Origin of the sequence: Pseudomonas sp. 24 E 13 (assembly GCF_900004715.1) — a bacterium.
Taxonomy (GTDB): Bacteria; Pseudomonadota; Gammaproteobacteria; order Pseudomonadales; family Pseudomonadaceae; genus Aquipseudomonas; species Aquipseudomonas orientalis_A.
The window spans coordinates 132,296-177,137 of record NZ_CVTO01000117.1 but is presented as its reverse complement, the minus strand read 5'-3'; the positions used below and the strand labels follow the sequence as shown (position 1 = coordinate 177,137).

Below are 44,842 nucleotides of genomic sequence, written 5' to 3'. Positions count from 1 at the left end.
GCCAGCAGGATCGCGCCCACCGGCAGGCCCATGCGATTGCACAGCCACAACACGCCGATCAGCAGGACGAACAAACCGATGGAAAAGCCGGGATTGTCCTTGGCGAAATTCGTATCCGCCACGTGGGCCGGCACGGCCAGCGGTTCACCGCCCACCACCTGGATCATCGCCGCGACACCGTCGCTGATACCCTGGCTGAAATTGCCGACCTTGAACTTGGGCGCAATCACCTGATTGATGATCACCCAGGACTGCGCATCCGTCAGCACACCTTCCAGGCCGTAGCCGACTTCGATGCGCAACTTTCGCTCGTCGCGGGCCACGAGCAACAGCGCGCCGTTGTCCTTGCCCTTCTGGCCGATGCCCCACGCGCGGCCCAATTGATAACCGTAGTCCTCAATCGGCACACCCTGCAGGTCGGGCACGGTGACCACCACGATCTGGTCACCGGAGGTCTGCTCCAGCGCCTGCAATTGCTGGGTCAGGTGCTCGCGCACCGCCGGGTCGATCATCTGGGCGTTGTCCACCACCCGCCCGGTCAATGCCGGGAAGGTCAGGGCCGCCTGGGCCAGGCCCACGCAGCCCAGCAGCCACAGCGCCAGGCCTATCCGTAATAAACGCATCGACACCTCAAGGCAGCGTTATTTGAACTTCACCTGCGGCGCCTTATCGGCATCGGCACTGGTGGCTTCAAACGTGGCGCGGATCGGCAAGTCGCTGTACATCACGCTGTGCCACAGGCGACCCGGGAACGTGCGGATCTCGGTGTTGTAGGTCTGCACGGCCTGAATAAAGTCGCGACGGGCCACGGCGATACGGTTTTCCGTGCCCTCGAGTTGCGATTGCAGGGCCAGGAAGTTCTGGTTGGCCTTCAGGTCCGGATAGCGCTCGGACACCACCATCAAACGGCTGAGTGCGCCGCTCAGGCCGTCCTGGGCCTGCTGGAACTGCTTGAGTTTTTCCGGGTTGTCGAGGGTGCTTGCATCCACCTGGATCGAGGTGGCCTTGGCCCGCGCTTCAATCACGGCGGTGAGCGTGTCCTGCTCATGGGCAGCGTAGCCCTTGACCACTTCCACCAGGTTGGGAATCAGGTCGGCACGGCGTTGGTACTGGTTCTGCACCTGGCCCCAGGCGGCCTTGGCCTGTTCGTCCAGGGTCGGGATGTTGTTGATGCCGCAACCGCTCAGCACGCTGCTGATCAATAACAGCGCCGCGGCTTTCAAGCCCCAGCGGTAACCTTGTGCTGCTTGCATGGTGTTTCTCCTGCCCAATCTGGATGGAATGTGATGACTAACCCTATAAACCACACGCTTGGGGCATAATCCGCCACCACTGGAATGCTTCGAGCCAATCAGCTACAAAGATGCCCAGCGCGAAAAAGAGTTCAGAGTGTGCTGCATTTATCTGAACAACACCCGAACAACAATAGACGCTCCCGTCATTTTGGCCGATCAGCCTGACCGCTGTGCAGTGAGCCGAAAAAGGATATTCATGAAGAAGCTGTGTTTGCTCGGCCTTGTCGCCACTCTGGCCAGCCACCCCGTATGGGCAGAAACAAAGCCTGCTGCGCTTAAAGACAAGGACGCCTTCGTCAGCGACCTGCTCAGGCAGATGACCCTCGATGAAAAGATCGGCCAACTGCGCCTGATCAGCATCGGCCCGGAAATGCCCCGCGAGCTGATCCGCAAGGAAATCGCCGCCGGCCGCATCGGCGGCACCTTCAACTCCATCACCCGCCCGGAAAACCGTCCGATGCAGGACGCGGCCATGCGCAGCCGCCTGAAGATCCCGATGTTCTTCGCCTACGACGTGATCCACGGCCATCGTACGATTTTCCCGATCAGCCTGGCCCTCGCCTCCAGCTGGGACATGGACGCCATCGGCCGCTCCGGGCGCATCGCCGCCCAGGAAGCCGCCGCCGACAGCCTCGACATCACCTTCGCGCCGATGGTCGACATCTCCCGTGACCCGCGCTGGGGCCGCACCTCCGAAGGCTTCGGCGAAGACACCTACCTGGTGTCGCGCATTGCCGAAGTGATGGTCAAGGCGTTCCAGGGCGCCAGCGCCGCGAATGCCGACAGCATCATGGCCAGCGTCAAGCACTTCGCCCTGTACGGCGCGGTGGAAGGCGGCCGCGACTACAACGTGGTCGACATGAGCCCGGTCAAGATGTACCAGGACTACCTGCCGCCCTACCACGCGGCGATCAAGGCCGGCTCAGGTGGCGTGATGGTGGCGCTCAACTCGATCAACGGCGTACCCGCCACCGCCAACACCTGGCTGATGAACGACCTGTTGCGCAAGGACTGGGGCTTCAAGGGCCTGGCCGTGAGCGACCACGGCGCGATCTTCGAACTGATCAAGCACGGCGTGGCCAGGGACGGGCGTGAAGCCGCCAGGCTGGCGATCAAGGCCGGCATCGACATGAGCATGAACGACACGTTGTACGGCAAGGAACTGCCGGGGCTGCTCAAGTCCGGCGAGATCGAACAGAGCGACATCGACAATGCCGTGCGCGAAGTGCTCGGGGCCAAGTACGACATGGGCCTGTTCAAAGACCCGTACCTGCGCATCGGCAAGGCCGAGGACGACCCGGCCGACACCTATGCCGACAGCCGCCTGCACCGTGCCGATGCCCGCGACATTGCGCGCCGCAGCCTGGTGTTGCTGAAGAACCACAACCAGACCCTGCCCCTGAAAAAATCCGCGACCATCGCCCTCGTTGGCCCGCTGGCCAAGGCCCCGATCGACATGATGGGCAGCTGGGCGGCGGCCGGCAAGCCGGAACAGTCGGTGACCCTGCTTGACGGCATGAACGCCGTGATCGGAGAAAAGGGCAAGATCCTCTATGCCCGCGGCGCCAACATCACCGGCGACAAGGCGGTGCTCGACTACCTCAACTTCCTCAACTTCGATGCCCCGGAAGTGGTGGATGACCCGCGCCCGGCCCAGGTGCTGATCGATGAGGCGGTGAAGGCTGCGCAGAATGCTGACGTGATCGTCGCGGCCGTGGGCGAGTCCCGTGGCATGTCCCACGAGTCGTCGAGCCGCACCGACCTGAACATCCCGCAAAGCCAGCGCGACCTGATCAAGGCCCTCAAGGCCACCGGCAAGCCGTTGGTGCTGGTGCTGATGAACGGCCGGCCGCTGTCGATTCTCGAAGAGAACCAACAGGCTGACGCGATCCTGGAAACCTGGTTCTCCGGGACCGAAGGCGGCAACGCCATCGCCGACGTGCTGTTCGGTGACTACAACCCGTCGGGCAAGCTGCCGATCACTTTCCCACGCTCCGTGGGGCAGATTCCCACCTACTACAACCACCTGAGCATCGGCCGGCCGTTCACGCCGGGCAAGCCGGGCAACTACACCTCGCAGTACTTCGATGACACCACCGGGCCCCTGTTCCCGTTTGGCTATGGCCTGAGCTACAGCACATTCGGCCTGTCGGACATGGCACTGTCGTCCACCACCCTGAACAAGACCGGCAAGCTCGACGCCAGCGTCACGGTGAAGAATACCGGCAAGGTCGATGGCGAAACCGTGGTGCAGCTGTATATCCAGGACGTGGCCGGCTCAATGATCCGGCCGGTGAAAGAGCTGAAGAACTTCCAGAAGGTCATGCTCAAGGCGGGTGAAGAACGCACCTTGCACTTCACCATTACCGAGGAAGACTTGAAGTTCTACAACGCCCAGCTCAAATTCGCCGCAGAGCCGGGAGAGTTCAATGTACAGATCGGGCTGGATTCCCAGGATGTGCAGCAGCAGAGCTTTGAACTGCTGTAACTGATCGTTCCCACGCTCTGCGTGGGAACGCCGCCCTGGACGCTCTGCGTCACGGTATGCATTCCCACGCAGAGCGTGGGAACGATCCTTAAAGCTGTATGTAGGAGCGAGCTTGCTCGCGAAAAACGTCAACGATAACGCGGGCTTTCTGAATGAACGCGGCGTTTGTGAGTTTTTCGCGAGCAAGCTCGCTCCTACATTTGATTGAGGTGATACAACTAGCCGCGCCGGTCCAGCAGATTCACCACCAACCGATCAATCCAGCCCCACACCCGCTGCTTCACCCGCCGCCACAATGGCCGCGCTTTCCACGCCTCCAGGCTCACCGCCTGGCTTTGCGCAAAATCACGCTCGAAACTGCCCGCCACCGCCTGCGTCAATTCAGGGTCCAGCGCTTCCAGGTTGGCTTCCAGATTGAAGCGCAGATTCCAGTGGTCGAAATTGCACGAGCCAATACTGACCCAGTCATCCACCAGCACCATCTTCAGGTGCAAAAAGCACGGCTGGTATTCAAATATCTGCACGCCTGAACGCAGCAGACGCGGGTAATAGCGATGCCCGGCGTAGCGCACCGACGGGTGATCGGTACGCGGGCCGGTGAGCAGCAAACGCACATCCACACCGCGCCCGGCCGCCCGGCGCAAGGCGCGGCGCACGCTCCAGGTGGGCAGAAAGTAGGGCGTCGCCAGCCAGATACGGGCCTTGCTGCTGTTCAGGGCGCGAATCAGCGATTGCAAAATATCACGATGCTGACGGGCGTCGGCATACGCCACGCGACCAAGCCCCGGCCCGGTGGCAGGCACCTTGGGCAAGCGCGGCAAACCGAAATGGGTCGCCGGTTTCCACTCTCGACGTGCCGCGTTGGCGTGCCACTGGCGGTCGAACAAGGCCTGCCAGTCCAGCACCAGCGGGCCGTTGATCTGCACCATCACTTCATGCCAGTCGGCCGTATCTTGCCCCGGCGTCCAGAACTCATCGGTAACGCCGGTCCCGCCGATCACCGCGACGTCCTGGTCAATCAGCAACAGCTTGCGGTGGTCGCGGTACAGGTTGCGCATCCAGCGTCGCCAGCTCAGGCGATTGTAGAACCGCAGCTGCACACCCGCGTCGGTCAAGCGCTTGCGCAGCCCGAGGGTAAACGCCAGGCTGCCGTAATCATCGAACAGGCAGCGCACCTGCACCCCGCGCTCGGCCGCGAGCACCAGGGCCTGCACCATCGCTTCTGCACAGGCCCCGGCTTCCACCAAATACAACTCCAGATCCACCTGCCGCTCGGCGCGGGCGATGCCCACCAGCATCTGCGGGAAAAAATTCGGTCCGTCGATCAACAGCTCGAAACGGTTGGCGCTGCGCCACGGGAACACCGCGCCGCCCATGTCAGCGCGCCGTGAAGATCAGTACCGCACCCACCGGCACCGACAAACTGATCGACTTCAACCCCGCCGCCTTGCGCAACGCGGCCACACCCGGTTGCAGCTCGAAATCTTCGGCGCGCACCACCACCGGCTCCAGGGTCACGACCTGAAAGCGCCGGTCATCCAGACGCGTGGCCAACAGCTCGGCGTTGTAGGTATGGGTCTTACCATGCAAGGTAATGCTCAGCGGCAGGCGCAATTCCAATTGCGCGCCGGACGCCAAGTCATTGATCGGTTGCAGGTTGATCTGCGTGCTGATCAACGCTTCGGGAAACTGCTTGATCTGAAACAGCTCCTTACGCATGCGCTCGTCACGCAGCGGGATACCACTGTTGATCGACTCCAGCTCCACCTGCACCTGGGCCGCGCCCTGGCCGTCGACCTTGCCGTGCAGCACCAGGAAGCGGTGCACTTCTGCAATCTCGGTATTTTTGGTGGTGACAAAGGACAGGCGTGAGGATTCGTTATCCAGGTACCAGTCGGCGTGGGCAGGCACGGCTGCGGCGGCCAAGAGGGCGAAGGCCAAGGGTTTGATTGACATTGAAGACTCGCGGGGAAAAACCTGAGCGAACCTTAAGCGCAATCTCCCAAGCGGCGCAAATCCAATGTGGGAGGGGGCTTGCCCCCGATGACTGGATCAGCAACACATCCAGTGACTGACACTCTGCCATCGGGGGCAAGCCCCCTCCCACAGAGAATTTTTGGTGTGTCAGGGGTTGAGGCGGCAGCCTTGGCGATCACCTAACCATCGCGCCGTGTGCGTACGCCCCAACCCACTCGCCGTCACTTCACTGCGTTCCGGCGTGTCGGTAAACGCACTGGTCGGCACGTACTGCTTCACATACCCCAGGCAATACTGCGCCGGGTTGTTCTGCACGTACCGGCACGAGCAATACTCCTTGGCCGTGTACGCCGCGATGATGTCGGGGAAGGCTTGCAGGTTGACGCGCTCGTGCCAGATCCAGCCCAACACTGCGAGCAGGAGCACCAGCAAAACGCTGACAAACGGATGACGGCGGATCATGACCGCACCGCCGCCAGCACGCGCTTGAGCAGTTCGTTATGCCGGTAGCTGCCGTCGCGGTCATCGCCGTAGCGCACGATCACCAGGTGTTCGTCGGGCAGCACAAACAGTGCCTGGCCCCAATGCCCCAGTGCAGCGAAGGTGTCGGCCGGCGCGTCGGGCCAGGGCTGGGGCGCGCCCTTGTTGAGCCACCATTGGCCGCCGGGCACAGCGTCATCCTGGCCCGCTTTGTATTTGTCGAATGGCTGCCGATTGAAGGCCACCCACGCTTTGGGCAGCAACTGTTGCTCACCCCAGCGTCCGTCCCGGGCCATCAGCAAGCCGACCCGCGCCAGGTCGCGAGCGGTGAGGTAGGCGTAGGACGAGGCGACGAAGGTTTCGTCGGCATCGGTTTCCCACGTCGCGTTGCGAATGCCCAATGGCTTGAACAGCGCATCCCACGGATAGCTCATGTACGCCTTGTGGCCGAGCATCCCTTTAAGCGCAGCGGACAGAATGTTGCTGTCGCCGCTGGAATAGCGAAACGCCTGGCCGGGTTCGGCGGCTGCCTCGGTATCGGCGGCAAATTGCGCCATATCCCCACGCCCACGGGTGTAAAGCATCGCCACGACAGAAGACTTCAACGGGGCGTATTCATAGTCCTCCTGCCAATCCAACCCCGAAGCCCAATGCAGCAAGTCGGCCATGCTGACCTTGGGGTGCTGTTTCATCGGCGAATAGAAGCGCGCGACGGGGTCGGTGAGCTTGAAGCGCCCTTCACCGTAGGCCACGCCGAGCACCGTGGCCATCAGGCTTTTGCTCACCGACCAGGTCAGGTGCGGGGTGCTGACGGTGGTGGGTGCGGCGTAGCGTTCATAGATGATCACGCCGTCACGAATAACCAGCAGCGCGTCGGTGCGAATGCCTTGGCGGGTGGTGTCGTCACGGGGCGGGAAAGCGTAGGCGTTCAGCGCATCGAAGGCGGGACCTGCCAGGGGTGTGCCCAGGGCCCACTCCTTTTCGGGCCAGACTTCGGCGCGGGCAGTAACGGTGACGAACAGCACAACAACGCACAACAGGCCTCGGACCATGGGCACAAACTCAAGGGGGGCATTCAAGCCCGCGAGCCTAGCGCAGGCCCATGACAGATTTGCGACATGAGGCTTGTCACCCAACCGTCACCGTAACTTCATGGAGATGACACCGAGGCTACATAGCCTGACTTTGGACAACAAAGTCGACTGGCCGTACAACCTGGCCGGCACTCGGAGACTCGCTATGACTCAGATCGCCCGCATCAGCGACAAAGGCAATGAACGCCGCCTGCAAGCCGAACGCCTGGTAGGCGCACAGGCCTTGCAGGAAGCCCAGGCCCTGCGGTTCAACGTGTTCAGCGGCGAGTTCAACGCCAAGCTGAAAGGCGCGGAACTGGGTCTGGACATGGATGACTATGATGTTCACTGCAGCCACATTGGCGTGCGGGATTTGAACAGCGGTCGGCTCGTCGCTACCACGCGTTTGCTCGACCACCAGGCCGCCAGCACCCTGGGCCGGTTCTACAGCGAGGAAGAGTTCAGCCTGCATGGCTTGCTGCACTTGCAGGGCCCGATCCTGGAAATCGGCCGCACCTGCGTCGACCCGGCCTATCGCAACGGCGGCACCATCGCGGTGTTGTGGGGGGAGTTGGCCGAGGTACTCAACCAGGGTGGCTACAGCTACCTGATGGGCTGCGCGAGTATCCCCATGCACGATGGCGGCATCCAGGCCCACGCGATCATGCAGCGTCTGCGCGAGCGCTACCTGTGCAACGAGCACCTGCGCGCCGAACCGAAGAAACCCCTGCCGGCCCTGGACCTGCCCTCCAACGTCATCGCCGAAATGCCGCCGCTGCTCAAGGCCTATATGCGCCTGGGCGCGAAGATCTGCGGCGAACCGTGCTGGGACGAAGATTTCCAGGTGGCCGATGTGTTCATCCTGCTCAAGCGCGATCAGCTGTGCCCGCGCTACGCACGCCACTTCAAGGCGGCGATGTGATGGATCGCCTGCGCGTGTACGGGCGCATTGCCCGCGTCCTGCTGGTGGTGGCGCTGGGCCTGAGCATGGCCAGTGTGTTTGGCCTGTTCGAGCGCCTGGGGGTGGCCAACTCAATGGTGCGGCGCCAGCGGTGGTCGCGGTTCTTCATGGCCCGGCTGACCAATGCCCTGCCCTTTCGCGTGACGGTGCACGGCGAGCTGCCGCAAACGCCGATGCTGTGGGTGAGCAATCATGTGTCCTGGACGGATATTCCGCTGCTGGGCATGGTCACGCCACTGTCGTTTCTGTCCAAAGCCGAAGTGCGCACCTGGCCGGTGGCCGGGTGGTTGGCGGCCAAGGCCGGCAGCCTGTTCATTCGTCGCGGTTCGGGCGACAGCCAGTTGATCCGCAAGCAGATGACCCGTCATCTGGAACAACATCACCCGCTGCTGATGTTTCCGGAAGGCACCACCACCGACGGACGCAGCCTGCGCACGTTTCACGGGCGCTTGCTGGCCAGTGCGATCGATGCGGATGTGTCGCTGCAACCGGTGGCGATACGGTATCTGCGCGACGGTCAGGTGGACTCACTGGCGCCGTTCATCGGCGATGATGACTTGCTGTCGCACCTGATGCGGCTGTTCGCCAATGACCAGGGCGATGTGGAGATTCATCTGCTCAAGCCGATTGCCTGCGCCGGGCAGGAGCGCGCGGCACTGGCGTATCAGGCGCAGCAGGCGGTGCAGAAGGCCTTGTTCGGGCCGTTGCCGGAGAGTGAGCAGGCGCATGTGCGACCAGCGTTTGCCGCCTGAATGCTGTGAATACACTCCAAATGTGGGAGGGGGCTTGCCCCCGATAGCAGTGATTCAGTCACTACATACAGTGACTGACACACCGCCATCGGGGGCAAGCCCCCTTCCACATTTAGACCTCAGTGGTCAGCTGGATACGTGCAAAGCTCTGTAATTCGGGGTAGAAAACCCGGAAATCCTCACTCAAAGGCTCATAGAGCTCGCGCAACTCCTGCATCGCAAATCCCAGCGCCTCTGGGTCCGTCAGCCGCCGCGAAATCCCGCGCAGCACCGGCTCCATCACCGCAAACTCACGATAAGACCCCAGCCAGTCATCCGCCGCCATATACGGCGCAATCAGCGCCAGCCGCCCCGGCAACGCAGATTCTGCGGCGAGCACGCGGTACACCTGTGCGGTGAAGCGTTCCAGCGGCTGATCGGCATACAGCGCCCAATCCCGCGCCAGGCAATGGTCGAAAAACACATCGAGCACGATCCCGGCATAGCGCCTGCGGGTCAGGCTGAAGCGCGACAACGCAGCCCCTACCAACGGGTGGCTGTCCGTGAACCGGTCAATGGAGCGATGCAACTGGATCGCCGCTTCGATTTGCGGGTTGAACTGGCCCTGCAGGCGGCCCTTGACGAAGTCGCCATACAGGCTGCCCAGCAATTGCGCAGGCAGTTGGCCGCCCAGGTGCAGATGTGCGAGATAATTCATGGCGCGCAGTCTACCACTGCGACCAACATATCGTTATAACCCGATATACCGATTCGTGCAGATATCAGATCAAAATCATATTTGTATATCGGGATATTACGATTTAAAGTTCGCCTCATCGCGATATAACGTTTTACGACACCGAGCCCCTGCCATGTCCATCGACCTCGACGAAATAATAAAAGCCCTGGCCCACCCAGTACGACGAGACATCCTTACCTGGCTGAAAGACCCGAAAGTGCAGTTTCCCGAACAACTGCACAACCACGAATACGGCATCTGCGCCGGGCAGATCGACCAGCGCTGCGGCTTGTCCCAGTCGACCGTGTCGGCCCACTTGGCGACCTTGCAACGGGCGGGCCTGATCACCAGCCAGAAAGCCGGACAGTGGCACTTTTTCAGACGCAACGAAGAAACGATCCAAGCCTTCCTCGCAGCGCTCATCAGCGAACTCAGCGCCCCTGCGCCGCAATAAGGAGCCGCAAATGCCGCTCTCATTGCTCATGATTTTCGCGCTGCTGGTGACCCTGATTACTTTCCGCCAGAACGGCAATGCCGACCTGGCCCCCGCGACCAACTGATCAACTTGAAGAGAAGGTACTTTCCCATGACGACTATTTTTGATCCGATAAAACTGGGCGACCTGGAACTGTCGAACCGCATCATCATGGCGCCGCTGACCCGCTGCCGTGCCGACGCCGGCCGCGTGCCCAATGCGCTGATGGCCGAGTATTATGTGCAGCGCGCATCCGCCGGGCTGATCCTCAGCGAAGCCACCTCCGTGACGCCAATGGGCGTGGGTTACCCGGACACGCCGGGCATCTGGTCCAACGACCAGGTGCGCGGCTGGGCCAACATCACCAAGGCCGTGCACGGCGCAGGCGGCAAGATCTTCCTGCAACTGTGGCACGTCGGCCGCATCTCCCATGAGTCATACCTCAATGGCGAGGCCCCGGTGGCACCGAGCGCGGTCCAGGCCAAAGGCCACGTCAGCCTGGTGCGCCCGCTGGCCGACTACCCCACCCCGCGCGCCCTGGAAACCGCTGAAATCGCCGACATCATCGACGCTTACCGCACCGGCGCCGAAAACGCCAAGGCGGCCGGTTTCGACGGCGTGGAAATCCACGGTGCCAACGGCTACCTGCTCGACCAGTTCCTGCAAAGCAGCACCAACCAGCGCACCGACCAATACGGCGGCTCCCTGGAAAACCGTGCGCGCCTGTTGCTGGAAGTGACCGACGCCGCCATCGAAGTCTGGGGCGCCGGCCGCGTGGGCGTGCACCTGGCACCGCGTGCCGACGCCCACGACATGGGCGATGACAACCTGGCGGAAACCTTCACCTACGTCGCCAGCGAACTGGGCAAACGTGGCATCGCCTTCATCTGTTCCCGTGAAAAAGAAGGCGCCGACAGCCTCGGCCCGCAACTGAAAAAAGCCTTCGGCGGCATGTACATCGCCAACGAACGCTTCACCAAAGACAGCGCCAACGCCTGGCTGGCCGCCGGCAAGGCCGATGCGGTGGCCTTCGGCATCCCGTTCATTGCCAACCCGGACCTGCCGGCACGCCTGAAGGCCGATGCGCCGCTGAACGAGCCGCACCCGGAAACCTTCTATGGCAAAGGCCCGGTGGGTTATATCGATTATCCGACGCTGCCGATCTAACTGACCGAAACACAAAGCAATGTGGGAGGGGGCTTGCTCCCGATAGAGGAGCTTCAGTCAACACATCAGTGACTGACACACTGCTATCGGGAGCAAGCCCCCTCCTACATTTTTGACCGCATGTTTCGTCTTGGAAACATCACTTCACAGAACCGCAACAATATCGCTACAAAATACTTAGGCGGCTACCTATCAACCGCCCGCCAGCCCGTATATAAAGTCACCCCACAAATCAGGCAAAAGGACGATTGACCGTCCTTGGGCTTTACTGTTGACACAACTGGTCGCAATTACGCATTTTGTCTCAATTGCGCAGGCTCGGACTCAGGCGCAGCATGTCCAGCCCCGCGTCCACCCAGCGCTCGGCGTCCTGATGCAGTTGAAAGCTTTCAGGCACCAGCAGCCACTGGCCGATAAGGCCGTGGATGTAGGCATGAATGCACACCGCAGCACGGTTGGTATCAAGGCTTTCCGGTAATTGCCCGCGATGCACCGCGTTACGCAACGTCAGGCCGATACGCAGGTTGCACTCCAGGCTATGGGCCTGGCGCTGGCGGCGCATGTCACACATTTCATCGGTGAACTCGCACTTATGAAACAGGATCTCGTTGATGCGCCGGGTTTTCGGGTCCAGGGCCACTTGATGATAGAGATGAATCAGCAGTTTGCGCATGCACCCCAACGGATCGACTTCATCCTCGCTTTCACTCGCCCGGGCCAATTCATCCAGGGGTTCGTGCAGCGTGTCGAGCAGGGCTTGCAGCAAATCGGACTTGTTACTGAAATGCCAGTAGATGGCACCGCGCGTCACGCCGGCCAGGGCGGCGATGTCCGCCAGCGTGGTCCGTGCAACGCCACGTTCATAAAAGGCTTGCTCGGCGGCTTGGAGGATCTGGCTGCGCGTTTCCTGAGCTTCCTCTTTGGTGCGACGAACCATGGCAGTAAAACCTCAATCAGAACACTGGGGACTATCGTTAACGCAACGTTAATAGGCGTGAACGATCATCTGAATAATTGTGGGACGACACCGTCATGGGCGCCGAACGTACTAAAATCGAGGCTTTGGGCGCTGCTTTGTCAACATTCCGCCCTGCCTGTCAAGAGTTTACAAACAACCATGAACGTAAGTATATTGCGTAGCAAGCTACTTATCTACTCACGGCTTGTTTTTTACCCTTCCACACTTCTTGTGCGCACTCTGCGCGCCTGACCCGAGGATCTTCATGCAACTTAAGCCAGCTGTTACCGCTCTGGTCACTGCCGTCGCCCTGGCATCGCTGCTCAGCGGATGTAAAAAGGAAGAAGCGGCTCCGCCCGCTCAAACCCCTCAGGTCGGCGTGGTCACCATTCAACCGCAAGCCTTTACCCTGACCACCGAGCTGCCGGGCCGCACCACGGCCTTCCGCATTGCCGAAGTGCGCCCGCAGGTGAACGGCATCATTCTCAAGCGCCTGTTCAAGGAAGGCGCCGACGTGAAGGAAGGGCAGCAGCTCTACCAGATCGATCCATCGGTGTATGAAGCCACGCTCAAGAGCGCCCAGGCCAAGCTGACGCAGACCAAATCGATCACCGATCGCTACAAGCAACTGGTCGATGAGCAAGCCGTCAGCCGCCAGGAATACGACACCGCCGTCGCCAACCGCATGACGGCCGAGGCCGACCTGCAGAATGCGCAGATCAATGTGCGCTACACCAAAGTGTTCGCGCCGATCTCCGGGCGCATCGGCCGTTCCGCGGTCACCGAAGGCGCACTGGTCAGCAACGGCCAGGCCGATGCCATGGCTGTGATCCAGCAGTTGGACCCGATCTACGTTGACGTCACCCAGTCCTCGGCCGAAATGCTGAAACTGCGTCGTGACCTGGAAAGCGGCCAACTGCAAAAATCCGGCGACAACGCCGCCATGGTCAAGCTGACCCTGGAAGACGGCAGCGACTACGGCCAGCAAGGCAAACTGGAGTTCTCTGAAGTGTCGGTCGACCAGACCACCGGTTCCGTGACCCTGCGCGCCGTGTTCCCCAACCCCAACCATGTGCTGCTGCCGGGTATGTTCGTGCACGCCCAACTGCAAGCCGGTGTGAACAGCAAGGCCATTCTCGCGCCGCAACAGGGCGTGACCCGTGACCTCAAGGGCACTCCGACGGCCCTGATCGTCAACGCCGACAACAAGGTCGAGCAGCGTGAACTGGTGGCCAACCGTACCGCCGGCGCCTATTGGCTGGTGGAGAAAGGCCTCAACGCGGGCGATCGCGTCATCACCGAAGGCTTGCAGTACGTCAAGCCGGGCGCCGAGGTGAAAGTCACCGAAGCCGGCAACGCCAAGCCCGCCGGTTCTGCCGCTCCTGCTGCCGCTGCCGGCAAAGGGGAGTAATCCATGTCGAAATTTTTTATCGACCGTCCCATTTTCGCCTGGGTAATTGCCCTGGTGATCATGCTGGTCGGGGCACTGTCGATCCTGAAGCTGCCCATCAACCAATACCCGGCCATCGCGCCAACCGCCATTGATATCCAGGTGACCTACCCAGGCGCGTCCGCACAAACCGTGCAGGACACCGTGGTGCAGGTGATCGAGCAACAACTCAATGGTATCGACAACCTGCGCTATGTGGCCTCGGACAGTAACTCCGACGGCAGCATGACTATTACCGCGACGTTCAACCAGGGTACCAACCCGGACATCGCCCAGGTTCAGGTGCAGAACAAGCTGAACCTGGCGACCCCACTGCTGCCGCAGGAAGTGCAGCAGCAGGGTATCCGCGTGACCAAGTCGGTGAAGAACTTCCTGATGGTGATCGGTCTGGTGTCGGAAGACGGCAGCATGACCAAGGACGACCTCTCCAACTACATCGTGTCCAACATCCAGGACCCGATTTCCCGTACCTCGGGTGTGGGTGACTTCCAGGTCTTCGGTTCGCAGTACGCCATGCGTATCTGGCTCGACCCGGCCAAGCTGAACAACTTCCAGCTCACCCCGGTGGATGTCAGCAATGCCATCAAGGCCCAGAACGTGCAGGTGGCCACCGGCCAACTGGGCGGTCTGCCTGCCCTGCCCGGCACTCAATTGAACGCCACCATCATCGGCAAGACGCGTCTGCAAAGCGCCGAAGAATTCGCCAAGATCCTGATGAAAGTGAATCCCGACGGCTCGCAAGTGCGACTGGGCGACGTTTCGCGTATTGAACTGGGCGGCCAGAACTACAGCATCAGCGCGCAATTCAACGGTAAGCCGGCGTCCGGTATGGCGATCAAGCTGGCCGCCGGGGCGAACGCCCTGGACACCGGTAAAGCGATCCGCGCCACCGTGGCGTCCCTGGAACCGTTCTTCCCGCCCGGCATGAAAGCCGTGGTGCCGTACGACACGACCCCGGTAGTGACCGAGTCGATCTCCGGTGTGGTTCACACCCTGGTCGAAGCGATCGTGCTGGTGTTCCTGGTGATGTTCCTGTTCCTGCAGAACTTCCGCGCCACCATCATCACCACCATGACCGTACCGGTGGTATTGCTGGGTACGTTCGGGATCCTGGCGGCGTTCGGTTTCACCATCAACACCCTGACCATGTTCGGCATGATCCTGGCCATCGGCTTGCTGGTGGACGATGCCATCGTCGTGGTGGAAAACGTCGAACGGGTCATGGCCGAGGAGCACCTGTCGCCCAAGGAAGCGACCATCAAGTCCATGGGCCAGATCCAGGGCGCCCTGGTGGGTATTGCCCTGGTACTCTCGGCGGTATTGCTGCCGATGGCCTTCTTCGGCGGCTCCACCGGCGTGATCTACCGTCAGTTCTCCATCACCATTGTGTCGGCGATGGCGTTGTCGGTACTGGTTGCCCTGATCTTCACCCCGGCCCTGTGCGCCACCATGCTCAAGGCGATCGATCCGGAAAAGCACGGCCAACCCAAGCGCGGCTTCTTCGGCTGGTTCAACCGCACCTTCGACAGCGGCGTACTCAAGTACGAGCGCGGCGTGGGCGGGATGATCAAGCACAAGATCCCGGCTTTCATCGTGTATGCGCTGATCCTGGCCGGCATGATCTGGATGTTCACCCGTATCCCGAGCGCGTTCCTGCCTGAAGAAGACCAGGGCGTGATCTTTGCCCAGGTACAGACCCCCGTGGGCGCCTCGGCCGAGCGTACGCAAAAAGTCATCGACGACATGCGCGCCTTCCTGCTGCATGACAAGGAAGGCGAGCCAGGCGAAGGCAAGGCCGTGAAGTCGGTATTTACCGTGAACGGTTTCAACTTCGCCGGTCGCGGCCAGAGCTCGGGCCTTGCATTCGTGATGCTCAAGCCGTGGGACGAGCGTGATTCGTCGCAGTCGGTATTCGAAGTGGCCAAGCGGGCCCAGGGTTACTTCTTCGGGGCCTTCAAGGACGCCATGGTATTTGCCATCGTGCCGCCTTCGGTTCTGGAACTGGGTAACGCCACCGGCTTCGACGTGTTCCTGCAAGACCAGGGTGGCGTCGGCCACGACAAGCTGATGGCAGCGCGTAACCAGTTCCTCGGTGCGGCGGCCCAAAGCAAGATACTGGCAGGCGTGCGCCCCAACGGCGTGAACGATGAGCCGCAGTACGAACTGACCGTCGATGACGAGAAAGCCAGCGCCCAGGGCATCAGCCTGTCGGACATCCAGCAGACCCTGGCCATCGCGCTGGGCGGCAGCTACATCAACGACTTCATCGACCGTGGTCGGGTGAAGAAGGTGTATGTGCAGGGTGATGCGGCCAGCCGTATGTCGCCGGAAGACCTGGACAAATGGTTCGTGCGCGCCGACTCCGGGAAGATGGTGCCACTGTCGGCCATCTCGTCGGGCAAGTGGATCTACGGCTCGCCCAAGCTCTCGCGTTATAACGGTGTAGCGGCCATGGAAATCCTCGGCACCCCGGCGCCTGGCTACAGTACCGGTGACGCAATGGCGGAAGTCGAGCGCATTGCCAAGGAACTGCCGGCCGGCGTCGGCTATGCCTGGACGGGCCTGTCGTACGAAGAACGTCTGTCCGGCTCCCAGGCACCTGCGTTGTATGCCTTGTCGCTGCTGGTGGTGTTCCTGTGTCTCGCGGCACTGTATGAAAGCTGGTCGATCCCGATTGCGGTGATCCTGGTGGTACCGCTGGGTGTGATCGGTGCACTGATCGCCACCAGCATGCGCGGCTTGTCCAACGACGTGTTCTTCCAGGTGGGCTTGCTGGTCACGGTGGGCCTGGCGGCGAAAAACGCGATCCTGATCGTGGAGTTCGCCAAGGAGTTGCACGAGCAAGGCAAGGGCATTGTCGAGGCGGCCATCGAGGCGTCCCGCATGCGTCTGCGCCCGATCATCATGACGTCCATGGCGTTCGTGCTCGGCGTACTGCCGCTGGCGATTTCCAGCGGCGCAGGCTCAGGCAGCCAGCATGCAATCGGTACCGGTGTGATCGGCGGTATGATCACCGCAACGGTTCTGGCGATCTTCTGGGTGCCGCTGTTCTACGCAACCGTGTCTTCGGCCGGCGAACGCAAAAAGAAACACACCACTGAAACTCCTAAAGAGGCTGGCCAATGAGCAAGTCGCTACTTTCCTTAGCCGTCACCGCCTTCGTGCTCAGTGGCTGCTCGCTTATCCCTGACTACCAGCGCCCCGAAGCGCCGGTAGCGGCGCAGTTCCCGCAGGGGCCGGCGTACTCGTCGGCCCAGGCGCCGGGCCAGGCTGCCGCCGAGCAGGGCTGGAAGCAGTTTTTCCATGACCCTGCCCTGCAGCAACTGATCCAGACCGCGCTGGTGAACAACCGTGACCTGCGCGTCGCGGCCCTGAACATCGACGCTTATGCGGCGCAGTACCAGATCCAGCGTGCCGACCTGTTCCCGGCCGTCTCGGCCACCGGCAGCGGCAGCCGCTCGCGTACTCCGGCGCGGTTGTCGCAGACCGGCGAATCGAGCATCTCCAGCCAATACTCGGCGGGCCTGGGGATCAGCGCTTATGAGCTGGACCTGTTTGGTCGCGTGCGCAGCCTGAGCGAAGAAGCATTGCAGAAGTACTTCGCCACCGAAGAAGCGCGGCGCAGCACCCAGATCAGCCTGGTGGCCAGTGTGGCCAATGCCTACCTGACCTGGCAGGCCGACAAGGAACTGCTCAAGCTGACCCAGGACACGCTCGGCGCGTTCGAGCAAAGCTTCAAGCTGACCTCGCGCAGCAACGAAGTCGGCGTGGCTTCGGCCCTCGACCTCAGCCAGGCGCGCACCTCGGTGGAAAACGCCCGGGTGCAGCTTGCCCGCTATACGCGCCAGGTGGCCCAGGATGAAAACAGCCTGACCCTGCTGCTGGGCACCGGCCTGCCGGCGAATATCGCCAGCAAGCCACTGTCCGATGACCTGCTCAGCGAAGTCCCCGCCGGCCTGCCGTCGGACCTGCTGCAACGGCGTCCCGACATCGTTCAGGCCGAGTACAACCTCAAGGCCGCCAACGCCAATATCGGTGCGGCCCGCGCGGCGTTCTTCCCGAGCATCAGCCTGACCGCCAGCGCCGGTACCGCCAGCCCGAACCTGGGTGGCCTGTTCAAGGGCGGCTCGGGCACCTGGTCGTTCGCACCGCAGATCAACATCCCGATCTTCAACGCCGGTAGCCTGCGCGCCAGCCTGGACTACTCGAAGATCCAGAAAGAGATCAACGTGGCCAACTACGAGAAGGCGATCCAGACCGGCTTCCAGGAAGTCTCCGACGGCCTCGCTGCGCGTCAGACCTACAAGCAGCAACTGGACGCCCAACGTGGCTTCGTCGCCGCCAACCAGGATTACTACCGCCTGGCCGAGCGTCGCTACCGCATTGGTGTCGACAGTAACCTGACCTTCCTGGACGCCCAGCGCCAACTGTTCAGTGCCCAGCAATCGCTGATCACCGACCGCCTGGCGCAGCTGACCAGCGAGGTCAACCTGTACAAGGCCCTCGGCGGTGGCTGGAACGAGCAGACGGCCAAGAACGAGCCGGTGAAAGAAGAAGCACCGGCGCTGAAGTTGTTCTGATCGCGCTGATGCAGATGAAACCGCTTCCCTTACCGGAAGCGGTTTTTTTTTGCCATGTCACTAACCCTTGCGAACCAAAGGTGGGCGCTGGCTTGCCTTCCCTTCAACCTTTCAGGGTAAGATTGGTAACAGATTCTTACAGACCACAGAGGGAGCTTGTCGTAATGATCGTAGGCATTGACCTGGGCACGACCAATAGCCTGGCCGCCGTGTGGCGCGGCGATGCCGCCGAAATGGTGCCCAATGCACTTGGCCAGTTGCTGACCCCAAGCGTGGTAGGCCTGGATGATCAAGGCCGTATCCTGGTGGGCCAAGCCGCCAAGGAACGCCTGCATACTCACCCGCACCTGACCACATCGCTGTTCAAGCGCTACATGGGCAGTGCCACCGAAGTGCGCCTGGGCGACCGCTCGTTCCGCCCCGAAGAGCTGTCGGCGCTGGTCCTCAAAAGCCTCAAGGAAGACATCGAGCGCACCTATGGCCAAACCGTCACCGAAGCGGTGATCAGCGTGCCCGCCTACTTTAGCGACGGCCAGCGCAAAGCCACGCGCATTGCCGGTGAACTGGCCGGGCTCAATGTTGAAAAACTGATCAACGAACCCACCGCCGCCGCCTTGGCTTATGGCTTGCACCAGCGTGACAAGGAAACCTCGTTCCTGGTTTTCGATCTCGGCGGCGGCACCTTTGACGTGTCGATCATCGAGCTGTTCGACGGTGTGATGGAAGTACGCGCCAGCGCCGGCGACAACTTCCTGGGCGGCGAAGACTTCGACACGTTGTTGCTGGAACACTTCGTCGACAGCCAGCGCAATGCCCAGGGTTTCCCGCCCACCCGCAGTGTGTTGCAAGCCCTGCGTCGCGAAGCCGAGCGCGTGCGCAAAGCCTTGGGCCAGGACGACAGCGCCGAGTTCGCCCTGCGTATCGATGGCCAGCAGTGGGTCACAACCATCACCCAGGCCGAACTCGCCAAGCTCTACACGCCCTTGTTGGAACGCCTGCGCGCACCGATTGAACGCGCCCTGCGAGACGCACGCATTCGGGTCGGTGACCTGGATGAAATCCTGCTGGTCGGCGGCACCACGCGCATGCCGCTGGTGCGCAAACTGGCCGCTGGTTTGTTCGGGCGTTTCCCGTCCATCAGCCTCGACCCGGACCAGGTGGTCGCCCACGGCGCGGCTATCCAGGCCGCGCTCAAGGCCCGCTCGGCGGCACTGGAAGAAATCGTGCTGACCGACGTCTGCCCCTACACCCTCGGTATCGAAACCTCGAACCAGTACGGCGGCCATATCGAAAGCGGGCATTACCTGCCGCTGATCGAACGCAACAGCAGCGTGCCGGTGAGCCGGGTCAAAAGCGTGGTCACGCTCTACGACGACCAGCCCCGCGTGCTGCTGAAAATCTACCAAGGCGAAAGCCGTCTGGTGAAAGACAACATCGAACTGGGCCAGTTGGAAATCCCCGTGCCCAAGCGCAAGGCTGGCGAAGTCTCACTGGACGTGCGCTTCACCTACGACAACAACGGTTTGCTCGAAGCCCAGGTGAACATTCCGCTGACCGGCGAGCAGCACTCGCTGGTGATCGAAAACAATCCTGGCGTGCTCAGCCCGCAAGAGATCCAGCAACGCCTGCAAGCGTTGGCATTGTTGAAAATTCACCCGCGCGACCAGCAGGTCAACACCGTGCTGACCGCCCGCCTCGAACGGCTCTACCAGGAAAGCCTGGGCGAGCTGCGCGAGCAACTCGGACACTGGGCCGCGCAGTTTCAGCAAGTGCTCGACACCCAGGACGAGCGCCGCATCCGTGAGGCCCGCAGCGAACTGACCCGACAACTTGAGCAACTCGATAACGGGTTCTGGCGCTGAAGGAAATCCACATGGACTGTTGGACAGTGTTGCAATTGGCGGACGATGCCGACGAACGGACCATCAAGCGAACCTACGCGCGACTGCTGAAAAGCTGCCGCCCGGACGATGATCCCGAAGGGTTCCAGCGTCTGCGCGAAGCCTATGAGGCTGCATTGGGGTACGCACGCTGGCGTGCAGACAACGAAGAGGAAGAGCGCGCAACTGCCGTTGTCGAACAGACCGACAGCCACCTCAAGGATTTGGCCGAGCTGATGGACGTCAGCACGCTCAGCCCCGCGCCTTTTGAAGCGCCAAAACCTGACCCGGTCCACGGGTTGCTCACCGGCCTCAACGCCGACAACCTCGATGAACGCTGGGCCCAGGCCCGGCAACAGGACTGCAGCGACGCCTTCCAGGCCGGCCTGCTGCGCCACTGCTTTGAAGCCCCCGGCGAGCGCAGTGCAATTACCCGTTGGGCGATGCAACATCTGGAATGGCTGACACCCTGGCAACGGGTGGCCATGACGCCATGGCAGCACGATGCACTGACCAGTGAGCTGTTGCAGGACTATCGCCTCAACTTGCAGGAACTGCTGGAGCAAAAGGCCGAGCGCGAGTTCATCACCCAACTGACGCACTACAACGAGCAAGCCTGGCTGCGGGTGTTCGATCAGCAGCAACAGTGGCAACACATTATTCTGCAACTGCTGCACGACACCCAATGGAGCGTGCCGCTGTTTGAACGCGTATGCCAGGCCTTTGGCTGGGACGACCAGAAAGGCGTGTTTGCGGAACCCGCGTGGATGTGGCGCAGCCTGGTGTCGCGTTGCGAGCAGGAAAGCTTTTATATCAGCCTCCAAGACAAAGCCCAGGACACGCGGCGCACCTCCGCCGATGCCCTCGCCGCGCGCTTGTTGCTCACGCCCATGACCGCAACCCAACAGATGCGCATCATCGGCAGGTTTGGCCAAAACGAATGGAACGCTTGCCAGCATCTGGGCGAAACCCTGACCTGGCGTTATCCGCAGTTGATCGAACGCCTGCCCCAAAGCGACCTGTTCTTCTGGCGCAAATTCGTCCCACGACCGATTTACGTCCATGTGCTTATCCGGCTCTGGGCGATCTTTGCCTTGGCCGCTGTCCTGAACCTCGTTCACGTTGAAACCGAAAAGCTGGACTTCGGGGTTGTACTCATCTTAGTGGTATTGGCGATCTTGCCGGCCGCGGTCTTCTTTCGGATCACGCAGATGTGGGCCGGGATGAGTGCGTCCTTTGTAGTTGCGGACGTGTGGCTGAGCCAGTATTTGATCCCTAAACGCGTCAACCCCAACCAGTATTGGCTGGTGTTACGCCACGGCATTCCGCAATTGGCCATGCTCGCGGTGTGCGGGCTGGCACTGGGCATTCTGGGAGCGATTACGTATGCCGGGATGCTGCTGATCAACCTGCTGCACAGCAAACGCATCGGCCACATGGGTGAGAAAAGTCTGAAATTTCCGTGGCTCAATGGCCTGCATTGGGCCTTCTGGAGCCCGCTGCAAGTGGTATTCCTGGTGGTGATGGTGGCGGTGATCATCGCCGCGCAGCATTACCTGCCAGCGGTGCCATGGTCCCATATCGACCTGCCCAAACGGTAACGAGACGCTCGGGCCTGAGCGTATTGCGCAGGCCCGCAACTTGCGTTCGATCATCGCACACAACCCGCTCTCCCCCACTTTCATCGCCCCCGTACCGCCCCGCACCATGCCCGCACCTGCATAACCCCAATAACAACAGGTCCAACACCATGAGCACGTTCCGCCCGCGCCAGCTATTGCTGGCAACCGCTGTCGCCAGCCTTGCCCTGCCCGTCGTCGCCGAAGAACACGGCTTTCTCGAGGACGCCAGCGCCAACCTCAACCTGCGCAATTTCTTCTTCAACCGCAATTACACCAACCCGACCAAAACCCAGGGCGGCGCGCAGGAGTGGACGCAAAGTTTCATCCTCGACGCCAAGTCCGGGTTCACTCAAGGCACGGTCGGTTTCGGTGTCGACGTGCTGGGTTTGTACTCGCTCAAGCTCGATGGCGGGCGTGGCACCGGTGGCACGCAGTTATTGCCGCTGGACCACGACGGCCGCCCAGCCGATGCGTTCGGTCGCCTGGGCGTGGCCTTCAAGGCGCGGGTTTCCAGGACTGAAGTGAAAGTCGGCGAATGGATGCCGGTGCTGCCGATTTTGCGCTCGGACGATGGTCGCTCGTTGCCGCAGACCCTGCGCGGCGGGCAGATCACGTCAAAGGAAATCGATGGCCTGACCCTGTATGGCGGTCAGTTCCGTGCCAACAGCCCGCGGGACGACAGCAGCATGCGCGACATGTCGATGACCGGCAAAACCGCGTTCACGTCCGATCGCTTCAACTTCCAGGGTGCCGAATACGCCTTCAACGACAAACGCACGCAAGTCGGAGTGTGGAATGCCCAGCTCAAGGACATCTACCGCCAGCAGTTCGTCAATCTGATTCACAGCCAGCCCGTGGGCGACTGGACCCTGGGCGCCAACCTGGGGTTCTTCTACGGCAAGGACGACGGCAGCGCCCGGGCAGGTGAGCTGGACAACAAGACCTGGTCCGGCTTGCTGTCCGCCCGCCACGGCGGCAACACCTTCTATGTCGGCCTGCAAAAACTCACCGGCAACAGCGCCTGGATGCGTGTCAACGGCACCAGCGGCGGCACTCTGGCCAACGACAGTTATAACTCGAGCTACGACAACGCCGAGGAAAAATCCTGGCAGGTTCGCCACGACTACAACTTCGCCGCCCTTGGCGTACCGGGCCTTACCCTGATGAACCGCTATATCAGCGGCAGCAACGTGCACACCGGCACGGTGACCGACGGCAAGGAATGGGGGCGCGAAAGCGAATTGGGCTACACCGTACAAAGCGGCAGCCTGAAAAACCTGACCCTGCGCTGGCGCAACTCCAGCATGCGGCGTGACTACAGCAACAATGAGTTCGATGAAAACCGGTTGATCGTCAGCTACCCGATAAGTCTGCTGTAAACCGGCGCCGCAGTTACTGTATGGTGCGCGCCTGCCGCTGCTGATCGCCCCAGCAGCGGCCTCTCATTCGAGCCCGCGCACAGCATGAAAACCTTCGCCTCCGCTATCGCAGTGTTCGCCCTGGCCCTGAGCCTGGGCGGCTGTATCGGCTCGCCCATCGCCCTGACGCCGCAGACCGAGCAACGCCTGCAGGCCCGGGCGCCAATCCGTTTCCTGCTGACCTTCGATGACGGCCCCAGCGCCTCGGGCTACAACAACCCGAGCCGTTCAGTGGTGGCCGATCTGGCCGATAACCCGGTATCGCCAGGGATCAAGGCGGTGTTCTTTCTACAGACCCAAGCCGCCCGTTCAGGTGGCAGCGCGCGGGGCCGCAAGACCATGGTGCGTGAGTATGCCGCCGGCCATGTGCTGGCCTTCCACACGGCGACGACGTTTCATACCAATCATCGCTGGCTCAGTGACGCCGAGCTGGAGCGCACCCTGACCCAGGGCGCGGCGGACATCGCCGCCATCACCGGCACGCCGCCCCTGCTGGTGCGGCCACCGTTCTGGAACTACGATCACCGCACATTCGCCGCCTACCGACGCCACGGCATGCAGGTGCTGTTGACCGACCTGAGTGCCAACGACGGCAAGATCTGGGGCTTCAACGGCAGCCCACGCCGTCGCGCCAACCTGTACCGCCAGCTGTCAGTGGTGCGTGAGCGCATCGCATTGGGTGAGTTGCCGACGGTGGACGGCGTGATACCGGTGGTGGTGACCTTCCATGACATCAACCGCTACACCGCACGGCATCTGCAGGAGTACCTGCAGATCCTGATGGACAGCGCCCGCATCAACGGCCTGAAGACCGCCGCCGAGCCCTTCTACACCGACACCGCCACCCTGCAACGCGCGGCGCTGGCCCGCACGGTCAAGGAGGTGAACGAGCCGGTGCATCTGCCGGGGGTGTGGAATTGGCTGTGGGATGCCGATACCAACTGACTTCTACAGTCAATGAAGCCCCCCTGTAGGAGCAAGCTTGCTCGCGAAAAACGTCAACGATAACGCGTACTTTCTGAATGAACGCGGTGCCTGTGAGTTTTTCGCGATCAAGCTCGCTCCTACAGACGGCATCAGGGCAAGCCCCCTCCCATATTTTGAGCGCATTTCAACTCAGGGTTGGCGCGACTCGATACCCAACTCATCCCACACCGACGCGGCCAAATGGAACGTCGCATTCGCCGCCGGTATCCCGCAATAAATCGCGCTTTGCATCAGCACTTCCTTGATCTCGGCGCGGGTCACGCCGTTGCTGGCGGCGGCACGTAAATGCAGCTTCAACTCTTCGGTGCGGTTCATGCCGATCAGCATCGCGATGGTGATCAGGCTGCGGGTGTGCCGTGGCAAACCCGGGCGGGTCCAGATATCGCCCCACGCATGGCGAGTGATCATTTCCTGAAACTCGCTGTTGAACTCGGTCAGGGCATTGAGGCTGCGCTCCACATGGGCGTCGCCCAGCACTTCACGGCGCACTTGCAGCCCCTCGGCATAACGTTGTTTCTCGTCCACGAAAAGCTCCTCAGCGACCCAGCAGAAATTCAATCACGCGGTCGCTGAACGCAGCGCCGGCTTGTACATTGGACAGATGCGCCGCATAGAACTCGGCGTATTCGGCGCCCTTCACATGGTTCTGGATAAAGTGACCGCCGGCGGGTGGTGTCACCGCGTCTTCCGTGCCGGCAATCACCAGGGTGGGCACTTTGATCGACGCCAACTGATGACGGAAATCCGCATCGCGCACCGCCGCGCAGTTGGCGGCATAGCCTTGGGGCGAGGTGGCCGCGAGCATGTCGGTGATCTGCTCGGCCTGGTGGGGGTTGGCGGCGGCAAAATCGGCGGTGAACCAGCGTGCAATCGAGGCATCACGCAGTGCAACCATCGCCGCCGCGCCATCGCGCAACACCGTTTCGATACGCGGGTTCCACACCTCAGGTGTGCCGATCCTGGCAGCGGTGTTGCAGACCACCAGGCGATCGAGCCGCGTGCCGGCGTTGATGCCCAACCATTGGCCGATCAACCCGCCCATGGACAACCCACAGAAATGGGCACGCTGGATGCCCAGCGTATCCAACAGCGCCAGCACATCCTGGCCCAACTGTTCGATGCTGTAGGGCCCCTCGGTGACCAGGGATTTGCCATGGCCGCGGGTATCGAAACGCAGCACGCGAAAATGCTGGGTGAATGCCGGCACCTGGATGTCCCACATATGTAGGTCAGTACCCAGGGAGTTGGACAGCACCAGTACCGGTGCATCGGCGGGCCCATCGAGTTGGTAATGCAGGTCGCCCTCGGCGAGTTGTACGAAAGCCACAGCGTTCTCCTTACGCAGTCAATGCAAAGTGTTCGGTCACGGCGCGGCTGACCCAGGTAGAGGCCTGGCCCAGGTAGTTGGCCGGGTCGAGCAGACGGTCCAGTTCGGCCGACGACAACTGGGCGGTGACCTGCGGCTGGTCCGCCAGCACGGCACGCAAATGCCGCTGCTCGGCGACCGCGCGTTTGCAGCACTGCTCCAGCAAGTGGTGCGCGGTTTCACGGCCCAGGCGCTGAGCCAGCACGCTGCTGACGGCTTCGGCCAGCACCAGGCCCTGGGTCAGCTCGAGATTGCGGGCCATGCGCTCGGCATCCACCTCCAGCCCTTCGCTGACCAGCAGCGCCTGTTCCAGTGCCCCCGAGACCAATCGGCAGATCTGCGGCAAGGTTTCCCATTCGGCGTGCCACAGTCCCAGGCTACGCTCGTGCTCCTGGGGCATGGCACTGAACATCGTCGCCACCAGGCCGGGCACGCGGGTCGCGGCGCTGATCAGCACGGCGGCGCCGACCGGGTTGCGCTTGTGCGGCATGGTCGAAGAGCCGCCCTTGCCCGGCGCCGAGGGCTCGAACACTTCCGCCTCTTCGGTTTGCATCAACAGGCTGATGTCGCGACCCAGCTTGCCAAGGCTGCCGGCGATCAGGCCAAGCACGCTGGCAAACTCCACCAGACGATCACGTTGGGTGTGCCACGGCTGCTCGGGCAAGTTCAGTTGCAACTCGGCAGCCAAGGCTTGCGCCACCGGCATGGCCTGCTCGCCCAGCGCAGCCAGGGTGCCCGACGCACCGCCAAACTGCAGCACCAGCAAACGCGGTTTCAATTCCACCAGGCGCTGGCGACTGCGCGTCACCGCGCCCAGCCAGCCGGCGATCTTCATGCCCAGGGTGACGGGCGTAGCGTGTTGCAGCCAGGTGCGCCCGACCAGAGGGGTCGATGCATGCCGCTGCGCCTGGGCCGCCAATACATCGCCCAGGCGCGCCAGGTCCGCTTCGATCAGCTCCAGCGCGCGGCGCAATTGCACCACCAGGCCGGTGTCCATCACATCCTGGCTGGTTGCCCCCAGGTGCACATAGCGCTCGGCCCCGGCGTCTTCAGCGGCAATCAACTTGCCCAGCGCCTTGACCACTGGAATCGCCGAATTGCCCGCCGTGGCAATCGCCACACTGAGCGCATCCACGTCATACAGCGAAGCCAGGCAGGCCTGGGCAATCGGCGCCACGGCGGCCTGCGGGATCAACCCGACCTGGGCCTCGGCCCGGGCCAGCGCGGCCTCGAAATCCAGCATGCCCTGCAAGCGGCCCTGGTCACAGAACACCTCGGCCATGCTGTCAGCGGTGAAGTAGGCGTCGAACAGTTGGTTGCTCGTGCGCAGTGTCATAACTCATCCCTTACAAATCGTGATGCAGGTACGCCGCCTGTTTCGGCAGGCGCAAGCTGAACAGGAACGCCACGGCCATCATCGCGGTGACGTACCAGTAGAAAGTGTTTTCCATACCGATGGACTTCAGGCTCAACGCAACCACTTCCGCCGAACCGCCGAACACCGCGTTGGCCACGGCATACGCCAGGCCCACGCCCAATGCACGCACCTGAGGTGGGAACATCTCGGCTTTGACCAGGCCACTGATGGAGGTATAGAAGCTGACGATCGCCAGTGCCAGCGTGATCAGCACAAAAGCCAGGAACGGACTGGTGACGGTTTTCAGGGTGAGCAGGATCGGCACCGTGAACAGCGTGCCGAGGCCGGCGAACCAGAGCATGGAATTGCGCCGGCCGATCTTGTCGGCGAGCATGCCGAACAGCGGCTGCATGCACATGTACAGAAACAGCGCGCCGGTCATGATGTAGCTGGAGGTCTTGGCGTGCATGCCGACGGTGTTCACCAGGTATTTCTGCATGTAAGTGGTGAAGGTATAGAAAATCAGCGAGCCGCCGGCGGTGTAGCCCAACACGGTGATGAAGGCTTTGCCGTGGTCACGGAACAGCGCGACGATACTGCCGGCGTCCTTGTCCTCGCGCATTTCCTTGCTGGTGGTTTCCTTGAGGGTGCGGCGCAGCAACAGGGAGATCACCGCCGCGATGGCGCCGATCACGAACGGAATACGCCAGCCCCAGGCACGCAATTCTTCTTCGGTGAGAATCTGCTGCAGGATCACCACCACCAGCACCGCCAGCAGTTGCCCGCCGATCAGGGTCACGTACTGGAACGAGGCGAAGAAACCGCGCTGGCCCTTGAGCGCCACTTCGCTCATGTAGGTCGCCGTGGTGCCGTATTCGCCCCCCACCGACAACCCCTGGAACAGCCGCGCCACCAGCAGCAGCGCCGGGGCCCAGGCGCCGATATCCTTGTAGGTCGGCAGGAAAGCGATGACCAGGGAACCGGCGCACATCATCAGCACCGAGATCATCATGGAATTCTTGCGGCCATGTTTGTCGGCAACCCGGCCAAACAGCCAGCCGCCGATCGGACGCATCAGGAACCCGGCGGCGAACACGCCGGCGGTGTTGAGCAGTTGGACGGTGGGGTCGTCCGAGGGGAAAAAGGCCGGCGCAAAGTAAATCGCGCAGAAGGCATAGACGTAGAAGTCGAACCATTCGACCAGGTTGCCGGAGGAAGCACCGACAATCGCAAAAATCCGTTTGCTGCGTTCTTCTCCGGTGTAGTGACTGGTTTTTGTTGTCATGGTTTTTACTCAGTGGGAACGGTTATAGCCTAGACATACTTTGCAACAACCGTGTCATGCAAGCAGACTTTTGGCTATGGAGTGCTTGTAAGGGCCCCATCGGGGGCAAGCCCCCTCCCACACTTGGACTTGTGAATACATTCAAATGTGGGAGGGGGCTTACCCCCGATAGGGCCCTACAGCCAACTCAATAATCGAAAAACACCGTTTCCCTGTCTGTCCCCTGCAAAACCACATCCCACTGATAAACCCCCGCCGCATCCTGCCTGGCAATCAACGTACCGCGACGCTGCGCCGGCACACACGCCAGCAAGGGGTCATCCCCATTCAACGCCTCACCGTCAAAATAAATCCGCGTCAGCAAGTGCTTCACCAACCCGCGCGCAAACACCAGCACCACCAGATGCGGCGCCTGGGTCGTGCCTTGAAGCCCGGGCACACTGCCCGGCTTGATCGTAGTAAAGCGGAAGCGCCCCTCGGCATCCACCGGCACGCGGCCAAAGCCTTCGAAGTTGGGATCCAGCGCTTTGTCCTGTTCGTCTTCCGGGTGGTCGTACTTGCCGGCGGCGTTGGCCTGCCAGACCTCAAGCATGGCGTCGTTGACCACATCGCCGTTGCCGTCCACCACCTGCCCGCTGATCGCCACGCGTTCGCCCAGGGTGGCGGCGACCGTCAGGTCTTCGCGGTTCAGCCAGGTCAGGCCGATGTGGTAATACGGCCCGACGGTGTGGGACGTGGTTGCGTAAAGGCTCATCTCATTTCTCCATCGGCGTGGCGTCGCGGCCGCGCAGGACGATGTCCCAGCGGTAGCCGAGGGCATAGGAAGGAATGGTTTTTTCCAGATCGAAGCTTGCGATCAGGCGTTGCTTGGCGCTGGTGTCCGGCACGCAGTTGTAGATCGGGTCGTATTCGAGCAGCGGGTCGCCGGGGAAATACATTTGCGTGACCAGCCGCGTCAGCACGCTGGGTCCGAACAGCGAAAAGTGGATATGCGCCGGGCGCCAGGCGTTGTGGTGATTGCCCCACGGGTAGGCGCCGGGCTTGATGGTCTGGAACTGGTACCAGCCCTCGGCGTCGGTGACGGTGCGCCCGGTGCCGGTGAAGTTCGGGTCCAGCGGCGCATCGTGCAGGTCGCGCTCGTGGTTGTAGCGACCGGCGGCATTGGCCTGCCAGATCTCCACGAGGATGCCCGGCACCGGCAGGCCGTTCTCGTCCAGCACCCGCCCGTGAATGATGATGCGTTCGCCCTGGGGCTCGCCCTCGTGCTGGGCGGTCAGGTCGTTGTCTGTCTCGCTGACGCGCTCGGCGCCGATGGTCGGGCCGGTGATTTCCGACAACGAATGGGGCAGGAACACCAACGGCTGCGAGGGCGAACGCAAGTTCGTCGACTGGTAGGCCGGGTGCAGGTAGTCAGGTTGAGTGCCCGCGTGCGGGCGCCGGTAACCGGGCTTGTCATTCATGCAGCAATCCTCTCTTATCAGACGCGTTCAATCGCCAGGGCCAGGCCTTGGCCCACGCCCACGCACATGGTCGCCAGGCCTTTGCGCCCGCCGGTTTTTTCCAACTGGTGCAGGGCTGTCAGTACCAGCCGCGCACCGCTCATGCCCAGGGGGTGCCCCAGAGCGATGGCGCCGCCGTTGGGGTTGACCTGCGGCGCGTCGTCGGCGATCCCCAACTCGCGCAGCACGGCCAGGCCTTGGCTGGCGAAGGCTTCGTTGAGTTCGATCACGTCAAAATCGGTGACCGCCAGACCGAGGCGCTCCACCAGCTTGCGCACCGCCGGCACCGGGCCGATCCCCATCACGCGCGGGGCGACGCCGGCACTGGCCATGCCCAACACCCTGGCGCGGGCGGTGAGCCCGTGTTTTTTCACCGCGTCGGCCGAGGCCAGAATCAACGCGGCGGCGCCATCGTTGACGCCCGACGCGTTGCCGGCGGTGACGCTCTTGTCCGGGCCGTTGACCGGCTTGAGTTTGGCCAGGGCCTCAAGGGTGGTGTCCCGTGGATGCTCATCATGCTCCACCACGGTTTCGCCTTTTTTGTGGGCCACCCGCACCGGCACAATCTCTTCGGCAAAGAAGCCGGCGGCCTGCGCGGCAGCGGTACGTTGCTGGCTGCGCAGGGCAAAGGCATCCTGGTCGGCGCGCGAAACATTGTAGTCGTCGGCGACGTTATCGGCGGTCTGCGGCATCGCGTCGACGCCGTATTGGGCTTTCATCAAGGGGTTGATAAAGCGCCAGCCGATGGTGGTGTCTTCAAGCTTCATGGTGCGTGAAAACGCCGCATCAGCCTTGCCCATCACGAACGGCGCGCGGGACATCGACTCGACGCCGCCGGCAATCGCCAGCTCCATTTCGCCGCTGGCAATCGCGCGAAAGGCCGTGCCGATGGCGTCCATCCCCGAAGCGCACAGGCGATTGAGGGTCACGCCGGGAATACTCTCCGGCAGGCCCGCCAGCAGCAGCGCCATGCGTGCCACGTTGCGGTTGTCTTCGCCGGCCTGGTTGGCGCAGCCGAGGAACACTTCATCCACGGCGCTCCACTCCACCGTTGGGTTACGTTCGATCAGCGCCTTGATCGGCAGGGCTGCCAGGTCATCGGCGCGCACCGTGGACAAGCCACCGCCGAAGCGGCCGATGGGGGTGCGAATGGCGTCACAGATAAAGACATCGCGCATCAGGCTTCTCCCGGTGCTTGGCCATGGGCGGCTGCGGTGCGTGCTTCGAGGTCACGCAGGGCGCTCAGCTCAACCTCAGTCGGTTCGGCGGTCACCTCGACCTGGTCGGCAAAACGAATGGCCCAGCCGGTCGCCGCGACCACTTGCTCGCGGGTCACCCCAGGGTGCAACGCAGTGACCACGAACTCATGGCTGCCCTCCTCCGGCTCCATGATGCACAGGTCGGTAATGATGCCGACCGGACCGGCGCCCGGCAGGCCCAGGCGCTTACGCGAATCCCCGCCTTCGCCGTGGCCGACCGAGGTGATGAAGTCCAGCTTGTCGACAAACGAACGGGACGACTGTTTAAGGATGATCAACACGCTTTTGGCGGAACCGGCAATTTCCGGCGCGCCGCCGGCACCCGGCAGACGTACCTTGGGCTGGTGATAATCGCCGACCACGGTGGTGTTGATGTTGCCGAAACGGTCGACCTGAGCCGCGCCGAGAAAGCCGACGTCGATGCGCCCGCCTTGCAGCCAGTAACGGAAGATTTCGCCGGTGGGCACCACGGTATCGGCGGTTTCCGCCAACTCACCGTCACCGATGGACAGCGGCAACACCGAGGGCTTGGCGCCAATCGGGCCGGACTCGTAGATCAGCACCACGTCAGGCGAGGAGGTCAGGCGCGCCAGGTTGGCCGCCTTGGACGGCAGGCCGATGCCGACGAAGCACACCGAGCCATTCTTGAGGCGGCGCGCGGCGGCGACGGTCATCATTTCATTGGTGGAATAGGTCATTACTTGGCCTCCTGCGCGCTGGCCAGCCTGGCCTGGAACTCGCTGAAATCAGCAGTGCCGTGGATGTATTCGTCGATCCAGGCGGTAAAGGTCCCACGGTCGCGGGCAATCGGGTCCCACGCCTGGTAGAAACGGTTATCCCGCTCGTTGTAGCCATGGGCGTAGGACGGATGCGCGCCACCGGGCACATGGCACACGGCGGTCAGGGCCCAGGTCGGCAATACGCAGCTGTTCATCGGCGCGTTCAGGTCGTCGACGATTTCCTCGACGGTGACGATGCAGCGCTTGGCCGCCAGGGCCGCTTCCTTCTGCACGCCAAGAATGCCCCATAGCAGCACGTTGCCCTTGCGGTCGGCCTTCTGCGCATGAATTACCGTCACATCCGGGCGTACCGACGGGACCGCCGCCAGCACTTCGCCAGTAAACGGGCACGTGACGGTCTTGATCAGCGGGTTGACCTTGGGCAAGTCGGAACCGGCGTAGGCCCGCAGCACCGCAAACGGCAGGCCGGAGGCGCCGGCGACGTAGGCGTTGGCCAGGTCGGCATGGCTGTGTTCTTCGATCTCCAGCGGCTGCGGCCACTGTTTTTCCACCGCGTCGCGCAGACGATGCAGGGAACCCACGCCCGGGTTGCCGCCCCAGGAGAAAATCAACTTGCGCGCACAGCCGGCGCCGATCAACTGGTCGTAGATCAGGTCAGGCGTCATACGCACCAGCGTCAGGTCTTTCTTGCCCTGACGAATGATTTCATGACCTGCGGCGGTGGGGATCAGGTGAGTGAAGCCTTCGAGGGCGACGGTATCGCCGTCGTTCACGAAGCGCTTGACCGCATCGCGCAGGGTGAGAATTTCAGCCATGGGGTTGGGCTCCCGGTGTTGATCGAAAAAGGCGCTGAGGGGGGCGCCGAAGTGTTTGAAGATTAAGCCGGGGGAATGGGTGGAACAATCCGATAATCGACTCAGCGTTCGATTATCGAACGCATTGTTGCCTGGCTAACTTCTTGACCGCAGATGATCCAATGTGGGAGGGGGCTTGCCCCCGATAGCGGTGTATCAGCCAGCAATTATCAGGCTGACCCACCGCAATCGGGGGCAAGCCCCCTCCCACACTTTTAACCTCGCCAGAGATCAGGTCGCATCGGCGTGGCTGACCATGCCCTTGATCACCACCGCTGCCGTGGCCAACCCCGCCGGAATCACCAGCGCCGTCAGCACCTGCTCGAAGTTCCAGCCCAGGCCCAGCAAGGTAGCGCCCATCCACGCACCGAGAATCGCGCCGAAACGGCCAATGCCGAGCATCCACGACACGCCGGTGGCGCGGCCCTGGGTCGGGTAGAAGCGCGCAGCCAGGGAGGGCATCGCCGATTGCGCACCGTTGACGCACATCCCGGCAATCAGCACCAGGGTCGCCAACAGGGTGATATTGCCCAGGCTCTGCCCGACCGCGTAGGCAAATACCCCCGCCAACAGGTAGAAGGTGCCAATCACCTTGTGCGGGTTGAACCGGTCCATCGCCCAGCCCACGCCGACGGCGCTCAATACGCCGCCAAACTGGAACAAGGCTCCGATAAAGGCGGCCTGCTCCATGCTGGCGCCACTGTCGCGCATCAGGGTTGGCAGCCAACTGGTGAGCAGGTACACAATCACCAGGCCCATGAAATAGGTGAGCCACAGCAGCAGCGTGCCGGCGCTGTAGGTACCGGAAAAAATCACCGCGAACACGTTGCGCGCCTTGACGGTCTTTTGCTCCGGCACGCTGAAGTGAGTGGCCTGGGCGACAATGGCCGGTTCAATCGGGGACAGGGCCTTGCGTACCTTGTCGGTGCCACGGTTGCGCACCACCAGGTAACGCGCCGACTCCGGCAACCACACCAACAGCACCGCGCCCAGGATCAACGGCAGGATGCCACCGATCAACAACAGGCTGTGCCAGCCGAAGGCCGGGATCAACTTGGCCGAGATAAACCCGCCACCGGCCATGCCCAGGTTGAAGCCGCAAAACATGCTGGTCACCAACAGCGACTTGTGCCGCTCGGGGGTGTATTCGGAGAGCAGCGTGGTGGCGTTGGGCATGCCTGCGCCCAGCCCCAGGCCCGTCAGAAAACGCAACACCAGCAGTTGATCGACATTGCTGCTGTAGGCCGAAGCCAGGCTGAAGGCACCGAACACCAGCACCGCGCCCACCAGCACCCCTTTGCGCCCGAAGCGGTCGGCCAGCGGGCCGGAACCCAGCGCGCCGAAGACCATGCCGATCAACGCGGCGCTCATCACCGGGCCGAGGCTCGCGCGGTCGATGCCCCAGTCCTGGGACAGCGCGGGTGCGATAAAGCCCATGGCGGCGGTGTCGAGGCCGTCGAGGAAGACAATCAGGAAGCACAGGATCACCACGCGCCACTGGTAACGTGACAAGGGCTGGGCATTGATGAAGGACTGCACGTCCAGGGTAGAACCGACAGATGGCTGATTCATTATTTTTATTCCACACCGATGGCGGGCCAGCGACCTGGGGTCGCCATTATTATTGGAGCGCGCCCTTAAGCGCTGCCGCACATTAATAAGCCAGGGGAAACAGCGTCAATTGATCACGCCGGGTTCTGTGCGGTCACCGAACACTCAGGCAAACAGTTGCATGCTCAGCTCGCGACTGGCGCTGAGCATGCTCGGCAGGAACCGCTGCTCCAACTCGCTGCGGCTGACTCGTCCGGCATGGGTGCTGACATTGAGCGCGGCCAACACCTGGCCGGATGCGTCGTAAACCGGTACGGCGATCGAACGCAGGCCCTGCTCCAGTTCCTGATCGACGATGCACCAGCCCTGCTGACGCACTTGTTGCAGGCATTCGAACAACGCTTCGGGCGTGGTCAAGGTGCGACTGGTCTTGGTTTGCAGGTCGGCGTGGTCAAGGTAATCCTGCAACGAGGCGTCATCCAGGGCGGCCAGCAGGATGCGGCCCATGGAGGTGCAGTAGGCCGGCAAGCGCCCGCCCACGGAAAGGTCAACGGAAATCAGGCGCTGAGTGGTGGCCGAGCGGGCGATGTAAAGAATGTCGTCGCCTTCAAGGGTCGCCATGTTGCAGGCCTCGTGAAGCTGTTCGCTCATGCGATCCAGGTAGGGCTGGGCCGACACGGCCAGGGGGGTCGACGATAAATAGGCGTGGCCCAGGGTCAGCACCTTGGGCAGCAACGAGTAGGTACGGCCATCGGTGGTGGCATACCCCAGCTTGATCAAGGTATGCAGGCAGCGGCGCACGGCGGCACGCGGAATTTCGGTGCGATGGCTGATCTGGGCGATGGTCAGGTGACGCTTGCGCTCCTGAAACGCCTGCACCACGGCCAGGCCACGGGCCAGGGAGGTCATGAAGTCCGGATCACCGGTGAACGCCTGGATGCGCTTGGCCGGTGATGCCACGATCGGCGGCGCCACCGACGCGAAGGAGTTGCGCAATTGATCGTTCATTTCAGGGATCCTTTTTCTTGTTTTCAACCACAGAAGGGCTGGCTGCTATTACAAGCCGCACGGTGAGCGATGCACAAGGCAAGGGCGGCAACATTGGGCGATTATCGGACGATGATGCGATTATCGCAATTCTCGGCTGCCGAACCTGCCACAGTGCGTTGCCGGTAAAAAACGGCTGCCTTGAGGGTATATGTTCAGCCAACACTTACGTGGTGATGTAACAAAACTCGCACATGAAGTTGAGGCTTTTTAAATTTATGCCGATAGCGTTCTTCAAATGCGTCGCTATAATGCAGCCTGTACAGAGGTCAGCCCAATTCGGTTATTGGGATCGGAGCTCGCCCGGCGCCGCATCCCGTGCGCAGGGTCGATTAAAGCAGTGGATTGAAAAAGCGATCTCAGGTCCCTGCTTAAACTTGAACAGGGCGTCTGTTGAAGTATGTACACCCGAGGCGCCTTTTGGCATGAAGTTGTACCCTTATTAAACCCAACTCAATTAGGTAACACTGTGACGAAAGATGAACTGCGCGCGGAACTTGAGCGCCAGGAGCAACGTTACAAGGACGTTTACGGCGGGGAAGTCACCACCTACGCCGCCCAGCCTGAGCCGGAACGTAAGCCCTGGCGCAAGCGCGCCAGCCTGCTGGACCAGGCATTCGCCCAGGAAATCCAGAAGATCGAGCAAGAACTCAAGGCCGAAGAGCCCTAGGGCGAGTTGAGCCTCCAGGCTTTACGGTCGGTGCCGATCTTCACCTGCGAAGGGCAGCGACCTTCAAAACCACTGGTCGGCGCCCTACTGCCGCTAACGAAATTTCATACAAATGTTTCACACATGACATTTTTGTGTCGAAACCGTGTTTTTTCGCGCCCTGGCTTTACAAATCAAGCACTTGCCAAAGCCCCGAAAACCCTGGGATGCGCCTGTGCAGGCCGGTTTTTTTCACGCTAGATTGTTACCGATGAGCAGCTAATGCATCGATTACCGAGGTTTTCTGGCATAATCGCGCCCCCTTACGACCGGGTCAGAAAACCTTCATGATCGATTTATTCAGCGGACTGGATGCTTGGGTTCTAGTGAGCCTGTTGCTCGCCCTGGCCTTTGTCCTCGCCTTCGAGTTCATCAATGGCTTTCATGACACCGCTAACGCGGTGGCCACAGTCATCTATACCAAGGCCATGCCGCCGCACCTGGCGGTGTTCTTCTCCGGGGTGTTCAACTTCCTCGGCGTGTTGCTCGGCGGTGTGGGTGTCGCCTACGCCATCGTGCATCTGCTGCCGGTGGAGTTGCTGATCAATGTGAACACCGGCCATGGTTTGGCGATGGTCTTCTCATTGTTGGCGGCGGCAATCACCTGGAACCTGGGCACCTGGTACTTCGGTATCCCGGCCTCCAGCTCCCACACGCTGATCGGCTCGATCCTCGGTGTGGGCCTGGCCAACGCCCTGATCAACGATATTCCCCTGGCTGACGGTGTGAACTGGCAGAAAGCGATCGATATCGGTGCGTCCCTGGTGTTCTCGCCGATGGCCGGCTTTCTCGTCGCAGCCCTGGTGCTGATTGGCCTGAAGTGGTGGCGCCCGCTGTCGAAGATGCACAAGACCCCGGATCAGCGCCGCAAGCTTGACGACAAGAAGCACCCGCCGTTCTGGAACCGCCTGGTGCTGGTGATTTCGGCCATGGCGGTGAGCTTCGTGCACGGCTCCAACGATGGGCAAAAAGGTATCGGCCTGATCATGCTCGTGCTGATCGGTATCGTGCCGGCGCAGTTCGTGCTCGACCTGGGCAGCACTACCTACCAGATCGAACGTACCCGCGATGCCACCGTGCATTTGAGCCAGTTCTACCAGCGCAACAATGCCACGCTCGGCGAGTTCCTGGCCCTGGGCAAAAGTGTGAAGGACGATCTGCCGGGCAAGTTCCAATGCAACCCGCAGCAGACCGAGCCGACCATCAACGCGCTGGTTGATACGCTCAAAGGTGTTTCCGACTACCACGCGTTGAGTGCCGACCAGCGCATCGAAGTACGTCGTTACCTGCTCTGCCTGGACGATACCGCCAAGAAAGTCGGCAAGCTGCCTGGCCTGGATGCGCGTGAAAAGTCCGACCTCGACAAGCTGCGCAAGGACCTGACCGCCACGACCGAGTACGCGCCGTTCTGGGTGATTCTCGCGGTCGCACTGGCCCTGGGCCTGGGCACCATGGTCGGCTGGAAACGCGTGGTGCTGACCATCGGCGAGAAGATCGGCAAGCAAGGCATGACCTATGCCCAAGGCATGTCGGCGCAGATCACCACCGCCACCATGATCGGCTTCGCCAATATCTTCGCCCTGCCGGTGTCCACCACCCACGTGTTGTCTTCCGGCGTGGCCGGTACCATGGTCGCGAACAAAAGCGGCCTGCAAGGCGGCACGGTCAAGACCATCCTGATGGCCTGGGTGTTGACCTTGCCGGCAACCGTAGGCCTCTCCGCCGGGTTGTTCTGGCTGGCGTCCTGGGCGCTGGGCAGTTGATGATCGTTCCCACGCTCTGCGTGGGAATGCATTCCGTGACGCTCCGCGTCACCCATGCGCGGGCCTCAACAGCGGGACGCGGAGCGTCCGAGGCGGCATTCCCACGCAGAGCGTGGGAACGATAGGCAAAAAAAAGGGCGACCGAAGTCGCCCAAAATGCCTTGCGTGCCCTGTCATCCGGAAAAACCTAAGGTTTTTTACGCTTGTTTGCGTCTTTCCAGATAAAAAATCCGAATCCAACAAAAAACAGCACCATGAGGCTTACGGTCAGCACTCCGGCAAATACCACATTATCGATAAACATGACCGGCCTTCTGCACTTGCCCTGTTGCGATAGGGCTAAGTTAATGGAGAAGGCGGAATGGAAAATTGACGGGGATCAATGTCGCCCGCGACGGGGCGTAAAGAAGGGCAATAACTGACCTGGATCAATCAAGGCCAGTTGATTCAACGTTTTTTCGGCTTGTTCTTCGACTTCTTCTTGGCTTTACCCAAGGGCATCGCCTGTTCAAATGCCTGGCGCACTTCGTTCAGGCGTTTGTCATTAAGGTCATGCACGCGCTTGGCGCGTTCGGCATTCAGGTCGATCAGCTTGTCGTCGTCACTCATGGCTTGGCTTACGTTATGGCGGGAATGCCCAATAATGCGGTCTCCCGCGCCCGACGGCAAATCAGCGGGCGACAAAATGCAGGGCATCGACCAGAATCGGCACCTTCCTTTCTCCCCAGGAGACGCAACCCGGTGGCACTGCACAAGGACCTTCCTCCGTTGCTGGCCCTGCGCGCCTTTGAGGCTGTGGCGCGGCACTTGAGCTTTATCAAGGCGGCAAATGAGTTGTCGGTAACCCAGAGCGCCCTGAGCCACCACGTGCAGAAACTTGAGCAACACTTGGGCAAACCGCTGTTTATCCGGCGCACACGTGCGATAGATCTGACGGTGGACGGCCAGCATTACTACAACGAAATCCGCCCGGCCCTGGATGCCATTGCAACCGCCACCCGCCACCAAAAAGCAGTACCCGGCCCCAGCCTGCTGCGCGTCGGCTTGCTGGCGTCCTTCGCCACGCTGTGGCTGGCGCCGCGCCTGGCGGAGTTTCTCAATCGCTACCCGCATATCCAGGTTGAATTGCTGCCCGCCATTCAATTGGCCAACGTCGCCGGTGCCGAGGTTGACCTGGCCATCCGTTACGGCAAGGGCGACTGGCCCGACGTGCACGCCACGCGACTGATGACCGAAACCCTGTCACCGGTATGCAGCCCGGCCTTCAAGGCCGGCCAATCCCACGATAGCCCGCTGTTGATGGCCACCTCACACCGCCCGTTCGAGTGGACGGATTGGTCGCAGCATTATCAGGTCGACCTCGAGCGCCACCCTCGCGTGATGCTGCATGACTACAACATCGTGGTCGAAGCCAGCGTGGCCGGCCAGGGAATCGCCATGGGCCGCCATCGCCTGATCCAGCGCAAGCTTCGCGACGGCAGCCTGGTGGAGGCGTTCGACTGGCCGCATTATCACAGTGAGATCGGCTACTGGCTGATCACGCCCCACAGTCCGCCGAGCGAAGCAGCGGCATGTTTTATTCAGTGGCTGCAGGAAACCTGCGCCGACGCATGATTTTTTTCGATGCGTCGGTTGAGATCTATCCGTTTGTCGACCACCCGTGCAGCCAACATGCTGGAACCTCACCCCTCAAGAGGTTGCATCATGAGCGACTCCATCCGTCAACGCGTTCACGCCCTTGGCCTGACACTGCCGACTGCCAGCCAACCGGCGGCCAACTACATCAACCATGTCGTCAGCGGCAACCAACTCTTCATTTCCGGGCAAATTCCCCTGCTCGATGGCACGCCCGCCTACGTCGGCCGCGTGGGCGACACGCTGGATGATCAACAAGGCGCGCAGGCGGCAGAACTCGCGGCACTGGGCCTGCTCGGGCAACTGAGCGATGCCCTCGGCGATGACCTGTCGCGCGTGGTGCGCATCGTGAAGCTGGGGGTATTCATCGCCTGCACCGCCGATTTCCAGCGCCAGAGCGCGGTCGCCAATGGCGCGTCGAACCTGTTGGTCAACGCCCTCGGTGACAAAGGCCAGCATGTGCGCACCGCCGTCGGCGTGAGCAGTTTGCCGGCGGGCGTGGCCGTGGAAGTCGACGCCATTGTCGAGTTGCAACCGTGACCCCGCTGGCCATCCAACAACTGCGAGCAGCCACGCCCGGCTGCCAGGCCGGCACCGTGCACTTCAATCATGCCGGTGCTTCTCTGCCCAGCCAGGCCACCCTCGACGCCATCGTCGCGCAACTGCAACGCGAAGCCCAGGACGGTCCGATGGAAGCTGGCGAGCATGGCGCCGTGCTGGTGGAGCAGGCCCGTCACGCCGCCGCGCAATTGCTCAATGCGCCCGCGTCCTCGATTGCCTTCGCCAGCAGTGGCTCGACGGCCTGGAACCTGGCGTTCCAGGCCCTGGGCCCATGGCAGCCAGGTGACCGCATCCTGGTCGGCCGGCATGAATGGGGCGGTAACCTGGCGAGCATGGCAATGGCCGTGCAAGCAGGTGCCCGAATCGACGTCATCCCCTGCGACGCGGCCGGCGCAGTGTGCCCGGTGGCGCTGGAGGCGATGATCGACGCCGACGTGAAGTTGATCAACCTCACTTGGCTGCCGGCCAACGGTGGCCTGATCAACCCTGCCCAGGCCATCGGCGAAGTGGCGCGGCGTCACGCCATCCCCTACTTTATCGACGCTGGCCAAGCGCTTGGCCAGGTGCCTGTGGATGTACAGGCGCTGCACTGCGATGTGCTCAAGTGCGCCGGCCGCAAGCACCTGCGCGGGCCACGGGGCACGGCACTGTTGTATGTAAGGCCGGCGTTTTTGCAGCGCCTGAATCCTGCCCAGCGCGATGTGTTTTCAGCCCCCTGGACCGCCGCAGGTTTCGATGTGCGCAACGACGCGCGGCGCTTCGAAACCAGCGAAGCGTCCTTTGCCTTGCTGGCCGGACTCGGCAATGCCTTGCAGGAGATCAATCAACTGGGGATCGAGCAGGTATGGGAAGGCGTCTCGCGCACCAGCGCGCGAATCCGCGAAGGGCTGCGCCAGATACCGGGGATTTCCTTGCATGACATGGGCACGCTGCAGTCCGGACTGATCGCCTTCAACCTGACCGGTTGGGACGCCTTCGAACTCAAGCAGCGCCTGGGCTTGCAGCGCATCAACATCGGCGCCAATGGTGTTGCCTACACACCACTGGACATGCAGGCGCGCGGGCTGAACAGCATTGCGCGAATCTCCGTCAGCCCACTCAACGACGACCGGGACTGCGCGTTACTGCTGGAGGCCTTGCGAGCACTGCGCGACTAAACCTCGATGTCGACCCACAAGCCCTGGCGTGGCGCGTCTTCAATCAGCGGCGCCACGGGCACGGTGTTGTCGGCGTTGAGCAGATCGCCGGGAATCGGCAGGTGCTGCTCAGGGTCGTCGCCAGCTTCACGCTGACGTTTTTGCTGCTCTTGCTGGCGGCGTTGTTCTTCGCGCAGCAGAAAGGTCGACTGCTCCGCATCGCCCTTTTTCAAGTCGATGGTGCTCTCGTTGGAGCCCGGTTGAACCGGCACGACGGGCGGGATATCCGGCTTCTGGCGCACCGGATCGAGTTGCGACGTGACCGGCACGACACTGACGGGCAGCATGGGTGGCAACATAATCTTGATTCTCCTGATCAACAGGCTGTCGGCGCGCCCCTGGGCGACTTGAGCGCGCGCTCGCCAAGCTGTGACCCAGTCGACAGTTGTGAGTGCCCGCCACCCGTCGATTTAGCCGGCGGGCGTACGCACCAACCCAGTAGTTTTCGTCAGAGTCCTTGGGCGTGGGGCCTTGTTCCGTTAAGATAGTCGGCTTTTTCACGGCGGGAGTCAGGCAGCATGGCGCAGCAGTATCAACCGGGGCAACGCTGGATTAGTGACAGCGAAGCAGAGCTGGGGTTAGGCACCGTTCTGGCACAGGACGGCCGCTTGTTGACCGTGCTCTATCCGGCCACTGGCGACACTCGCCAGTATGCGCTACGGAATGCGCCCCTCACCCGCGTGAGGTTTTCGCCGGGCGACAGCATCACCCATTTCGAAGGCTGGAAAATGACCGTACAGGAAGTCGACGACGTCGACGGCCTGCTGGTCTACCACGGCCTCAACGGGCAGAACGAGCAGGTCACGCTGCCGGAAACCCAACTGTCCAACTTCATCCAGTTCCGCCTTGCCAGCGACCGCCTGTTCGCCGGGCAGATCGACCCGCTGGCCTGGTTCTCGCTGCGCTACCACACCCTGGAACATACCAGCCGCCAACTGCAGTCCTCGCTGTGGGGCCTGGGCGGCGTGCGTGCGCAACCGATCGCGCACCAACTGCACATCGCCCGTGAAGTCGCCGACCGTATCGCGCCACGGGTATTGCTGGCCGACGAAGTGGGCCTGGGCAAGACCATCGAAGCGGGCCTGGTGATCCATCGCCAGTTGCTCTCGGGCCGCGCCAGCCGCGTGTTGATCCTGGTCCCGGAGAACCTGCAGCACCAGTGGCTGGTGGAAATGCGCCGCCGCTTCAACCTGCAGGTTGCACTGTTTGACGAAGAACGCTTTATCGAAAGCGATGCCACCAACCCGTTCGAAGACACTCAGCTGGCGCTGGTCGCCCTGGAATGGCTGGTAGACGACGAGAAGGCCCAGGACGCGCTGTTCGCGGCCGGTTGGGACCTGTTGGTGGTCGACGAAGCCCACCACCTGGTGTGGCATGAAGACAAGGCCAGCGCCGAATATTCACTGGTGGAACAACTCGCCGAAGTGATTCCCGGCGTGCTGCTGCTCACCGCCACCCCGGAACAACTCGGCCAGGACAGCCACTTCGCGCGCCTGCGCCTGCTCGACCCGAACCGTTTCCACGACCTGCACGCCTTCCGCGCCGAGAGCGAGAACTACCGCCCGGTGGCCGAAGCCGTGCAGGAGCTGCTCGACAAGGGCCGCTTGTCGCCTGCCGCGCACAAGACCATCCAGGGTTTCCTTGGTAACGAAGGCGAAGCCTTGCTGACCGCCGTCAACGATGGCGACACCGAAGCCAGCGCGCGCCTGGTGCGTGAGCTGCTCGACCGCCACGGCACCGGCCGCGTGCTGTTTCGCAACACCCGCGCCGCCGTACAAGGCTTCCCGGAGCGCAAACTGCACGCCTACCCGCTGCCGAACCCGGACGAATACATGGAGTTGCCGCTGGGCGAACATGCCGAGCTGTACCCCGAAGTCAGCTTCCAGGCGCAACCGGACATCGAGGAAGAGCACCGCTGGTGGCGCTTCGACCCGCGTGTCGAGTGGCTGATCGACCAACTGAAAATGCTCAAGCGCACCAAGGTCCTGGTGATCTGCGCCCACGCCGAAACCGCCATGGACCTGGAAGACGCCCTGCGCGTACGTTCCGGCATCCCGGCCACGGTGTTCCACGAAGGCATGAACATCCTCGAACGCGACCGCGCCGCAGCGTACTTCGCCGATGAAGAATTTGGCGCCCAGGTGCTGATCTGCTCGGAAATCGGCAGTGAAGGCCGCAACTTCCAGTTCTCCCACCACCTGGTGCTGTTCGACCTGCCGTCCCACCCCGACCTGCTGGAACAGCGCATCGGCCGTCTGGACCGGATCGGCCAGAAACACGTGATCGAACTGCACGTGCCGTACCTGGAAACCAGCCCGCAAGAGCGCCTGTTCCAGTGGTACCACGAAGCGCTGAACGCGTTCCTCAATACCTGCCCGACCGGCAACGCCTTGCAGCATCAGTTCGGCCCACGCCTGCTGCCGCTGCTGGAGAACGCCGACGACGGCGAGTGGCAAGCGCTGATCGACGAGGCCCGTGCCGAGCGTGAGCGTCTGGAACAAGAACTGCACACCGGCCGCGACCGCTTGCTGGAACTCAACTCCGGCGGCGCCGGTGAAGGCGATGCGCTGGTCGAGGACATCCTCGAGCAGGACGACCAGTTCGCCCTGCCGATCTACATGGAAACCCTGTTCGACGCCTTCGGCATCGACAGCGAAGACCATTCGGAAAACGCGCTGATCTTGAAACCCAGCGAAAAGATGCTCGACGCCAGCTTCCCCTTGGGCGACGACGAAGGCGTGACCATCACCTACGACCGCAACCAGGCGCTGTCGCGTGAAGACATGCAGTTCATCACCTGGGAACACCCGATGGTGCAAGGCGGCATGGACCTGGTGCTGTCCGGCTCCATGGGCAACACCGCCGTGGCGCTGATCAAGAACAAGGCGCTCAAGCCGGGCACCGTCTTGCTGGAACTGCTGTATGTCAGCGAAGTGGTTGCCCCGCGCTCGCTGCAACTGGGTCGCTACCTGCCCCCGGCGGCCCTGCGCTGCCTGCTGGATGCCAACGGCAATGACCTGTCCGGCCGCGTGTCGTTCGTGACCTTGAACGACCAGTTGGAAAGCGTGCCGCGTGCCAGCGCCAACAAATTCGTGCAGGCCCAGCGCGACCAGTTGACGCCGCGCATCAACGCCGGCGAAGAGAAAATCGCCCCGCGTCACGCCGAGCGCGTGGCCGAGGCCAAGCGTCGCCTGGCAGCCGACACCGACGAAGAACTGGCGCGCTTGACCGCCCTGCAAGCGGTCAACCCAACCGTACGCGACAGCGAGTTGGTGGCCCTGCGCAACCAGCGCGAGCAAGGCCTGGCCATGCTCGACAAGGCCGCGTTGCGACTGGAAGCGATTCGAGTGCTGGTGGCGGGTTGATCACTGACTGCTGAAAAAGAAAGGCCCGCACACAATGCGTAATGCCGTTCAGTTAAGGCTTTTTGTAGGAGCGAGGGGGCGCCTAGCTCTTGCTCGCGAAAAACCACAGGCGCCGCGTTCAATCAGGAAACACGCGTTATCGTTGACGTTTTTCGCGAGCAAGCTCGCTCCTACAGAGGGCGATGTACGCTTAACTGAACACGGGGTTTTTTTATAAGCCTTCAGCGCCTCATCGGGGCATCTACACAACTTTGTAGGCTATAGAAGCCTGCAGTAACCACGATGCGAAGCGAGCCGCTCTTGCTCTTGATCTGCTTTTGATCTTGATCTTAGGCGCCCCGTTAAACCACGCTGGCCGAACGCAGGCTTGAATC

At 62.0% G+C, this 44,842-nt stretch carries 40 protein-coding genes; 18 read left to right on the top strand and 22 right to left on the bottom strand.

Annotated elements, in window-relative coordinates; genetic code table 11:
- Together BFP90_RS13995 and BFP90_RS13990 are read right to left on the bottom strand one after the other, a co-directional pair.
- A partial coding sequence (locus BFP90_RS13995; RefSeq protein ID WP_065897044.1) for a TPM domain-containing protein occupies positions 1-623 on the bottom strand: 623 nt, incomplete at its 3' end.
- An 18-nt stretch (positions 624-641) separates the two neighbouring features.
- The gene (locus BFP90_RS13990) at positions 642-1,253 is read right to left on the bottom strand and encodes a LemA family protein (protein ID WP_065886194.1); all 612 of its coding nucleotides are present in this window, start codon (positions 1,251-1,253) and stop codon (positions 642-644) included.
- 238 nt (positions 1,254-1,491) lie between these two features.
- Between BFP90_RS13990 and bglX the strand changes: the two genes are divergently transcribed.
- A complete protein-coding gene (bglX, locus tag BFP90_RS13985; RefSeq protein WP_065897043.1) occupies positions 1,492-3,783 on the top strand; it encodes a beta-glucosidase BglX in 2,292 nt (763 codons plus the stop codon).
- A 218-nt stretch (positions 3,784-4,001) separates the two neighbouring features.
- Here the strand turns inward: bglX and BFP90_RS13980 are convergent, their stop codons facing one another.
- The 4 genes from BFP90_RS13980 to BFP90_RS13965 form a co-directional block, all read right to left on the bottom strand.
- Positions 4,002-5,159, bottom strand: a complete 1,158-nt coding sequence (locus BFP90_RS13980; protein WP_065897041.1) for a phospholipase D-like domain-containing protein — start codon at positions 5,157-5,159, stop codon at positions 4,002-4,004.
- A gap of 1 nt (position 5,160) precedes the next feature.
- Positions 5,161-5,739, bottom strand: a complete 579-nt coding sequence (locus BFP90_RS13975) for a YceI family protein (protein WP_065893437.1) — start codon at positions 5,737-5,739, stop codon at positions 5,161-5,163.
- Positions 5,740-5,907: 168 nt separating this feature from the next.
- Positions 5,908-6,222: an amidase gene (locus BFP90_RS13970; RefSeq protein ID WP_065893436.1), complete on the bottom strand. Its 315-nt coding sequence runs from the start codon at positions 6,220-6,222 to the stop codon at positions 5,908-5,910.
- Positions 6,219-7,292, bottom strand: a complete 1,074-nt coding sequence (locus BFP90_RS13965) for a serine hydrolase domain-containing protein (protein ID WP_065893435.1) — start codon at positions 7,290-7,292, stop codon at positions 6,219-6,221. The genes BFP90_RS13970 and BFP90_RS13965 overlap by 4 nt, the downstream gene beginning before the upstream one ends.
- A 187-nt stretch (positions 7,293-7,479) precedes the next feature.
- On the opposite strand from BFP90_RS13965, the gene olsB reads away from it, so the two are divergent.
- Together olsB and BFP90_RS13955 are read left to right on the top strand one after the other, a co-directional pair.
- On the top strand, positions 7,480-8,235 hold the full coding sequence (gene olsB / locus BFP90_RS13960; protein WP_065886188.1) for an L-ornithine N(alpha)-acyltransferase: 756 nt from the start codon (positions 7,480-7,482) through the stop codon (positions 8,233-8,235).
- Complete coding sequence (locus BFP90_RS13955) at positions 8,235-9,026, top strand: lysophospholipid acyltransferase family protein (RefSeq protein ID WP_065897040.1); 792 nt, start codon at positions 8,235-8,237, stop codon at positions 9,024-9,026. The genes olsB and BFP90_RS13955 overlap by 1 nt, the downstream gene beginning before the upstream one ends.
- A gap of 112 nt (positions 9,027-9,138) precedes the next feature.
- Here the strand turns inward: BFP90_RS13955 and BFP90_RS13950 are convergent, their stop codons facing one another.
- Positions 9,139-9,723: an acyl carrier protein phosphodiesterase gene (locus tag BFP90_RS13950; protein WP_065897038.1), complete on the bottom strand. Its 585-nt coding sequence runs from the start codon at positions 9,721-9,723 to the stop codon at positions 9,139-9,141.
- A gap of 154 nt (positions 9,724-9,877) precedes the next feature.
- Between BFP90_RS13950 and BFP90_RS13945 the strand changes: the two genes are divergently transcribed.
- Both BFP90_RS13945 and BFP90_RS13940 read left to right on the top strand, forming a co-directional pair.
- Positions 9,878-10,198, top strand: a complete 321-nt coding sequence (locus tag BFP90_RS13945; RefSeq protein WP_065897035.1) for an ArsR/SmtB family transcription factor — start codon at positions 9,878-9,880, stop codon at positions 10,196-10,198.
- Between the two features lie 132 nt (positions 10,199-10,330).
- Positions 10,331-11,386, top strand: a complete 1,056-nt coding sequence (locus tag BFP90_RS13940) for an alkene reductase (RefSeq protein ID WP_065897033.1) — start codon at positions 10,331-10,333, stop codon at positions 11,384-11,386.
- A gap of 304 nt (positions 11,387-11,690) precedes the next feature.
- On the opposite strand, the gene BFP90_RS13935 is transcribed toward BFP90_RS13940, so the two are convergent.
- Complete coding sequence (locus tag BFP90_RS13935) at positions 11,691-12,323, bottom strand: TetR family transcriptional regulator (protein WP_065886175.1); 633 nt, start codon at positions 12,321-12,323, stop codon at positions 11,691-11,693.
- A gap of 286 nt (positions 12,324-12,609) precedes the next feature.
- On the opposite strand from BFP90_RS13935, the gene BFP90_RS13930 reads away from it, so the two are divergent.
- From BFP90_RS13930 to BFP90_RS13900, 7 genes are all read left to right on the top strand, one after another.
- Complete coding sequence (locus tag BFP90_RS13930; RefSeq protein ID WP_065893430.1) at positions 12,610-13,755, top strand: efflux RND transporter periplasmic adaptor subunit; 1,146 nt, start codon at positions 12,610-12,612, stop codon at positions 13,753-13,755.
- A 3-nt stretch (positions 13,756-13,758) separates the two neighbouring features.
- Positions 13,759-16,920 carry an efflux RND transporter permease subunit gene (locus tag BFP90_RS13925; protein ID WP_065886173.1) on the top strand — a complete coding sequence of 1,054 codons (3,162 nt, stop codon included), beginning with the start codon at positions 13,759-13,761 and terminating at the stop codon, positions 16,918-16,920.
- Positions 16,917-18,374: an AdeC/AdeK/OprM family multidrug efflux complex outer membrane factor gene (gene adeC, locus BFP90_RS13920; protein WP_065893429.1), complete on the top strand. Its 1,458-nt coding sequence runs from the start codon at positions 16,917-16,919 to the stop codon at positions 18,372-18,374. The genes BFP90_RS13925 and adeC overlap by 4 nt, the downstream gene beginning before the upstream one ends.
- A 164-nt stretch (positions 18,375-18,538) precedes the next feature.
- The gene (locus tag BFP90_RS13915; RefSeq protein ID WP_065886171.1) at positions 18,539-20,236 is read left to right on the top strand and encodes a molecular chaperone HscC; all 1,698 of its coding nucleotides are present in this window, start codon (positions 18,539-18,541) and stop codon (positions 20,234-20,236) included.
- An 11-nt stretch (positions 20,237-20,247) separates the two neighbouring features.
- A complete protein-coding gene (locus tag BFP90_RS13910; RefSeq protein WP_065897031.1) occupies positions 20,248-21,855 on the top strand; it encodes a J domain-containing protein in 1,608 nt (535 codons plus the stop codon).
- A 149-nt stretch (positions 21,856-22,004) separates the two neighbouring features.
- Positions 22,005-23,255: an OprD family porin gene (locus BFP90_RS13905; RefSeq protein WP_065897029.1), complete on the top strand. Its 1,251-nt coding sequence runs from the start codon at positions 22,005-22,007 to the stop codon at positions 23,253-23,255.
- A gap of 84 nt (positions 23,256-23,339) precedes the next feature.
- Positions 23,340-24,239 (top strand): polysaccharide deacetylase family protein, encoded by a 900-nt coding sequence (locus BFP90_RS13900; RefSeq protein WP_065897027.1) that lies wholly within the window; start codon positions 23,340-23,342, stop codon positions 24,237-24,239.
- A 171-nt stretch (positions 24,240-24,410) separates the two neighbouring features.
- On the opposite strand, the gene pcaC is transcribed toward BFP90_RS13900, so the two are convergent.
- The 11 genes from pcaC to pcaR form a co-directional block, all read right to left on the bottom strand.
- Entirely contained in the window at positions 24,411-24,806 is a 396-nt protein-coding gene (pcaC, locus tag BFP90_RS13895) for a 4-carboxymuconolactone decarboxylase (protein ID WP_065897025.1), read from the bottom strand.
- Between the two features lie 10 nt (positions 24,807-24,816).
- Entirely contained in the window at positions 24,817-25,608 is a 792-nt protein-coding gene (pcaD, locus tag BFP90_RS13890; protein ID WP_065893424.1) for a 3-oxoadipate enol-lactonase, read from the bottom strand.
- Positions 25,609-25,618: 10 nt separating this feature from the next.
- Entirely contained in the window at positions 25,619-26,983 is a 1,365-nt protein-coding gene (locus BFP90_RS13885) for a 3-carboxy-cis,cis-muconate cycloisomerase (RefSeq protein WP_065897023.1), read from the bottom strand.
- Between the two features lie 10 nt (positions 26,984-26,993).
- On the bottom strand, positions 26,994-28,289 hold the full coding sequence (locus BFP90_RS13880; protein ID WP_065886164.1) for an MFS family transporter: 1,296 nt from the start codon (positions 28,287-28,289) through the stop codon (positions 26,994-26,996).
- A 187-nt stretch (positions 28,290-28,476) separates the two neighbouring features.
- Positions 28,477-29,043, bottom strand: coding sequence for a protocatechuate 3,4-dioxygenase subunit alpha (gene pcaG, locus BFP90_RS13875; protein ID WP_065886163.1), 567 nt, complete (start codon positions 29,041-29,043; stop codon positions 28,477-28,479).
- Between the two features lies 1 nt (position 29,044).
- Positions 29,045-29,749 (bottom strand): protocatechuate 3,4-dioxygenase subunit beta, encoded by a 705-nt coding sequence (gene pcaH / locus BFP90_RS13870; protein WP_065897021.1) that lies wholly within the window; start codon positions 29,747-29,749, stop codon positions 29,045-29,047.
- A gap of 17 nt (positions 29,750-29,766) precedes the next feature.
- Positions 29,767-30,969, bottom strand: a complete 1,203-nt coding sequence (gene pcaF, locus BFP90_RS13865; protein WP_176717566.1) for a 3-oxoadipyl-CoA thiolase — start codon at positions 30,967-30,969, stop codon at positions 29,767-29,769.
- On the bottom strand, positions 30,966-31,745 hold the full coding sequence (locus BFP90_RS13860; protein ID WP_065886160.1) for a CoA-transferase subunit beta: 780 nt from the start codon (positions 31,743-31,745) through the stop codon (positions 30,966-30,968). The genes pcaF and BFP90_RS13860 overlap by 4 nt, the downstream gene beginning before the upstream one ends.
- Positions 31,745-32,602 (bottom strand): CoA transferase subunit A, encoded by an 858-nt coding sequence (locus BFP90_RS13855; RefSeq protein ID WP_065886159.1) that lies wholly within the window; start codon positions 32,600-32,602, stop codon positions 31,745-31,747. The genes BFP90_RS13860 and BFP90_RS13855 overlap by 1 nt, the downstream gene beginning before the upstream one ends.
- 270 nt (positions 32,603-32,872) lie before the next feature.
- Complete coding sequence (locus tag BFP90_RS13850) at positions 32,873-34,213, bottom strand: MFS transporter (protein WP_065893420.1); 1,341 nt, start codon at positions 34,211-34,213, stop codon at positions 32,873-32,875.
- A gap of 144 nt (positions 34,214-34,357) precedes the next feature.
- The gene (pcaR, locus tag BFP90_RS13845; protein ID WP_065886157.1) at positions 34,358-35,200 is read right to left on the bottom strand and encodes a pca regulon transcriptional regulator PcaR; all 843 of its coding nucleotides are present in this window, start codon (positions 35,198-35,200) and stop codon (positions 34,358-34,360) included.
- A 508-nt stretch (positions 35,201-35,708) separates the two neighbouring features.
- Between pcaR and BFP90_RS13840 the strand changes: the two genes are divergently transcribed.
- Together BFP90_RS13840 and BFP90_RS13835 are read left to right on the top strand one after the other, a co-directional pair.
- The gene (locus tag BFP90_RS13840) at positions 35,709-35,909 is read left to right on the top strand and encodes a hypothetical protein (protein WP_003172389.1); all 201 of its coding nucleotides are present in this window, start codon (positions 35,709-35,711) and stop codon (positions 35,907-35,909) included.
- Positions 35,910-36,235: 326 nt separating this feature from the next.
- Entirely contained in the window at positions 36,236-37,711 is a 1,476-nt protein-coding gene (locus BFP90_RS13835) for an inorganic phosphate transporter (RefSeq protein WP_057723136.1), read from the top strand.
- 187 nt (positions 37,712-37,898) lie between these two features.
- Here the strand turns inward: BFP90_RS13835 and ccoM are convergent, their stop codons facing one another.
- A complete protein-coding gene (ccoM, locus tag BFP90_RS29430) occupies positions 37,899-38,015 on the bottom strand; it encodes a cytochrome c oxidase subunit CcoM (protein ID WP_017530457.1) in 117 nt (38 codons plus the stop codon).
- 143 nt (positions 38,016-38,158) lie between these two features.
- On the bottom strand, positions 38,159-38,320 hold the full coding sequence (locus tag BFP90_RS28820) for a hypothetical protein (RefSeq protein WP_090408332.1): 162 nt from the start codon (positions 38,318-38,320) through the stop codon (positions 38,159-38,161).
- A gap of 132 nt (positions 38,321-38,452) precedes the next feature.
- Here BFP90_RS28820 and BFP90_RS13825 point away from each other — a divergent pair, with 132 nt between their 5' ends.
- The 3 genes from BFP90_RS13825 to BFP90_RS13815 all read left to right on the top strand — a co-directional run bounded on the left by BFP90_RS13825 (position 38,453) and on the right by BFP90_RS13815 (position 41,064).
- Positions 38,453-39,325 (top strand): LysR substrate-binding domain-containing protein, encoded by an 873-nt coding sequence (locus tag BFP90_RS13825; RefSeq protein WP_065897019.1) that lies wholly within the window; start codon positions 38,453-38,455, stop codon positions 39,323-39,325.
- A gap of 90 nt (positions 39,326-39,415) precedes the next feature.
- Positions 39,416-39,886 carry a RidA family protein gene (locus BFP90_RS13820; RefSeq protein ID WP_065897017.1) on the top strand — a complete coding sequence of 157 codons (471 nt, stop codon included), beginning with the start codon at positions 39,416-39,418 and terminating at the stop codon, positions 39,884-39,886.
- The gene (locus tag BFP90_RS13815; protein ID WP_065897016.1) at positions 39,883-41,064 is read left to right on the top strand and encodes an aminotransferase class V-fold PLP-dependent enzyme; all 1,182 of its coding nucleotides are present in this window, start codon (positions 39,883-39,885) and stop codon (positions 41,062-41,064) included. Before BFP90_RS13820 ends, BFP90_RS13815 begins: the two co-directional genes overlap by 4 nt.
- On the opposite strand, the gene BFP90_RS13810 is transcribed toward BFP90_RS13815, so the two are convergent.
- Positions 41,061-41,402 (bottom strand): aspartate-semialdehyde dehydrogenase, encoded by a 342-nt coding sequence (locus BFP90_RS13810; RefSeq protein WP_065893415.1) that lies wholly within the window; start codon positions 41,400-41,402, stop codon positions 41,061-41,063. The genes BFP90_RS13815 and BFP90_RS13810 overlap by 4 nt on opposite strands.
- 219 nt (positions 41,403-41,621) lie before the next feature.
- On the opposite strand from BFP90_RS13810, the gene rapA reads away from it, so the two are divergent.
- Positions 41,622-44,468, top strand: a complete 2,847-nt coding sequence (gene rapA / locus BFP90_RS13805) for an RNA polymerase-associated protein RapA (RefSeq protein ID WP_065886151.1) — start codon at positions 41,622-41,624, stop codon at positions 44,466-44,468.
- Positions 44,469-44,842: the final 374 nt, after the last annotated feature.

Bases quoted from the DNA above. Each gene is read 5' to 3' on its own strand.
- BFP90_RS13990 (WP_065886194.1), bottom strand. From the start codon at position 1,253: ATGCAAGCAGCACAAGGTTACCGCTGGGGCTTGAAAGCCGCGGCGCTG.
- bglX (WP_065897043.1), top strand. From the start codon at position 1,492: ATGAAGAAGCTGTGTTTGCTCGGCCTTGTCGCCACTCTGGCCAGCCAC.
- BFP90_RS13980 (WP_065897041.1), bottom strand. From the start codon at position 5,159: ATGGGCGGCGCGGTGTTCCCGTGGCGCAGCGCCAACCGTTTCGAGCTG.
- BFP90_RS13975 (WP_065893437.1), bottom strand. From the start codon at position 5,739: ATGTCAATCAAACCCTTGGCCTTCGCCCTCTTGGCCGCCGCAGCCGTG.
- BFP90_RS13970 (WP_065893436.1), bottom strand. From the start codon at position 6,222: ATGATCCGCCGTCATCCGTTTGTCAGCGTTTTGCTGGTGCTCCTGCTC.
- BFP90_RS13965 (WP_065893435.1), bottom strand. From the start codon at position 7,292: ATGGTCCGAGGCCTGTTGTGCGTTGTTGTGCTGTTCGTCACCGTTACT.
- olsB (WP_065886188.1), top strand. From the start codon at position 7,480: ATGACTCAGATCGCCCGCATCAGCGACAAAGGCAATGAACGCCGCCTG.
- BFP90_RS13955 (WP_065897040.1), top strand. From the start codon at position 8,235: ATGGATCGCCTGCGCGTGTACGGGCGCATTGCCCGCGTCCTGCTGGTG.
- BFP90_RS13950 (WP_065897038.1), bottom strand. From the start codon at position 9,723: ATGAATTATCTCGCACATCTGCACCTGGGCGGCCAACTGCCTGCGCAA.
- BFP90_RS13945 (WP_065897035.1), top strand. From the start codon at position 9,878: ATGTCCATCGACCTCGACGAAATAATAAAAGCCCTGGCCCACCCAGTA.
- BFP90_RS13940 (WP_065897033.1), top strand. From the start codon at position 10,331: ATGACGACTATTTTTGATCCGATAAAACTGGGCGACCTGGAACTGTCG.
- BFP90_RS13935 (WP_065886175.1), bottom strand. From the start codon at position 12,323: ATGGTTCGTCGCACCAAAGAGGAAGCTCAGGAAACGCGCAGCCAGATC.
- BFP90_RS13930 (WP_065893430.1), top strand. From the start codon at position 12,610: ATGCAACTTAAGCCAGCTGTTACCGCTCTGGTCACTGCCGTCGCCCTG.
- BFP90_RS13925 (WP_065886173.1), top strand. From the start codon at position 13,759: ATGTCGAAATTTTTTATCGACCGTCCCATTTTCGCCTGGGTAATTGCC.
- adeC (WP_065893429.1), top strand. From the start codon at position 16,917: ATGAGCAAGTCGCTACTTTCCTTAGCCGTCACCGCCTTCGTGCTCAGT.
- BFP90_RS13915 (WP_065886171.1), top strand. From the start codon at position 18,539: ATGATCGTAGGCATTGACCTGGGCACGACCAATAGCCTGGCCGCCGTG.
- BFP90_RS13910 (WP_065897031.1), top strand. From the start codon at position 20,248: ATGGACTGTTGGACAGTGTTGCAATTGGCGGACGATGCCGACGAACGG.
- BFP90_RS13905 (WP_065897029.1), top strand. From the start codon at position 22,005: ATGAGCACGTTCCGCCCGCGCCAGCTATTGCTGGCAACCGCTGTCGCC.
- BFP90_RS13900 (WP_065897027.1), top strand. From the start codon at position 23,340: ATGAAAACCTTCGCCTCCGCTATCGCAGTGTTCGCCCTGGCCCTGAGC.
- BFP90_RS13885 (WP_065897023.1), bottom strand. From the start codon at position 26,983: ATGACACTGCGCACGAGCAACCAACTGTTCGACGCCTACTTCACCGCT.
- BFP90_RS13880 (WP_065886164.1), bottom strand. From the start codon at position 28,289: ATGACAACAAAAACCAGTCACTACACCGGAGAAGAACGCAGCAAACGG.
- pcaG (WP_065886163.1), bottom strand. From the start codon at position 29,043: ATGAGCCTTTACGCAACCACGTCCCACACCGTCGGGCCGTATTACCAC.
- pcaH (WP_065897021.1), bottom strand. From the start codon at position 29,749: ATGAATGACAAGCCCGGTTACCGGCGCCCGCACGCGGGCACTCAACCT.
- BFP90_RS13860 (WP_065886160.1), bottom strand. From the start codon at position 31,745: ATGACCTATTCCACCAATGAAATGATGACCGTCGCCGCCGCGCGCCGC.
- BFP90_RS13855 (WP_065886159.1), bottom strand. From the start codon at position 32,602: ATGGCTGAAATTCTCACCCTGCGCGATGCGGTCAAGCGCTTCGTGAAC.
- BFP90_RS13850 (WP_065893420.1), bottom strand. From the start codon at position 34,213: ATGAATCAGCCATCTGTCGGTTCTACCCTGGACGTGCAGTCCTTCATC.
- pcaR (WP_065886157.1), bottom strand. From the start codon at position 35,200: ATGAACGATCAATTGCGCAACTCCTTCGCGTCGGTGGCGCCGCCGATC.
- BFP90_RS13835 (WP_057723136.1), top strand. From the start codon at position 36,236: ATGATCGATTTATTCAGCGGACTGGATGCTTGGGTTCTAGTGAGCCTG.
- ccoM (WP_017530457.1), bottom strand. From the start codon at position 38,015: ATGTTTATCGATAATGTGGTATTTGCCGGAGTGCTGACCGTAAGCCTC.
- BFP90_RS28820 (WP_090408332.1), bottom strand. From the start codon at position 38,320: ATGAGTGACGACGACAAGCTGATCGACCTGAATGCCGAACGCGCCAAG.
- BFP90_RS13820 (WP_065897017.1), top strand. From the start codon at position 39,416: ATGAGCGACTCCATCCGTCAACGCGTTCACGCCCTTGGCCTGACACTG.
- BFP90_RS13810 (WP_065893415.1), bottom strand. From the start codon at position 41,402: ATGTTGCCACCCATGCTGCCCGTCAGTGTCGTGCCGGTCACGTCGCAA.
- rapA (WP_065886151.1), top strand. From the start codon at position 41,622: ATGGCGCAGCAGTATCAACCGGGGCAACGCTGGATTAGTGACAGCGAA.